The organism is Pseudarthrobacter cellobiosi (assembly GCF_023913815.1).
GTDB lineage: Bacteria > Actinomycetota > Actinomycetes > Actinomycetales > Micrococcaceae > Arthrobacter > Arthrobacter cellobiosi.
This window is the reverse complement of the sequence record NZ_JAMXBK010000025.1, coordinates 280838-335924: the sequence shown is the minus strand read 5'-3', so window position 1 is coordinate 335924 and position 55087 is coordinate 280838. Positions and strand designations below refer to the sequence as shown.

Sequence of the window (55087 nt, the reverse complement as noted above, 5' to 3'; positions counted from 1 at the left end):
TGAGATTGTTCTCCCGGGCGCCCTGCACACTGATCAGATCGTGGCTGTCGGCAACGTGGGTCGCGGGGAGCTGCCGGACTGTCGACGTGTCAGTAGTCATGGTGTCTCCAACATTGCTCGGCATTGTGAGGTTCCTGACAGACATTCTAGGCGCGCACACTAGGCGCGGTCCCCGCCCTCTAGGATCGAGTAACCCCAACAACACATCCCGGAGGACTAATGCTTAAGCAGGGCTCTGCCTTTGACCGGTACTTCAAGATATCCGAGCGGGGGTCCAACCTCTCCCGCGAGATCCGCGGCGGCTTTGCCACGTTCTTCGCCATGAGCTACATCGTGGTGCTTAACCCCCTGATCCTCTCCGGCCCGGATTCCAGCGGCAACACACTTGGTTTTGCCGCAGTGGCCGCTGTGACGGCTTTTGTGGCAGGCATCCTCACTATCCTGATGGGCGCCTGGGGCAGGCACCCCTTCGCGCTGGCCGCGGGGCTGGGCGTGAACGCGTTTGTGGCCGTCACGGTCGCCACGAACCCGGGCCTGACGTGGCCGGACATGATGGGACTGGTGGTCCTGTCCGGCGTGACCATGATGATCCTGGTCCTCACCGGCTTCCGGACCGCCGTCTTCAAGGCCGTCCCGGACGGGCTCAAGACCGCCATCGTGGTGGGAATCGGCCTGTTCATCGCCCTGATCGGGCTGGTGAATGCCGGCTTTGTGCGCCGGATCCCGGACGCTGCCGGCACCACCGTTCCCGTGGGCCTGGGCTTCGACGGCAAACTGCTGGGCTGGCCCACGGCCGTCTTTGTGTTCGGCCTGATCCTCACCATCGCCCTGGTGGTCCGCAAGGTCAAGGGCGCCATCCTGATCGGCATCATCGCCTCCACCATCATTTCCGTGATCCTTGAAATGACCCTCCACATCGGCCCCAGCTTTGACGGCACTACGGCCAACCCGCAGGGCTGGTCCCTCGTGGCGCCGTCCTTTACGGGGTGGAGCGCCCCGGACCTGTCGCTGATCGGCAAGGCCAACCCATTCGGCGCTTTTGAACACCTGGGCTTCGTGGCCGCCACACTGCTGGCATTCGTGATCCTGCTCAGCATCTTCTTCGACGCCATGGGCACCATGGTGGGCCTGGCCAACGAGGCCGGCACGGTGGACAAGGACGGCAACATCCCGGACGTGGACCGCGTGCTCCAGGTGGACGCGCTCGGCGCGATCGTGGGTGGCGGCGCCTCCGTCTCCTCGAACCAGATCTACGTTGAGGCCGGCGCCGGGATCGGCGAGGGTGCGCGGACCGGCGTGGCGTCCATCGTCACCGGCCTGCTGTTCCTGGTGGCCATGTTCTTCACCCCGCTGATCAACCTCGTTCCGTTCGAGGCGGTGGCCCCTGCCCTGGTGGTGGTGGGCTTCATGATGGTCTCCCAAGTGGGCAAGATCGACTGGCAGGACTGGGGAATCGCCATCCCGGCGTTCCTGACCTTGACCCTGATGCCGTTCACGTACTCCATCGCCAACGGTCTCGGCGCAGGCTTCATCGCCTATGTCCTGATCCGGACGTTCCAGGGCCGCATCAAGGACGTCCACCCGCTGATGTGGGCGGTGGCCGGCGCGTTCCTGCTGTTCTTCGCCGTCGGTCCGATCGAGGCTGCGCTGGGCATGCCCTAGCCCTTCAGCACATACCGCCGCTCGGGCCTGCCCACGCCGTACTTGAGCCGGACCTCCAGCACACCTTCGTCGTGGAGGTACTCCAGGTACCGGCGCGCACTGACCCGGGACGTGCCCAACTGGACGGCCACTTCGTTGGCGGACAGGTCGCCGTCGGCCTCCTTCAGGGCGGCTTCCACCAGCTTCAGCGTTTCGATGCTGCAGCCCTTAGGCAGCGGCCGATCGGTCCGGTCCAGCCCGAACACCCGGTTCACGTCCGACTGCTCCGCCACATCCTTGGCCGAGTCGAGGCCCTGGTAGGCGCTGCGGTAGTGCTCCAGCCGTTCCTGCAGGTCAGTCTGCGAGAAGGGCTTGATGAGGTAGTGCACAATCCCGCCGCGGAGGGCCTTGCGCACCGTGTCCACCTCACGGGCCGCGCTGATCACCAGGACATCCAGCTCCGGCGCCACCTCGCGCAGTTTGTGCATAAGGTCCAGTCCGTTGATGTCCGGCAGGTGGATATCGAGCAGCACCAGGTCCGGTTGCAGCCGCCCCGTTTCGATGACCGCCTGGGCGCCGGTATGGGCCACCCCGACGACGGCGAACCCGGGGGTGCGCTGAATGAACCCTGCGTGGACCTTGGCCACCATAAAGTCGTCATCGACGATCAGGACTTTGATCATTGCTGCAGTCTCCGTGTTCGTTCCGGCGTAGTTGGTTCCGGCCGTGTTGGTTCCGACCGGGTTCGTTCCAGCCGGGCGGTAAAGACCGCCCCGTTGTTGTTGGTTACCGTGAGGTCGCCGCCGCTGCGCCGGCAGACCACCCGGGAGAGCGCCAGGCCGAAGCCCCTGCTGCCGCCGGGGCCGGGGTCCTTGGTGGTGAAACCCTGCTGGAAGATTTCCCCCGGATCCCCGGTGACGCCGGGGCCGGAATCGCTCACGGTGACCGTCACGCCGTCGGCTGTGTCTTCCACGAGCACCCTGACCACTGCCTCCGGAAGCCCGGTGACGGCGTCGAACGCGTTGTCCACGAGGTTCCCTACGACGGTGGTCAGGTCGCGGGACAGCTCATCATCAACGCGCTTCAGCCCGGATTCCGGGTCTAGCTGCAAGGTGACCCCGCGTTCGGTGGCGAGGCTCGACTTGGCGATCAGTAGTGCGGCGAGCGCCGGGTCCTCGATGCGGCTGGTGACCTCGTCGTTGAGCCGGGTCCGGTCCAGCGTGGCACCGTTGACGAACTGGACCACGGAATCGTATTCCCCGATCTGGATGAGGCCGGATATCACGTGCAACTGGTTGGCGAATTCGTGGGCCTGGGCGCGGAGGGTGTCGGTGGCGGTCCGGGTGGCTCCGAGTTCCCGCTCAAGGGCGGACAGCTCCGTGCGGTCACGCAGCGTGGTGACGGAGCCGATGTCGCGGCCGCGCGAACGGATGAGAACCCGGTTCAGCACCACCAGCCGGTCGCCAACGAGCACCAGCTGGTCCGGCTCCGGCTGCTCGCGGGTGAGGACTTCCTTGAGCGCGGGCTCCACGGACAGGCTGGCGAGCCGCTTGCCCACGCATTCGGCGGGGAGGCCCAGCAGCGCGCGGGCGCTGTCGTTGGCCACGGTGATCCGCTCGTGCGGGTCCAGCGCCACGACGCCTTCCTTCAGGCCATGCAGCATGGCCTCGCGGTTTTCCACCAGGCCGGTGATTTCGCTCGGTTCCATGCCCAGGGTCTGCCGCTTCACCCGGCGGGAGAGCAGCAACGAGCCGGCAACACCCAGCACACTGGCCACGCCTAGATAGGTGAGAAGGTTGGGCACGGCATCCCCCAGCCGCTCCAAAGTGGAGGGGTAGTTCCGGCTGATGGACGCAATGCCGATTATTTTTCCGCCGTCGTCCAGGACCGGCACGTGCGCGGACAGTTCCTCCGTGCCGGATCCGTCCACCACGCCGGTCCACGCGCGGCCTTCCAGCACGCGGCTGGCGCCAAGTTCCAGCGGCTGGCCCAACAGGCTGGGATTGGAGGAGGCAACCACTGTGCGGTCGAGCTTCGCCAGCGCGACGTGTGAGGATCCGGAGACCGTCCGCACCGATTCGGCCACGGTGGGAAGGGCTGAGCCACCGCGGGGCTCGGCCGCCGGTAGAAGGGCCCGGACGGTTGGATTGGCACCCAGTGCTTCGGCCGCGGAGAGCGCCCGGCGGCCCTCAACGCGCTCGAACGCCGCCGCGGACTGGGCCAGGGAGATGGCCACCACGGCCACCAGGACGGCGAAAACGATAAGCAACTGCAGGACCAGGTACTGCCCCGCAAGGGACATGCCTCTTCGTCGAGTCACTGTGGTTCTTTCCTCTTGTTGCGTGGTCTTTGATTGTCGGGTCTCTGCTGGTCAGGCTACCTGAACTATGCCTGCTGCAGGGCCATGGTGTACCGCCGGAAACGTGAACGCAATGAACTTAACTTTCTCTGCGTACACAAGAGTGATGCCGATCACTTGCGGGCCTAGCATCGGATCACCAGTCAGTTTCTTGCTGATCCGATTTAGAGAAGAGGAACACCATGCGCCAGATCCGCGCATTGCGAATTGCCGCCGTCGCCGCCGGCATCGCCCTGATGGCCACCGGCTGCGGTGCCACCGGGAAAAGCTCCACCGACGGAGCCAGCTCCGGCGCCCCCGCCGGCCCGCTGACCGGGCTCCAGATCATGGTCCCCAACACTCCGGGCGGCGGCTACGACACCACCGCCCGTGTGGCGGCGAAGGTTCTCGATGACGAGAAGGTCGCCACCAACACCGAAGTCTTCAACCTCGCCGGCGCCGGCGGAACCGTGGGCCTGGCCCGCATCGTCAACGAAAAGGGCAACGGTGACCTCACCATGCTCATGGGCTTGGGGGTGGTGGGCGCGAGCTACACCAACAAGTCCGAGTCCAAGCTGACGGCCACCACTCCCCTGGCCCGGCTCATCGAAGAGCCCGGTGCCATCATGGTCAACAAGGATTCGCCCTACAAAACCATCGATGACCTGGTCACCGCCTGGAAGGCTGACCCCGGCTCCATCAGCGTCGGCGGCGGTTCCTCCCCCGGCGGCCCGGACCACCTGCTGCCGATGCAGCTCGCCGGAGCCCTGGGCATCGACGCCACCAAGGTGAACTTTGTATCCTACGACGGCGGCGGGGACCTCCTCCCGGCCATCCTGGGCAACAAGGTGGGCTTCGCGGCCTCCGGTGCAGGTGAATACCTCAAGCAGATTGAATCCGGCGAGGTCCGCGTCCTGGCCACGAGCGGCGAGAAGCGGCTCGACGGCGTGGACGCGCCCACCCTGAAGGAATCGAACATCGACCTGGTCTTTACCAACTGGCGCGGCATTGTGGCCCCTCCGGGCATCACCGACGCTGACAAGGCCAAGCTGATCGCGGCACTCGAAAAGATGCACGGAACGGCCGCCTGGAAGGAAGCCCTGAAGACCAACAGCTGGAGCGACGCCTTCATCACCGGCGCCGCGTTCGAAACCTTCCTGACCGAGCAGGACAAGCGGGTGGCGGACGTCCTCACGAAGCTTGGCCTGGCGTGAGCTCCTCACCAACTTTGGCCTCACGGCTCAAAGGCCGCTCCGAGCTGGGGGTAGCCCTCTTGCTCGGGGCGGCCGGGGCCCTGGTCATCTGGGATGCCACCCGCATCGGCACCACCTATTCCCGTGCTGATCCCGTAGGACCGAAGACCTTGCCCTTCATCGTGGGCGGCCTGCTGCTGGTCTGCGCCGTGATGCTGGCCATCAACGTCCTCCGCGGCGGCAAGGGTGAAGCGGAAGGCGGCGAGGACGTGGACCTCTCCCACCCCGCCGACTGGAAGACGGTCCTGCCGCTGGCTGGCGCCTTCATCGCGAATATCCTGCTGATCGACTGGGCAGGGTGGGTCATCTCCGGCACCATCCTGTTCTGGGGCAGCGTCTGGGCACTGGGCGGGCGGAACTACATCCGTGACGGCCTCATTTCTGTGGCTATGTCCCTCCTGACGTTTTACGGTTTCTACCTTGGCCTTGGCATCGCACTGCCCGCCGGCCTCCTGGAAGGGATTCTCTGATGGATGTCTTTGCCTCCCTGATGGACGGCTTTGCCACCGCCCTCACTCCCATGAATTTCCTCTACGCCGTGATCGGCGTCGTCCTGGGTACCGCCGTCGGCGTCCTCCCGGGCCTCGGCCCGGCCATGACCGTGGCGCTCCTGCTTCCGGTCACGTACGCCCTGGAACCCACCAGCGCCTTCATCATGTTCGCCGGCATCTACTACGGCGGCATGTACGGCGGCTCCACCACCTCCATCCTGCTGAATACGCCGGGTGAATCGTCGTCGGTGGTCACGGCCATCGAAGGCAACAAGATGGCGAAAGCCGGCAGGGCCGCGCAGGCACTGGCGACGGCGGCCATCGGCTCGTTCGTAGCCGGCACCATCGGCACCACCCTCCTCGCCGTCTGCGCGCCGATCGTGGTGAAGTTCGCCATCAGCCTGGGTGCCCCCAGTTACTTCGCCATCATGGTTCTCGCCCTGCTGGCGGTCACCGCGGTCCTCGGTTCCTCACGGCTCCGGGGCTTCGCGTCGCTTGGCCTGGGCCTCGCCATCGGCCTGGTGGGCCTGGACGTGGTCACGGGCCAGGCCCGGCTCACGTTCGGTGTGCCGCTCCTGGCTGACGGCCTGGACATCGTGGTGGTTGCAGTGGCTATCTTCGCCGTGGGCGAGGCGCTGTGGGTTGCCGCGCACCTGCGCCGCACACCCCTGCAGGTCATCCCCGTGGGACGTCCGTGGATGGGCAAACAGGACTGGAAACGGTCCTGGAAACCCTGGCTCCGCGGCACCGCGTTCGGCTTCCCGTTCGGCGCACTTCCTGCCGGCGGAGCCGAGATCCCCACCTTCCTCTCCTACGTCACCGAAAAGAAGCTCAGCAAGCACCCCGAGGAGTTCGGCAAGGGCGCCATCGAGGGCGTGGCCGGTCCGGAAGCAGCCAACAACGCTGCCGCTGCCGGCACACTGACCCCCATGCTGGCCCTGGGCCTGCCCACCAACGCCACGGCTGCGGTAATGCTGGCAGCCTTCACGCAGTACGGCATCCAGCCGGGACCGCAGCTGTTCGAAAGCCAGGGACCGCTGGTGTGGGCGCTTATCGCGAGCCTCTTCATTGGCAACTTCCTGCTCCTGATCATCAACCTGCCCCTGGCACCGTTGTGGGCCAAGCTCCTGCAGATCCCGCGGCCCTACCTATATGCCGGCATCCTGTTCTTCGCCACGCTGGGCGCCTACTCGGTGAACCTGCAGGCGTTCGACCTGGTGCTCCTGCTGGCGCTCGGCGCGCTGGGCTTCATGATGCGGCGGTTCGGACTTCCCGTCCTGCCGCTCATCCTCGGAGTCATCCTCGGACCGCGCATCGAAAAGCAGCTCCGCCAGACGCTGCAGCTCAGCGCCGGCGACCCCGCCGGCCTTTGGAGTGAGCCGATTGCCGTCGGCATCTACATCATCATCACCCTCATCCTCCTGTGGCCGCTGCTGTTCAAGCTGTTCAAGCTGATCCGCAGGAACCGGCCGGCAGCAGTGCCGGCAGGGGTGCCCGCCACCCGCTCCGGCGCATCCGAACCGACGGATGCCAGTGGCAGCGCCAGCCATGGCAGCCACCGCGCCACCACTGGCGGCGACGGGGACGGCGACGGCTAACCGGACGGCTACCCAGTCCTGGGCATCAGCCCCGCATCCGCCCAGCAGCAGCATCCGCCCCGCAGCAGAAGATCAACTGACAGAAAAAGAGGTACAGCCATGACGATTGTGGTGGGATACGTCCCTACCCCGGAGGGCGAAGCGGCCCTGACCCAGGCCATCGCCGAGGCCAGGAAGAGCAACACCACCCTGCTGGTCATCAACTCCTCCAAGGGTGATGCACTGGTGGACAACAGGTACGCCCAGGAACCTGAGATCCAGAGCATCGAGGACCGCCTGGCCACCCAGGGCATTGACCACGTGATCAAGCAGCCGGTCCGTGGGCATGACGCGGCAGCGGAAGTACTCGATGCCGCGGAGGAGCACAACGCCGAGCTCATCGTGATCGGGCTGCGCCGCCGCACCCCGGTGGGCAAACTGATTATGGGCAGCACATCGCAGCGGATCCTGCTCGAGGCTGATTGTCCAGTACTGGCCGTCAAAGCGGGCATGGCGGGCTGATCCGGGCACCACCTTCTATCCGAAGTTTGTTCGCCGGACCCCGCCTTGACGGCGTGGTCCCGCGAACAAGCTTCGGATTTTTGGCGTCTGGGCGCACGAGACAGCAGTCATCTGACATCCTAGGTCCTGTATCCGGTACAGTGGATCGAGCCCTTTGGCACGAGACACAGAAAGTTCGGCATATGACTACAGCTATTTTGGAACGCCCCCTGACCGCCGTGGCGGCCGTCGAAGCCGCGGCTTCCCTGTCCATCGACCTGCAGTTTTCCACAGCGCACGAGATGCACGAAGGACTGGAAAACGCAGTTGCCACGCTGATCGAGCCGGCAAAAGACGCCGCCTGCGGCATCCTTGTTACGCGCCTGCGCCCGGGACGCTTCACCGTGGCCCTGGACGAGTCAGTCCCCTTTGGTGAAACGTACGAAAGCATTGCGGCCTGAGCTGATTCGGCCCTAGATCCGGGCTTCAATCCAGCCCGCGATCCACGCAAGAGTCCCTGCCCTCCGGTAACGGAGGGCAGGGACTCTTTTTGCGTTTTGGTCTTGCGTTCCTAGCTCCTGCGGACTTCTACACCGTCGGATTTAAGGAAAAGTTCCCTTTCTGACGGAGTGGCCGGCACGAGCCACAGCACGTTCCCGCTCTGCGATACTTCTTCCACTTCGCCCGCCGCAATGACGTGCGCGTGTTTGATAATTTCCACCTGGTCCCCAGCTTTGAGCGTTCCCCACTCCGAGATGGTGGCCGAATGGACATTGCGCCTCGACAGGACAGCCCCACGTGCTTTCATTTGAACTACTACCCCTTTGTATACGTCCTGCGCCACAGCCTCTTTGATGTGACTTTTACTACACCTTCAGTTCTACTACACTTCCCGCCGTCGAATTGTTCGTGTTGCACCATATTTCGACATTGGACGAATATGGCGGAAGCGCCGAAGAATATTCCCGCTCAGGCAAGAATTCCGACGGCGGATTCGGCGGCCTCTCGGACCTTGCCGGAGGAAACCAAACGGTCAGCCGCCTCCAGTTCAGGTGACAGGAACCGGTCGGTTCCGGGGCCTTCGACGACGGACCGCAGCACCCCGATCACGGCCGCGCCTGCCGGGCCGGGGATGAGCTCGCCGTCGGACAGCTGCGTCCGCATGTCGATGGCGCGGGCGCTCGTCACGAGTTCGATGGCCAGGACGCGGCGAAGGTTCTCCACGGCCTTGCGCAGCTTCCGGGCCGCGTGCCAGCCCATGGACACGTGGTCCTCCTGCATGGCGGAGCTGGGAATGGAATCCACCGACGCCGGGACGGCCAGTCGCTTGTTCTCCGAGACCAGCCCGGCCTGCGTGTATTGCGCGATCATCAGGCCCGAGTCGACACCCGGATCCGCGGCCAGGAACGCCGGCAGCCCGTGCGAACGCGCCGGATCCAGCATCCGGTCCGTCCGGCGCTCGGCGATGGAGCTGAGGTCCGCAACGGCAATGGCCAGGAAGTCCAGGACGTAGGCCACGGGTGCGCCGTGGAAGTTGCCGTTGGAGCTGACGCGCCCGTCCGGCAGGACCACCGGGTTGTCGATGGCCGCGGCGAGCTCGCGGGATGCCACGAGGGCGGCGTAGTCCACTGTGTCCCGCGTGGCCCCGGCCACCTGGGGTGCGCAGCGCAGCGAGTAGGCGTCCTGGACTTTGGAGTCCCCCACCCGGTGCGAGGCCACGATCGGGGAGTTGGAAAGCACACGCAGCATGTTGTCCGCGCTGGCGGCCTGGCCGGGGTGCGGACGCAGCGCCGCATGCAGCTCCGGCACAAAGACCTGGTCCGTACCCAGCAGCGCCTCGACACTGAGCGCGGCGGTGATGTCCGCCGTCGTCAGCAGTTGGCGAAGGTCCGCGATGGCCATCAGGAGCATGCCCAGCATCCCCTCGGTGCCGTTTACCAGCGCCAGGCCTTCCTTCTCGGCGAGGGTGACCGGTTCGATACCGTGCCCGGCGAGCAGCTCGGCGACAGGCGCCTCACCCCGCCCGCCGTACGTCACGCCGTCGGGCCCTTCCGCTTCACCCTCTCCCATCAGCACCAGGGCGCAGTGGGACAGCGGGGCGAGGTCGCCGGAGCAGCCGAGCGAGCCGAATTCGCGGACCACGGGCGTGATGCCGGCGTTGAGCACGTCCACCATAGTCTGAAGGACGACGGGCCGGACGCCGGTGCGGCCGGATGCCAGTGTCTTGGCCCGCAGGAACATGATGCCGCGGACCACCTCGCGTTCCACGGCCGGGCCCATGCCGGCGGCGTGGCTGCGGATCAGCGATTTCTGCAGCTGGGTGCGCAGCTCGCTGGGAATATGTCGGTTGGCCAGCGCGCCGAAGCCGGTGGAAATGCCGTAGGCGGGGGTCTCGCTGTGCGCGAGTTCGTCGATGTGCGCGCGGACCTTCGCCACCGTGTCCAGCGCTTCCTGGGCGATGGTCACCTGGGCGTTGTGACGGGCGACGGCGACAACGTCCTCGGGCGTGACGCCGGTGGAGCCGAGGGTGACGGTGAGCGGTGAGTGGGTTGGGGCCACGCGGACAGGGTTCCCTGGCCGAGCCTGCGAGGTTAGGGAGTTCGTGGGGATGGTCACTTTGTGATTCCTTCTTGCATCGGGATGCGGACGCCGCGTTCTTTGGCTACTTCGGTGGCGCGGTCGTAGCCGGCGTCGGCGTGGCGGATGACGCCCATGCCGGGGTCGTTGGTGAGGAGGCGTTCGAGCTTCTGCGCGGCGAGGTCGGTGCCGTCGGCGACGGAGACCTGGCCGGCGTGGATGGAGCGGCCGATGCCGACGCCGCCGCCGTGGTGGATGGAGACCCAGGTGGCGCCGGAGGCGGTGTTGAGCAGGGCGTTGAGCAGCGGCCAGTCCGCGATCGCATCGGAGCCGTCGGCCATGGCTTCGGTCTCGCGGTAGGGGGAGGCGACGGAGCCGGAGTCGAGGTGGTCGCGGCCGATCACGATGGGCGCTGTGACCTTGCCTTCCTTGACGAGTTGGTTGAACAGCAGGCCGGCCTTGGCGCGGTCGCCGTAGCCGAGCCAGCAGATCCGGGCCGGCAGGCCTTCGAACTCCACGCGTTCCTGGGCGGCGTCGATCCAGCGGTGCAGGTGCTTGTTCTCCGGGAAGAGGTTTTTAATGGCGGCGTCGGTGACCGCGATGTCCTCCGGGTCACCGGAGAGAGCCACCCAGCGGAACGGGCCGAGACCCTCACAGAACAGCGGGCGGATGTAGGCCGGGACGAAGCCGGGGAACTCGAAAGCGCGGGCGTAGCCGCCCGTGCGGGCCTCGTCGCGGATGGAGTTGCCGTAGTCGAAGACCTCGGCGCCGGCGTCCTGGAACTCGACCATGGCCTGGACGTGCTTCGCCATGGAGGCCTGGGCTTTTTTGGTGAACCCTTCCGGGTCGGCGGCGGCCTCTGTATGCCATTCCTCGACCGTGATGCCTTCGGGCAGGTAGGACAGCGGGTCGTGGGCGGAGGTCTGGTCCGTGACGATATCGACCGTGAGCTCGCCGGCGTTGTGGCGGCGCAGGATCTCGGGGAACACCTCCGCGGCGTTGCCCACGTAGCCCACGGACCAGCCGCGGCGCTCTTCCTTGGCCGCCAGGACCTTGGCGATCGCGGTGTCGAGGTCGGTTTCGACCTCGTCGAGGTAGCGTTTGCCGGCGCGGCGGCGCAGGTGACTTTCGTCGACGTCGACGATCAGGCAGGCGCCCTCGTTCAGGGTGACGGCGAGCGGCTGGGCGCCGCCCATGCCGCCGCAGCCGCCGGTGAGAGTCAGGGTCCCGGCGAGGGTGCCGTCCTCGTCGCCGGTGAGTTTGCGGGCGATCGCGGCGAAGGTCTCGAAGGTGCCCTGCAGGATGCCCTGGGTGCCGATGTAGATCCAGGACCCGGCGGTCATCTGGCCGTACATCATCAGGCCCTCGGCCTCGAGCCGGCGGAACTCGGGCCAGTTGGCCCAGTCGCCCACGAGGTTGGAGTTGGCCAGCAGCACCCGCGGCGCCCATTCGTTGGTGCGGAAGACGCCGACCGGTTTGCCGGACTGGACCAGTAGGGTCTCGTCGCTTTCCATCGTTTCCAGGGTGCGGGTGATCGCGTCGAACGCGGCCCAACTGCGGACGGCACGGCCGGTGCCGCCGTAGACCACCAGGTCATCGGGGCGCTCGGCGACCTCGGGGTCCAGGTTGTTCATCAGCATCCGCAGCGGGGCTTCGGTCTGCCAGCTCTTGGCGGTGAGCTCGGTGCCGCGGGCAGCTTTGACCGGGCGGGCACCGGTAGTGAAATCGGCGGGTGCCATGAGGGGCTCCTTCTCGTGTTGGTGCTTGGGGAAGAGGTTCTGTATCAACTAAAGCCGTTCTAAACCGGGCGGTACAGGGCTTTCGGAGGGGTGGTGTCCGGGATTCCAGACCGCTGCAGTTCCTGTCGGGCCGTCGGCGGGCAGCGCCAGCCGACGGCGGGCAGGCCTACTTGGCAGGGCGGCCGTGGATGCGCACCGACAGCTCGTCCGCCACCTTCTGGACCCGGGCGGCGAGCGCCGGCCATTGGTCCGCCGGCAATTTGTCCTCGAGGAACGTAACGGCGACTGCCGCCGTCGGCCATCCCACGTGGTCCGTGACAGCGGCGGCGATCGAGCCGAAGCCGGGCGTCACCTCGCCGTGTTCGGTGGCGTAGCCGCGCTGCCTCACCTGGTCCAGGTGCGAGGACAGCGCGGAGTACTTCATGATGGCGCCCTCCACCTCATGCCGGGCGGTAAACGCCTCGGCATTCGGGTAAAGCGCACGGACCTGCGACTTCGGCAATGCCGCGAGAATGGCGCGTCCGCTGGCGGTGAGGTGGCTGGGGAGCCGGACCCCGACGTCGGTCACCAGGGACGGGCGGTTCTTGGCCCGTTCCTCCACGATGTACAGCACGTCGCGGCCATGAAGCACGGCCAGGTGCGCGCTCTCACCGATGACGTCCACCAGCGACGCCAGCAGCGGCCGGCCCAGGCGGGACAGCGGTTCCTGCCGCGAATACGCCGAGCTCAACTCGAAGGCACTGATCCCCAGCCCGTAGCGCTGCTCCTCGTGCAGGTGGAGGACAAAACCGTTCGCCTCCATCACCCCGAGCAGGTGGTAAACGCTGGAGCGCGGCAATCCCAAGGAGGTGGCAATGCTCGACGCCGCCATGGGCCCCCGCTTCGAGGCCAGCAGTTTGAGGATACGGAGGGTGTTCTCGGCAGCGGGGACTTTGGACGTCGCCCTTGGTTCATTGCCGGCCTCAGGCCTGGCTTCCGTGCTCGACACCACTGCACTCGACTCCACTGTGCCCTCCGTCATTTCTCGCGGGGCTTCCAGCCATGTCTGGGATCCCGTACTTAACCTTGCGCCCACGACTGGTCCCCTCATGGCCATCAAAACACGGCCGGTGTCCGGGATGCCAGACATAGCCAGGCGTGCGCCCCCTTCCCGCCTACTGGGCCTGGCCGCCCGCCGGGCCCGCCCGGGTCCGGCGGCGCTGGTCGTAGGCTGAAGCGTATGGCCTCAACCACCGATATTCTTGCCGCGTACGATTCCCAGCTCCGCCGGCTGGTTCCCCCAGCCGTTCCGGCAGGCCACGAGTATCAGCTGCTGGGCCCCCTGCTACGCGTGACCGGACAGCGGCGGGGCTTCATCGAATCGGCTCGTGACCTCGGTGCGGAGGGCGGGATGCTCGACCTGCTGATCGCCGAGCAGCGTGACTACTTTGCCGGCCGCGGGGAGGCCGTCGAGTGGAAGACAAGGGCGCATGACCTCCCGGATGATCTTGAGGCCCGCCTCCGCGCAGCAGGCTTCGTACCGGAAGACCGCGAGACCGTCTTGGCGGGTGAGACGGCCGCGATGGCCGGTGACCCGGCGGTCCCGGAAGGTATTCGGGTGAGGCTGGCCAGCGAACGCCCGGACCTGGAGCGCATTGCGGCGATGAAGTCTGAGGTGTGGGCGGCCGACTACAGCTGGGTGGCCGCTGATCTGCAGCACCGGCTGGCCTCGGACCCAGAAAACCTGGTGGTCTTCCTGGCCGAGGCCTCGGGGGAAGTGGTTTCGGCGGCCTGGCTCGAGATCAATCCCGGCACGGACTTCGCCGGTTTGTGGGGCGGGTCAACTTTGCCTGCATGGCGCGGGCGCGGGATCTATAAGGCTCTGGTTTCCGCACGCGCCCAGGTGGCGGCCGCCCGGGGAGTGAAGTACCTGCAGGTGGACGCGTCCGTTGACAGTGAGCCGATCCTGCGAAGGTTGGGATTCAGGGCAATCACCACCACCACCCCGTTTGTGTGGACACCTCCTGCGACGGGACGCTGAACCGCAGAGCGACTCACCGTCCTAGATGTTCCAAGACGCTGACGTTCGATGTGGTCGGAGACGGCCGCTCATCCGGGGACGCGTCTTCTGTCCGGGGTTGGTCGGGCTGGTGGTCCTCGGGCAGGGACAGGTCGCCGGGCGGGTTTTGAGGATCCGGGCCAAAATCTTGACGTCTTAGCCATTCGCCAATTTCTTGATGCCCCAGCTGTTCTTCGATCTGGTGTGGCCAGGTTGGTGGTTCCCAGTCGGGGTATTCGCTGGCGCAGTGCCGTCCGGTGGGAGATATCCAGCCCGGTGGTTCGTTCTTGGTGGCGGTGGTGGGTTTCCAACTGGTGGTGTGGCGGAGTCTGTGATGTTTGGGGCAGGGCTGGCCGAGATTTGAGATGCCGGTGCTGCCGCCATGGGCCCAGGCGAGGAGGTGGTCGGCTTCGTTGTCCAAGGACTGGTTGCTGCAGCCGGGGAACGGGCATTTCCCGTCGCGCAGCCGTAGCCATTGGCGTTGGGCTTTCGTCACCCGGTAGCTGGTCCGCCCGATCTCCAGCGGTGCACCGTCGCGGGGATCTGTCAGGACCCGGTGGAAGGACTCGGCGCCGTCGGCGGCGAGCGCGCTGGCCATGGACGGCGGTATGGGCCCGTACCCGTCCAGCATGGCGGGTTCATCGGTCAGGCCCATCAGCGCGAACACCGGCACGGTCACGAGGACCTGGGCCTTCGGTGACGGGATCAGATCGGCTTCGCCGCCCAGAAGCCAGGCCGCGGCCACGTCCGCCCGCAGCTGGGTGAGGGTCCGGGATTCGTCGGGGCCCTGCAGGGCCCGGGCTGCGGTGGTGGTCCGGTTCCAGATCCCGGCTGCTTGGTCGGCGGGGAGGTAGGCGGAGAGCCAGGCCATGCCGTCCCGGTCCGGGGAATACTCCACCCGCCGGTCAGCGGCGCTGCGGGTGTGGCGTTTTTCGATGCTGTCCGTGTGGTGGCGTTCGCGCCAGGCCCGTGCCTTATGCCGGAACCGGCCTGGGACCATTTCCCCGGCCGGGCAGCCCCGCGCCGGGTTCACCGCGTCAGGATCCAAGAAATGCTGCTCCAACGCGTGCTTGCCGGCAGGGTCCAGGTTCACGGTTTCATCGACCATAATCCTCGCGTGCTGCCACGAGATCGTGCCGGCCTGCAACGCCGAGAACGTCAACGGCAAGGCCATGGTTAGCGCGTGCGATTCGCCGAGCAGCGCGCTGGCCGTGCGTTCACTGACCGTCATGGCGCAGGCGACCTCGGCCTGGATGCCCATGTCCTGGGCGGTCTGGTCTGCCGGGGATGTGATAGGTGCGGCGATGGCCTGGGCCGCCTCATCGAAACCGTTCACTGCATGGACCTTCACGGCAGCCATCATGGCTTCCATCCCGGCAGTTCCGGACAGAACGGTCAGGCACGCCTCAGCCTGCCAACGCAGCAGGTCCGAGCCCGTAGCGGGGCCGGTTGTGGAAGGGGCATCAGCCGGGCAAGCGGCCGACGGTCCAGCCGCCAATGAGCCTGTTGCCAGGCCCTCAGCCGGATTTACGGCTGCCCCACGGAGCACACCGGCCATCTGCAAAGCAGAAGCCGCGATGGCCTCCAAAACCCCTGCAGCTGCCGTGTTATCCATACTCACGTCATCCTGCGAGGCACTGACAATAACCGGGCAGAAGATGGCTCATGTGGATATCCCGCGGCCACCCTGGCCTTCAAAGCAGCGAGCTCAGCTTTCACCCGAGCGATGTCGGCGAGAATGGCCAAGAACACGCCCTGACGGGCCACTGAATCAATGTATGGCCCATAGCGCGACGGCTGGTCAGGCGCGGCCGCGACTATTCTCCTCGCGAGAGCGTAGGCCGTCGAGCGGATTGCCTCCACGGCTTTTCGCTTTTCGGCTTCCCAGGCTTCTCGTCTTTCCATACCTCCAGCTTTCCGCGGGAGTCCGGCAAAAGCATCGTGCCCTCTTGCCTATGTGGATAACGTGACCCATTCAGACTCTGACAATCGCTCAGATGCTGACAACTACTTTGCCGCGGGCCCGGCCCTCGTGCATGTATTCAACGGCGGCTGGCGCCTCAGCGAGCGCGTAGACCTTGTCCACGGCAGGCTTCACACTGCCGGCTTCAATAAGCGTGGTCAGCGCCTCGAGATCGCGATAGTTCTCCGTCGAAACAAGCCCTTTGAATTTCTGGCCGGAGAACAGCGACACCAGCGGCGCACCCATCGAACGCTCAAACCCGCCGGTCAGCTTCCCACCGCCCTCGCCGCCGACGATCACCAGCGTCCCCCGCGGGCTCAGCACGCGCCTCAGGACTGAGAGCGGCCGGTTGCCGGCGGTATCCAGGATGACATCGTAATGCTGGCCGGCGCGGGAAAAATCATCTCGGGTGTAGTCGATGACGTGATCAGCGCCGAGCGACCTGACCAGCTCCACTTTTCCCGTGCTGCAGACGCCTGTGACCTCCGCCGCCCCGAATGCCTTTGCCACCTGCACCGCAAAGGACCCTACTCCCCCGCCAGCACCGATGATCAGCACTTTCTGGCCAGTAGTTACCTGTCCGGCATCGCGGACAGCCTGCAACGCGGTAACAGCCGAAATGGGGGCCACAGCGGCCTCCTCAAACGTGAGGTTCGCGGGCTTTGTGGCCACCCTGCCCTCCCTGGCGCAGACAAATTCCGCGAAGGACCCCTCACACGTGCCGAACACTTCGTCGCCCAGCTGGAAGCGCGTGACGCCAGCCCCCACAGCCTCCACGACGCCAGCAACCTCACGGCCGCGGACCGGAAACTTGGGCTTCTTCAGCCCGAAGCCGAAGAGGCGGAGAAGGTACGGCCGCCCGGTCATGAGGTGCCACACACCCTGGTCGACGCCGGCCGCGCGGACCCTGATCAGCACTTCCCCATCGCCGGGCACCGGCTGCGGAGTATCCCGTAGCTGAAGCACATCGGAATTCCCGTAAACGTCCTGCACGATAGCTTTCATGATGCGTCTCCTTGGTGATTCGGGTACTGGAACACGTCCTCAAGCGGCACGCTGAGCACATGGGCGATCTGGAACGCCATCTCCAGGGACGGTGAGTACCGGCCCTGCTCTATGGCGATGACGGTCTGGCGGGTGACACCCACACGTTCGGCGAGTGCGGCCTGCGTCATCTCGCCCCGTTCGAACCGCAGGCGGCGGATGGAATTGGTCACCCGCGTTGGCTTCACCACGGCTGGAACCCCCGGCGGTAGGCAACGATTTTGGCCACGGAGCCCAGGATCGCGGACAGCACAAACGTCAGGTAGATGACGTTTGCGATCCAGAAGTGGTCCACCTCGGCCATCGCCAGGAGCAGCGCCGCGACTCCCCCGATGACCACAAACGACTGCCCGATGTACTCGCCGAAACGGTAGATCTCCCTGTCGCGCTGGTCCTTCTTCCCGGCTTCCTTGGGCGAAATAATGCCCAGGAGTATGTTCAGTGCGATGGACGCAGCAATGGATGCCCCGATGGTCCACAGCAGCGGAGCCACGTACGGAACCTCGGCAACGGGCATTGTGCCGGCCATGCCCAGGACGATGGCCAGATACACGCCATAAGAGCCCGTGGCCACCACCCCCATGATCCAGGCGCTCTTCTCTTCGAAGGACATTTCCGCTCCCGCCATTCCCAAAAAGATGTAAAACAAAGCTGACATCTCAAAAGTAAAGAAAACCAGACATGATGTCAATAGTTTTGGACTACGTGCCACGCGAAGTTCAAATGCCAGCCCCAAGTCTGAGATGGAAGACACGAACCTCCAGTGAGTCTCATCACGTAAGGCGCCAAAGTGATCTGCTGGTTGGCGATCCCCCTCCCAATGACGAGAAGGTATTCGTATGCAGCAAGCACCAAGCGCCGCCCAAGACGCAAGCCCGGCCGAAAAGCTCAGGCCGGGATCCGCAGTCGCGCACGTCCTGAACCGAGGATTGAACGTCCGCCATATCCGCTTTATGGCCCTGGGATCGGCGATCGGCACCGGCCTGTTCTACGGCTCAGCCTCCGCCATCCAAAAGGCGGGCCCGGCGGTACTGCTCGCCTACATCATCGGCGGCGCGGCGGTGTTTATGGTCATGCGGGCCCTCGGCGAGATGGCCGTCCGCCACCCCGTGTCAGGCTCGTTCGGCCAGTACGCCAGCCGCTACCTCGGGCCCCTGGCAGGGTTTGTAACCGGCTGGACCTATGTCTTTGAGATGGCGATTGTGGCCATCGCCGATGTCACGGCCTTCAGCATTTACATGGGCTTCTGGTTTCCGCAGGTGGACCGCTGGATCTGGATCCTGGCCATCATCTGCTTCCTCGCCGCCTTGAACCTGCTCAGCGTGAAGGTCTTCGGCGAGCTCGAGTTCTGGTTCTCGCTGATCAAGGTGGTGGCCATCATCGCCATGATCGTCGGCGGCGCCGCCATCATCGCGTTCGGTTTCCAGGCCGGCGGGTCCACGGTAGCTCCGGGACTCGGCAACCTCGTGGAGCACGGCGGGCTGTTCCCCAACGGCTTCGAAGGGCTACTGGCGTCGTTCGCCGTCGTGATGTTCGCGTTCGGCGGGATCGAGACGCTCGGCATCACCGCCGGCGAGGCCGCGGACCCCAAGAAGGTCATCCCCAAGGCGGTGAACACGGTGCCGGTCCGCGTCCTGCTGTTCTACGTCCTGACCCTCGGCGTGCTGATGAGCCTCTTCCCGTGGAACGAAATCGGCAGCAACGGCAGCCCGTTCGTCCAGATCTTCAGCGGCCTGGGCATCCCGGCCGCACCGCACATCCTCAACGCCGTGGTGATCACAGCCGCGCTCTCTGCCATCAACAGCGACATCTTCGGTGCCGGCCGCATCCTGTTCGGGCTGTCCGGCCAAGGCCACGCGCCGGCAGTTTTCGGTAAGGTCTCGCGCCATGGCGTGCCGTGGATGACGGTGGTGATGATGGCCGGCATCCTCCTGGTGGGGGTGGTTCTGAATGCGGTCATTCCCGAGGACGTCTTTATCCTGATCGCATCGATTGCCACGTTCGCCACCGTCTGGGTGTGGGTCATGATCCTGGCTTCCCATGTCGCTATGAAGCGGGAGATCGCGCGGAAGGACCTGCTGGCGTCGGAATTCCCCTCCCCGTGGTGGCCCGCGGCCTCCATCCTGACCATCGCGTTTATGGCGCTGGTCATCGCCGTCCTGGGCGCCTTCGAGGACACTCGCGTGGCGCTGTTCGTGGGAGCGGTGTGGCTGGGGCTGCTGGTCCTCGCCTATCGGTTCTGGGTCAGAGGAGACGGACGACGCCGGGCCGAACTTGTGGACGAAACCTCACCGCTCCCGGTGGTCGCCTCAGCCCGCCGGAGCTAAGATCAGGCATGGTTCAGCTCTCAAACCTGCTGGCGTTTGCGCTGGCATCCGTGGTGCTGATCGCTGTCCCCGGACCCAGCGTGCTGTTCGTAATAGGCCGTTCCCTGGCCCTTGGCTGGAAGGGCGGCGTCCTGACGGTGCTGGGCAACGCGACCAGGCAACTGGTGCAGGTGGCTGCAGTCGCGCTCGGCGTGGGCATCATCGTGGCGCAGTCCGTGGTCCTCTTCAGCGTGGTGAACCTGGCCGGTGCTGCCTACCTGGTCTATCTGGGCATCAAGGCCATCCGGAACCGTCGGCACAACTCCTTCACCGATCGTCAGCCAGTGGCCTCCTCGCCACGACGGCTGGTGGCGGAAGGCCTGGTGGTGGTATCACCAACCCCAAGTCAGTGGTGTTCTTCGTAGCGGTGCTGCCGCAGTTTGTTGACTACCCTTCCGGGGCCATTCCGTTCCAGCTGGCGCTGCTGGGGGCGGTGTTCCTGCTGATCGCCATAGTCTCAGATAGCCTCTGGGCCGTCGCCGCAGGTTCAGCCCGCCAATGGTTTGCCCGTTCGCCCAGCCGGGTTTCAACGGTGGAGGCAACAGGGGGGCCTTGATGATCGGCCTCGGCGGGACGTTGGCCCTGACCGGCAGCAAGTCCTAGGGACCACCCCCCAACGCTCTCTCGCTTTTGGGGCGATTTGCCGCACCGCTCTCTCATATGAGGTGAGAGAGCGTTGGCGCAAACAGTGCAGGATGTGAGAGAGCGTTGGGACGTCCGCCAGGCCGCGTGCTGCTTAGGCCGAAGCGAGCGCCGAGCGGACCGCAGCCGACATCGGCGTGGTGGGCCGGCCGATCAGGGTGCGGAGGTCCGAGCCGCTGACCAGGAGGTCGCCACGGGCAATGCCAAGGTCCGAGTCCGCCAGGATGTCAGCGAAGAGCTCCGGCACGCCGAATCCGGCAAGAAGTCCGGCGTAGTCGCTGGCCGGAAGGTCTTGGTAAACCACGGGCTTGTTGGCCGCAGTGCTGATTTCCTGGGCCAGTTCGGTGAGCGTGAAGGCGTGGTCCCCGCCGAGCTCGTAGACCTTGCCGGCCTGGTTTTCGGCAACAAGCACGGCGGCGGCGGCTTCGGCGTAGTCCGCCCGGGACGCGGCACTGATCTTGCCTTCCCCGGCGCTGCCGGCAAGCGCGCCCTGGGCCAAGGTGCCCTGCAGCTGGTCGGTGTAGTTTTCGAGGTACCAGCCATTGCGGAGGATGGCGAACGGCACGCCTGCATCCTTGAGGATGGCCTCCGTTGCCTGGTGCTCGGCGGCCAGCTTCATGCCGGTGGTGTCTGCGTTGGCGATGCTGGTGTATGCGATCAGCTCGACGCCCGCCGCTGCAGCTGCCTCAATCACCGTGCGGTGCTGGTCAACGCGCTGGCCAACCTCGCTGCCGGAAATCAGGAGAACCTTGCTGGCGCCGTCCAGCGCCTGTGCCACGGACGCGGCGTCCGTGTAGTCCATTGCCCTGACCTGAACGCCGCGCGCTGCGAAGTCGGCAAGCTTTTCAATGGACCGGCCGGCGGCCACGATCTCTGCTGCCGGAACGTTGCGCTCCAGGAGGGCCTCGACGACGTGGCGGCCAAGCTGTCCGGTTGCTCCGGTGATGACGATGCTCATGGTTGGTTCCTTTCACTATTTCTTAGGGGGTCACCCTCCACAACCAGCCGCCGTGCCGATTACTTCCTGGAAGACAGTACGCACTTAGAGGTAAGGTACTCACCTTTTGGTAAGTTATGGGTATGGAAGCAACTGTATGGCCCGCCAGCCTGCCGGCAGATCTCCGGGCACACCTGCCGGAAGGATTGGCCGACGGCGTGTTCCCGGCCGGGTGCCCCAGCCGCACTGTCCTGGACCACATCACCAGCAAGTGGGGCGTGCTGATCCTGCTGGCGCTCTCGGAAGGTGAGCAGCGCTGGAGCGAACTCCGGCGCCGCGCCGAGGGAATCAGCGAGAAAATGCTGGCGCAGACCCTCAAGACCCTGGAGCGCGACGGCTTGGTGCTGCGGAAGGCCCAGCCGGTCATCCCGCCCCGCGTGGACTACAGCCTGACCGAACGCGGCTATGAACTGTCCGGCCTGCTGGTTCCCCTGGTCACCTGGGCCTACAACAACGCTGATGACATCCTCAACGGCGAGGGCTGATTTCCGGCCGCCCCGATTCATTGCCAACGCTGATTTCGGCCCACACCGACCCCAAAATCCCCTAAGTAGTACTCGTCCGCAAAGACGAGTACATGTTACTGGTGTGACTGGTGTGAATAGCGTCTAGCGTAAATGTGAGGTGCCAGCCAGGAATAGGAGGACCATCCTCTGCTGGGAGCTTTCCGGCTACCGCACCAAAGTGGGCGGCTCCACGCCGCTTCAAGGAGTGGTTCGCATGGTGAAAGCACATGTCCAGGACCTGGCCAGCATGGGGCGGCCCGTCAAACTTTCTACCCTCGTCCACCGCGCCTGCGGCCGGGTCTTCGCGGCGTTCCGCCCGCGGTGCCCCTATCGCGTGGGCGATGCCGTGGTGGGCGACGATCCGTTCAACGGCCGGCACGAGGGGATCATCATGTCCCACCGCGGTCCATCCGTAGAACTCGGCGCCGCGGCTGGGGTCTTCTTCTACGACCACCGCCACCTGAGGCCGCAGGATTAGCTGCCTCAGGTGGCGGGTTTGCAACGGGCCGAAGTCGGCAGGCCGGACTGCGCGTGCGGACTGCGGAGGCGCCGGATGTCAGCGCGCCGACCAGCCGCCATCCATCGCGTAACTGGCTCCGGTGACCATGCCGGCGTGATCGGACGCCAGCCAGGCCACCAGGGAGGCCACTTCCTCCGGTTCCACCAGGCGTTTCACGGCGGACTCGGTGAGCATCACCCTGGCCAGGACCTCGGACTCGGGGATGCCGTGCACCTTCGCCTGGTCCGCGATCTGCTTCTCGACGAGCGGGGTCCGGACGTAGCCAGGGTTGATGCAGTTGGACGTGACTCCGTGCCCCCCGCCCTCAAGCGCCGTCACCTTGCTTAGCCCTTCCAGTCCGTGCTTGGCGGAAACGTACGCGCTTTTGAAAGGAGAGGCCCGGATTCCGTGCACGGATGACACGTTGATGATGCGGCCAAAGCCGTTGGCGTACATGTGCGGCAGCGCGGCCCGGATCAGCAGGAACGGGGCCTCGAGCATCAGCGCGATGATCCGGCGGAAGTCCGCCGGATCGAACGCTTCGATGGGGCTGATGCTCTGGATCCCGGCGTTGTTCACCAGAATGTCGCAGTCCAGGCTCAGGGTGGCGAGCACGTCAACGTCCAGCAGGTCAACGGCCCAGGCGGTGCCGCCCACTTCATCGGCGAGGGCGGCAGCGCCGGTGGAGTCGACGTCGGCCACCACCACTTTCGCCCCGCGGGCGGCGAGTTCCCGGACACAGGCAGCGCCGATTCCGCTGGCGCCGCCGGTCACCACGGCCTTGCGGCCGTTCAGTGTGTTTTCCATTGCAGATCTGTTTCCCATCGTGTGCGCGCTCAATTTCCCTGCGGTGAACTGCTCAAGCAGTTCAGCGTGAGCCGGCCGGGAGCAGTCCCTCGCGGGCGGCGTCGGCCTTGTCCACGTCTTCCAGGGCAATGCCCTTGGTTTCCTTCAGGCTCAGCACCGCTACCGTAGTGATCGCGCAGGCAACCACCAGGTAGATCGCCGTAGGCAGCCAGGAACCGGTGTCCTTGAGCCACTGGGTAGCCAGCAGCGGGGCGAGCGAACCGGCGAAGATCGAGGTGACCTGCGAGCCCAGCGAAACGCCCGAGTAGCGCATCCGGGTGGGGAAGAGCTCGGCCATGATGGCGGGCTGGCCGGCATACATAAACGCGTGCAGGCACAGGCCGATGGTCACGGCCAGGACAATCACCACGGCGTTGCGGGTATCGAACATGGGGAAGGCGAAGAACGGCCAGGCCGCACCGGAGATGGCGCCGATGAGGTAGACGGGCTTGCGCCCCAGCTTGTCCACGAGCCGGCCCACCTGCGGGATGACCAGGAAATGGATGACGTGGGCGATCAGGAGTGCCAGCAGGAGCGAGGACGTATCGTACTTGTGCACGCTCTTGAGGTAGACGATCGCGAAGCTGACCACCAGGTAGTACATGATGTTCTCCGCGAAGCGCAGCCCCATGGCCTGCAGGATGCCCTTGGGGTACTTGCGCACCACCTCGAAGACGCCGTAGCTGACAGCCTGCTCCTTCTCCACGAGGGCTTTGGCCTCCAGGAAGATGGGCGCCTCGGTGACGTGGGTGCGGATGTAGTAGCCAACGAAGACGATCACGGCGGAGAGCCAGAAGGCCACACGCCAGCCCCAGCCGAGGAATGCCTCGGGGCTCAGGGCGGTGGACATAATGAACAGCACCAGCGTTGCCAGCAGGTTGCCCACCGGCACTGCGGCCTGCGGCCAGCTGGACCAGAATCCGCGGGACTTGTTGGGGCTGTGTTCGGCAACCAACAGCACCGCGCCGCCCCATTCACCGCCGAGCGCGAAGCCCTGGATGAAGCGGAGGGCCACCAGCAGAGCCGGAGCGAGGTAGCCGATGTCGGCAAAGCCCGGGAGGCAGCCCATCAGGAAGGTGGCCACGCCGACGATCACGATGGTCAGCTGCAGCGTGGGCTTGCGTCCCAGTTTGTCGCCGATCTGGCCGAAGACGATGCCGCCGAGGGGGCGTGCCACGAAGCCCACCGCGTAAGTGAGGAACGCCTGGATGATGCCGTCCAGCTCGTTGCCGGTGGCGGGGAAGAAGTACTTCCCGAAGACCAGGGTGGCGGCGGTGGCGTAGAGGAAGAATTCGTACCATTCCACCACCGTGCCCACCATCGAGGCGGCCACAATCTTCTTAAGTCCGGATCCCTTGGGTGCGGATCCGGCGGCGTTGTCCGCCGAGCGTTGCTCTACGCTCATGAGTTTCTCCTTAGTGTCCACTTTGACACGCGCTGTGATCCACAGCACTAATGGCTCCACTGAGTATTACTGCACAAACATGCGCCTTCAATACCCAATCCAGCACCTGCTGTGTGCACAATTGCAGACATGAAGGCGAATCCCGATGACCTCCTGGTCCTGCTGGCGGTATCCCGCTCCGCAAAATTTACGACGGCGGCGCAAGTGTTGGGGCTGAACCACACCACCGTTTCGCGTCGGATAGCCGCCCTGGAGAAAGCGCTCGGCGGCCGCGTCCTGGCAAGGGCGGCCGGCGGCTGGGAACTGACGGAGCTGGGCACGGAGGCTGTCCTGGTCGCCGAACAGGTGGAGGCTGCGGTGAGTGCGCTGGGACCGGCAGGCCAGGCACCGGACCCGATTACCGGCGTCGTGCGCATGACGGCGACCGACGGCTTCAGCGCCTACATCGCCGCGCCCGCCGTGGCACGGCTGCGCCGGAAACACCCGGGACTGAGCGTGGAAGTGGTGACCATGACCCGCCGTGCGCTACAGCAGCGCTCCGGGCTGGACATCGAAGTAGTGGTGGGCGAACCGCAGGTCCACCGGGCCGAAGCCGTCCAACTGGGCGAGTACATGCTGGGGATGTACGCCTCGCGCGCCTACCTTGCCGAGAACGGGACGCCGGCGAGCGTTGCCGAACTGACGGAGCACCCGCTGGTGTACTTTGTGGATTCGATGCTGCAGGTGGACGACCTGGACGCACCCCGGCGCCTGGTGCCGGCCATGCGCGAAGGACTTACGTCCACGAACGTGTTTGTCCATGTGGAGGCCACTCGTGCCGGCGCGGGCATCGGATTCCTGCCGTGCTTTATGGGCAATCTGCACAACGACCTGGTCCGGCTGCTCCCCGACGACTTTGCCGAACTGCTCCCTTATTGGATGGTGCTGCGGCCGGATTCGATGCGCCGCCCCGCTGTGGCCGCCGTTGTGCAGGCATTGCGCGACCAGACCGCGGCGCACCGGGACGCCCTGCTGGGTCGCACTCGGACCCCATCGATTGCTCCGTAGTGGCCGTTTTCGGCACTGAAAAGGGCCACTACGGAGCAATCGATGGCACTGTCGGGTCGTGACGCACCGGGGAGTTCGCGGCGAAGGCGCGGACCTGGGCGTCGTTCCAGATGTGGGCCGGGACGGCACCGCCGAGGAGCCGGCGTGCCAGCTGCGGGTCTCCGTCCAGCGGGGTGTCGCTGCCGGCCATCACCATGTTGCCGTAGCGGCGGCCCTTCAGCATGGAGGGGTCGGCGATGATGACGGTGTGTGCGAACGCGGCCGCGATGGTGGCGGCGTCTTCCCGCGCATTCAACAGGCTCGGGGCGTCGCCTGAGTTCACCACATAGATGCCGCCCGGCGACAGGACCCGCTTGATGTGGTCATTGAACTCGGCGGTGGTGAGCGGCCGCGGTGTGAGCGAACCGGCAAACACGTCACGGATGATGAAGTCGCGGCTGTCCGGCGTGAGCGTCTCGGTGACCTGGCGGGCCTCCCCCACGCGCAGTCGCAGAAGCGGTGCCTTGGGCAGGTCGAACCAGCCGCGGACGTACTCGGCCAGCTTGCCATCGAGCTCCACCACCACCTGCCGGGCGTCCGGATAGGCGGTGTGGAAGTACCGGGCCAGCGAACAGGCCCCGCCACCCAGATGCAGCCCGCGCAGCCGCACGGCCTCGCCCGCGGCGGGTGCGGCCGCCTTGGTCCCGCCCCTTCCGGACTTCGGCGGCCACCGTGACTCAATCAGCGCCGCCATCCAGCGCATGTACTCAAAATCGAGGAACAACGGATCGGCGAGGTCAATGTGGGAGCTCATGACACCGTTGATCTTCAGGAGCCACCCGTTGGAGTTGTCCTGGTCCGCAATGAGCTCGCAGTCGCCCGTATCAATGTAGTAGACGCCCTCAACAGGGCCATCGGGACGGCTTCCCTTGGGCACCTCGATGACACCCGCCGTCGAATGCTGGCCGTTCCGGCCGCCTGACTTGCCGCGCTTTGCCATTACCCGTGTGCCGCTTCAGTCATAGATCAACCCTAATTGACTACCCTGCGTCGGCGGTCCAGCGGGGTCGCGGGTCCCAGAGGTGGTCCCGGCCTCGGGACCACGTCCAGGTGGCGGGAAGAAAGTCAGGTTGAAAGCGGCCCGTCCCGGTCTGTCCGGTCACGCCGAAGTTCCTCCGTCCGGGAGGCCTCGGCATGAGCCTCGCGGTCCGGATGCGCCTCTTCGTCCGGATGCGTGGTGGCGTCGGCGCGGGAGTGGTCCGTGCGGGCGGCGTCCCTGCGCGCGTCCCCGTCCTGATTTATGTCGGGGTCCAGGGCATCTGCTTTCTGGGTGCGCTCGGCCACGTCTTCCCGGAGCGACCTGGCGTTGTCGGTCTTCTGCTCAGCCTCCTGCTTCAGCCTCGCAGCGTCCACCTGCGCCTTCTCTGCGTCGGCACGGGCGCGGGTGGCCCGGGCCTCGTTCTCACGCGCATCGAGCTCGATGTCCTCGGCTTTCCGGCGCATTTCGGCGGCCTTTTCGCGGTGCGATTCGTCCCGCTTCAGCTGCATGGCCTGACGGCGACGCCCGGTCACCAGCCACAGCACAATCAGGACCACCACCACGGTGCCAACAATCACCCAAACCCACGATGTTGTATCCACGACTACCCATCCTTTCCACTCTGTTGTGACAGGTCCCTGCGATGCCGGGCGGCAGGCGATTCGGACCCCTTTGAAATTCAGGTAGGAAGGGTACTTACCTTCCGGTAGTAATCATGCTTACTATTTTACGGCCAGTATCGCTGGTTCTTAATCAACAACCGGCCTTCTTTGGAAAGAGAGAGCGAAGATGACAGAGAACCAATGGTCCGAGGATCCGGCTTACGCGGCTCCACCGGCCACCCGCGCAACCACAGGAGAACGTGAGCCCACTACGTTCCCCAGCACGCTACCCACAGCAGCGACTCAGTCGCGTGATCCGTACGGGACCTCCCGCACGGATGCAGCCAAAGAAGAAGCCGGAGATGTGGCGCGGACCGCGGCGGATTCCGCCCAGAGCGTGGCGGAAACCACCAGGTCGGAAGCGGCCAACGTCGCATCAGAGGCCAAGGCGAACGCCAAGGACCTCCTACAGCAGGCCCGCCACGACCTCACCCAACAGGCCAGCACGCAGCAGCAGAAGGTAGCCAGCGGCCTCCGGTCAGTGTCGGACGAACTGCACGCCATGGCGCGGGCGTCCGACCAGCCCGGAGTGGCCACTGACCTGGTCCGCCAGGCTGCGGAACGTTCCTCGTCCGTCGCCACCTGGCTGGACGGAAGGGACCCGGGATCGCTCCTGAACGAGGTCAAGGGCTTCGCCCGGCAGCGCCCGGGCACATTCCTTCTTCTGGCCGCCGGGGCTGGCATCCTTGCCGGCCGGCTCAGCCGCAGCCTGAGCGCCGGCGCACCAGAGTCCGCGTCGAATTACCCTGGCACTGGCGGCCAGCATGGCGCGGGTCCTGGCGGCTACACGCCGTCGGGCGGTGGCACTGTCCCGCCCCCGCCGGTGCAGATGCCCGGCCCGGCCACCACCACGGCAGGGTTCGACGGCGGTGCGCCAGGGAGCAGCTACGGGGACCCTTCGCGTCCCGCCAGCCCACTGGACAGTCCACAGCTCGCCGAGGAGTGGTCTGATGAGCGCCGCAGCGACGATCCCTTGCGGGATGGCGCTTTCGCTGACGATCCAATGGCCAACGACCCGCTAACCCGGGACCGCTCCGCAAACGGCCAGGCTGGCAGGCTCCGATGAGCAGCCAGATACCTGCGCCTCCCCCGTCGGCGGCGCACGCTAAGGCGGACAACACGTCGTTGGGTGACCTGCTCGGCGAGGTGACGCGCGACCTGTCCACGCTGATGCGTCAGGAGGTGGAGCTTGCCAAGGCCGAACTCAAGGAATCCGCCAGCAAGGCAGGCAGGGGAGGTGGCATGCTGGCCGGCGCCGGCGTAGCCGGCCACTTCGTGCTCCTGTTCCTGTCGATCGCCCTCTGGATCGCGTTAGGCGGGCTGATGGGACTCGGCTGGTCCGCCGTCGTCGTCGCTGTCATCTGGGGCGTCATCGCCGCAGGGCTGGCGTCCGTGGGCCGCAGGGAGCTCAAAACTGTAAAGGGCATGCCCCAAACCGCTGAAACACTCCAAAAAATTCCCCCAACCCTAAAACCCGGTGAGGTAAAACCATGAGCGACAATCCGGACGTTATCCGTTCAGATATTGAGGCAACCCGTGCCCGCCTGGGCACGAACGTGGATGCGGTGGCAGACAAGGTGACGCCGTCGAACATCGTCCATCGTCAGACAGACAAGGTCAAGGACGCCGTGTTCGGAGTGAAGGAGAAAGTCATGGGAACAGCCGACGACGTCACCAGCCGCGTACACGGTGGCGCCCGCGCCCGCACCGACAGTGCAGGCAACGCCCTCAGTGAAGCCGGTGTTGCCATTGGTGACGCTCCGCACCAGGTGAAGGCCAAGACGCAGGGCAACCCGCTAGCTGCTGGACTCATCGCGTTCGGCGCCGGCCTGCTTTTGTCATCGCTGATCCCGGCGAGCGAGAAGGAACGCGAAGCAGCGGATGCCCTCAAGTCCGCCGCCGAGCCGTTGACCACCGAGCTGACCGAGGCCGCTAAGGAGATCGCTGAGGGCTTGAAGGAACCGGCGCGGGAAGCCATGGAGAACGTCAAGGCCACAGCAGCCGACGCCGCCGAACACGTCAAGACAGAAAGCCAGGTTGCGGCAGCGGACGTCAAAGACCGTGCCGCGGACGCGAGGGAGAATGTGCAGAACACGTAACGGCGACAGCCCCTGAGGGCGCCAAAACCTTACGAGTACAGCGCACAGACAGGCCGGTTCCGCCTCCACCGGCGGAACCGGCCTGCTCGTTTTCCAACCCCGGGAGGACACCCCATGGCCGCTCATGACTCACCCGAAACCAGCACCGCCAAGGCGGGCAGTGCTCCGGCACCCGACGACTCCCGGAAACCGGACAGCCCCACCGACGTCACCAAACCGTCGTGGCAGTACATCGCCAAAAAGACGTTCAGGGAATTCAATAAGGACCAATGCCCCGACTTGGCGGCAGCCCTGACCTACTACGCCGTGCTTTCACTTTTCCCGGCGTTGCTGGCGCTGGTTTCGCTGGTCGGTCTTTTCGGCGATGCGGAAAAGACCACCTCGGCCCTGCTCGAAATCGTCCGGGGCATCGTGCCTGCGGACACGGTGAACACCGTCAGCGGGCCCGTGCAGGAGCTGGCCACCGCGCCTGCCGCCGGGCTGACACTGTTCATCGGCCTCGCAACCGCGCTGTGGTCAGCGTCCGGTTACGTCGGAGCGTTCGGCCGGGCCATGAACCGCATCTACGAAGTGGATGAGGGCCGCCCGTTCCTGAAGCTGCGCGGGACCATGCTGACCGTGACGTTGCTGGCAGTGGTCACCGTGGCCGCCCTTGCCGGCATGCTGGTGCTGAGCGGACCGGTCTCGGAGGCAGTCGGCGGGGCCATCGGACTCAGCGACCCGTTCCTCACTGTCTGGAACATCGCAAAATGGCCCGTGATCGTGGCCCTGGTCATGGCTATCATCGCCATGCTCTACTACGCCACGCCGAACGTGAGGCAGCCCAGGTTCCGGTGGATGAGCATCGGCTCGTTTATCGCCCTGGTGGTGTTCCTGCTGGCCTCGCTCGGCTTCGCCTTCTATGTGGCCAACTTCGGCAATTACAACAAAACGTACGGTGCGCTCGGCGGTGTGATCGTTATGCTGCTCTGGCTGTGGATCCTGAACATGTCGCTGCTGTTCGGGGCAGAGTTCGACGCCGAGATGGAGCGGGGACGGCAGCTCCAGGCCGGAATCGAGGCCGAGGAGACCATCCAACTGCCGCCGCGGGGCACCAAGAGGAGCGAGAAGATGCAAGAGCAGGAAGAGGACGACATCCGGCGCGGCCGCGAGCTGCGTGAGCGCCCCCGGAACGGCGCGGAACAGTCGGAACGGAACACCGCCACGCGGGACTAGGCAGGGCATCCCACTTGGAGGAAAATCAATACCAGCAGATTCCTACCGGTTTCCCGGGGCCGTGACGTCCCGGGTGTCAGGCGGGGTCGGCGGCGAGGTGGCCTCTTCTGAGACCGAGGCCAGTCCCCCCAGTCGTCGTCGGCCCCCTCATTGTGTCTGCTGCGCAGCGTCCACGTGGTTCCACCGGCCATGCTTCCTCAGCGTTCGAACGCCACGGCGGATTCCATGCCAAGGGACAGCAGATATGCGCCGAATCCCTGCGGCGCCCGGGCCTCGGTCCGCCCGGAGGTCACAACCCGGACCGCGTCCGTGGAAGTAATGCGGTAACCGTGGCGGCGTAACTGGGCTGCCAGTGCCCGGTCCTCATGCGAGCGCTGGCGGGGAAAGCCACCAGCACGAATGTAGGCCGAGGCCCGTACCCCAAAATTCGCACCGTACACATGGGGATGGTCCTCCCCCAGCGGATGCCGGACGTGCCAGCGCCGCAGGAGTTCGCCGTCCATCCCCGCCGGATCCGGTTCCACCGTTCCCAAGACCGCATCGGCGCCGCGGCCAGCCAGTTCCACCTGACGGAGGAGCCAGTTTTCCGGTACCCAGGAATCGGCGTCCGTATTGGCCAGCCACACCCGTTCGGTGGCCAGCACGCGGCCCGCCCGCGCACGGTCCGGCCAGCGTCCTGCGAGGAGCAGGTTGATCCCTGCCCGCCGGCTCCTCCCCACGCTGCGGAACGCGACCGGCAGCAGGGTGATGCGGCGATCCGCCGCCGCAAACCGCGCCGCCACGGAGCCCGAGCCGTCCGTGCAGGCGTCCAAAACCACCACGACGGTGACCTCCGTGTCCGGCTGGCTGTGCTGCAGGGCATCCGCTGCGGCACAGACCGCTGCCAGGGCACGTGCCAAGTGGTGTTCCTCGTTATGGACCGGAATAACCACGGCAACCTGCGCGATTCTGTCCACGTCAGGACACCGGAGGTCCTGGATCGCCGGCATCGGCGGGGGCTACGAGCGTTTCCAGCACAAAATCGCGTTCCTGGTACAGACCGGCGGTGGGCCACCGCAGCCGGTTCCGGGCCAGCGCGTGGACCGAGTCGCCGTCGAGCTCCCATCCGGAAACCGGGTGCCGCCAGTGGCACAGCAGCAGCGTTCCTCCCGGCGCCATCGATTCCTGGATCCGCTGCAGCAGCAGATCGAACTCTGCAGCGGACAGGTAGTAGCCCACCTCGGAGACCACCACGAGGTCGAAGCGGCCCCCGGGCCAGTCGGCAGGAAGCGTCAACTGCCGCGTGGAGACCCCAGCGAACGGCGCGAGCCGCCGGGCCGCAAGCTCGAGCGCGGTGCTGCTGGCATCCACGGCAAGCAGCCTGGTGCATCTGGTGGCCAAATCGGCGGTCAATGTTCCGATGGAGCATCCGATTTCCAGGCCCGACTGGTACTTCTCCCGGGGTAGTGCGGCGAGCGTCAGGGCGCGCTTGCGCCGCTCGTACCAGCTGGTGGTGTACTCCCAGGGGTCTTCGGACTTCGAGTGCACGGCGTCGAAGATCCGCTGCGCGTCGGCGCTGGTATGGGGCAGGGATTGAACCGAGTTGGCCCAGGGCGGCGTCCAGGCGAATGTCTCAAAGGCGCGCCTGAAATGTTGCAGCAGGCTCTCGCCGAGGAGCACTTCGTCCCCGGGCAGTCCAGACAGCGGACGTATCTGGCTCGTGTGTGAGCCCATGGCCGATCTCTTCGCCGCCTGCTGTTCAGTACTCAGCGAAACTCGCGACCAGGACCGCCAGGCGGGGTCCTCCGGGGAGGCCCACAGCCAGTACCAGATGGGATACTCCAGCAGGGCGTGCCCACCTTCGCCGGCGACGTCGGCGGCCACCGCACCAAGGGCGTTGTGGTCCGCATGGCCGTCGTCTCGGTACGGGGCCACAATTGCCAGCTGCTGCGGTGGACCGGGGAGCCGGCCGATGGCCTCCCGCAGCCAGGCGGCGATTTCCGGCGTCAGTTCTTGCAGGCCCCGGTCCGGCAGCCCGAGGAAACGCCAGCGTCCGGCCAACCCCAGGACTCCCATCGCTGCCGCAAACTCCTCAAGCCGGACGGCGGCGAGCTGTTCAGGCGTGGTTGTCGCCGAGTCGGGGTGCGAACCCTCCCCCGCCGTGCACAGCAGCACCTCGACGTCGGCGCCCAGCGAGTGCAGCAGCGCCAGCAGGCCCCCGGCGCCCAGGGTCTCGTCGTCGGGGTGTGCCGCCAGCACCACGAACCTCATGGCAGCCAAATCGTGCTGGCCCAACGGCAACTCAGCCATAGCTGCGAGCCCGCTCGCCGCCCAATGGGCCTCGTCAGTCCCCTGGTCCGTGTGCGAGAAGGTCACCACAGGTGTTCCCCCTTCAGCGTCAGTTTTCCCAGCTGCGCATCGTCCCGCATGGCATGGTGCTGGCGCACGTACAGCGCCAGGTCCGCCATGCGCTTGGCATACGGTTCGTCGAACGCCAGCGGCGCCGGTCCCCGGTTCTGGCTAACCAGGGAGAGGACGCGTTCGACGGCGGCCGCCACGGTTCCGCGTACGCGTAACGCTTCGCCCCATACGCTCCGGTCCGTCCCCTTGTGTGCCCCGGACTCCCGTCTGTCTTCCCCGGCGGACAGCTGGCCGTCCTCGGCCTCCCGCGTGTCTTCCTCGGCGGACAGACTGCCGTGGTTGGACAGCTGGCCGTCGTCAATGAGAGCTGCCGTTCGCGCCAGGTACTGGAGCGCGGCAGTGAGGATCCTGTCTGTCTCGCCCAGGGCGGCCAGCGCGATCTGGTCAGGTTCGCGGCCGGACTGAGCGGCGGCGGCCAGGGAGTCCTTGTAGTCCCGCGCCACGCCCACGGCGCCCCCGAGCCAGCAGGCAGCTACCCCCATGCCTCCCCAAGCAAAACCGGGCCGCCTGAAATACCAGCCGTCGCTGCCAAGCTGCTGTGCTGGCACCTGGCTGAAATGGACCGTTCCGCTGGGAATCTCGCGCAACCCGCGGGCCACCCATGCCGGCTCCTCACACGTCACTCCCGGATGCCGAAGGCTCACCGCAAAGGCAGCTCTTCCCCCGGCTGCGGTGTGGGCAGTGATGACGGCCCGGTCCAGGAGTGGCGCCAGTGAACACCACGGCTTGGACCCGCTGAGCAGGATTCCACTGTCGCCGGTCTTGGCATCGAGACGGAGCCCCGGCCCCTCGGCGGCAAACACTCCCCACGCACCCGCCCGGTCGGCGGGAACAAGGCCCGCCGGATCAAGCGGCTGATAGTTCCCTGTCTGGTCCTTTCCCGCCTGGGCAAGGATCGCTTGGGCATCCATGTGTGGTTCAAAAACGCGGCCCGCGGCAACGTCAACGGCGGAGACGGAAGCGAGTAGCTCCCAGAGACGGGCAGTATGCCCGCCCCCTGGCTGCGGCCAGTTGCCTCCCGAGTCTCGAGCCAACAACAGCAGCGCGGGAACATCGCCTGCCGCGGAGGCCACGGAGTCGAGCAGGGGCACTGCCCCAGCCAGTTCCGCTTGTGTTGAGATCAGCCGGACGGGCCCGTGGGATGATGCAGGCATGTTGGCGTTTCTCCCGCCCGGCCTACTTTGCCGCCGGTTCGGTGACGGCCGCGGACGGAGTCATAGTTTCGGCGTTAACCATCCACGCGAGCTGTTCCAGGCGTTCGATGGCTGCATGCAGCAGGTCGGCGCTGGTGGGATCCTCTTCATCCACCTCATCGTGGACATCCCGCATGGTCTTCACCGTTCGCTCCAGCCTGGCTGTGACGAGTTTGACGGCATCCTTCGTGGAAATCAGCCCGCCGGTCAGCTCATCCAGCCGGGTGTCCGTGGACACGGTGTTGCTCCGTCCGTCCGGCAGGGCATGCAGTGCCCGCATCCGTTCCGCCGTGTCGTCGGCAAACTGCCTGACGCTGGCGATGATTTCGTCCAGCTGCAGGTGAAGGTCACGGAAGTTGGTGCCCACGATGTTCCAGTGGGCCTGCTTGGCCTGGAGATGCAGCTCAATCAGGTCCGCGAGGACCATCTGAAGGTTGCTGGCAAGGGTGGGTGACGCTTTCATCGTGTTCCTCCACTGCAGGCGGTTCCGGACGGGACATCGGCCGGACAGTCATTCTAAGCATACTTAGCAATATTCGGGGAAGGATCCGGTCCGCGCCCAAGACTCAGCTGCCGGGTCACGGGCTCGCGGTTAGGTGCCTGCCCTTAGATGCCTGCGGTCAGCACTCAGCGAATGCGTGCCAGCGCGAACCCGTCCCAGCCTTTGGACCCGACAGTCTGGATCACGGTGGCATCGAGCTGCGGATGCTGGCCCAGCAGTTCCAGGGCGCTGATGATCCCGGGCGCGTTGACCTGGTCGATGGAAGGATCCAGCACCGCGCCCTCCCAGACGGCGTTATCCAGGACCACCACAGTTCCCGGCCTGCCCAGGCGCACGGCCCACTCGACGTACGCGGCGTCGCTTTCCTTGTCCGCATCGATGAACACAAAATCGAACGGCTCCTGGCCCTCCGACTGCAGCGCGGCCAGGGTGTCCAGGGCAGCGCCCACCCGGACTTCCACTTTGTCCGCCAGTCCCGCCGCCTCCACATTGGCCTTGGCGATGTCCGCATGTTTAGCGAGGTATTCGCACGTCACCAGCCGGCCGCCGTCAGGCAGTCCCTGCGCCATCCAGATGGTGCTGAACCCTGCGAGCGTGCCGATCTCCAGCACCCGGCGGGCGCCGGACAGCTGGACCAGGAGCTTGAGCAGTTTTCCGGCGTTGGGCGTCACTTCGATGGGCGGCATCCCGGCGTCGACGGCGGAGCGCACCGCCTGCGTCAGCGCAGTGTCTGGGTGCACCACGGTAGTTGTGAGGAAGTCTTCCACTGCCACCCACCCCGGCTGGGTCTTGTGCTCAAACATGGCCACAGTCTGGCACGCAGGCACACGACGGTCTAGGACTCGGCGCAGGAAACCTGCTTAGGAACCGTCCGAGAGTGCCCCTTCGAGGCGGTCGACCTTGGCGCTGAGCTCGCCCTCATAACCGGGCCGGATGTCCGCCTTGATGACCAGCGAGACACGGCTGCCAAACTTGCCCACAGCTTCGGTGGCGCGCTTTACGACGTCGAACACCTCGTCCCATTCGCCCTCGATGGTGGTGAACATTGAGTCCGTCTGGTTGGGCAGGCCCGACTCCCGGACGATCCGCACAGCGGCCGCAACGGCGTCGTGCACTGATGCGTCGGTGGGACGCGATCCCCCTGCGGGCGTACCGGACGGGGCGACTGAAAATGCAAGCAACATAGGGCAAGTCTGTCATGCGACCCAACCCGAAACGGGTTTGGCGAGGCCGGCGAAGCGTCACATAGGTTGCTACCCTCCGGTAACCATGAAGGCTGCCTGCGGCATTGCTAACCTGAACGAATGAGCATTGCTGTCGTCCGCAAGCCACTACGCGCAGACGCTGCCCGGAACGTGGACAAGATCATACTGGCCGCGCGCCAGTGCTTCCGCGAGCATGGGCCGGAGGTTCCCCTTCAGACCATCGCACTGACGGCAGGCGTAGGCCCGGCCACCCTGTTCCGGAACTTCGCCGACAAGGAGGAGCTGGTCCTGGCCGCCCTCAACCGGCAGCTCCGGGAGTCGGTGGACCCTGTCATGGCGGACGCGTTGGCGGACATCGACGCAACAGCGGGACTGCTGCGCGTCCTCGAAGCCATCATGGCCGCGGCCAGCGCTGATGCCAACCTGTTGGGCGCCGTTGCGGGCCGCCGCGAACTCCTCACCGGCATCGCCGGCTCGCTGATGGATTCCATGAGCGTCCTGCTGGGCCGCGGCCAAGGTCAAGGCACCCTGCGTTCCGATATTTCAATGACTGACATGTTCCGCCTGCTCGCCATGCTGATCGGCGTCGTGGACACCATGGAGCCGGGTTCGGATGCCTGGCGCCGCCCCCTGGCACTGATCGAGGACGCCATACGCACCGAACGGCCCCACCGCCCGTTGCCCGCGCATGTGCCGCTGCCCGCCCCGCAGCTGCAAGGCCCGCAGTTCACCTGACACCCGCGCCCTCCCGCAGGACCACCACTACGGGCGCCCCATTGTTGGTGTCCAATCGTTGGATTAGACTCAAGTAGGGTTACGCAGTCAGCCTCTGAATCTTCTGAGGGAGTATGAGTGAAACACCTCCAGCGCAGCCAATCCGACGCCATCGTCCGCCGATGAACCAGACGCACTTGTCCCGGGTTATCCACGACCCCCGCGGCCCCGAGGAGATCCTGCCGTCGCTGGCGGCGGAGGACCTGGCCAATTTGCTGGACGCCCTCTACCAAAACCTCGACACTCCCACCCCGGTATTCGGTGCGCAGGCGTGGTACGAGCTGGCTGTCGAGGAAAGCGCCCGCCGGACCGGGTCGCCAGAGGATGAGCAAACCGCCTGACCGGCCTACGGCCCGGACCAAGAGGGTGGCGGTGCCGCACTGACGATGAACCCAATCAGCTGGCGTCGCCCCCGGGGTTCTTTTGTTGAGGTTTGGTTTCTTCGGGCGTGTTCTCCTGCGGCCCGGCACTGTCTTTCCCCTCCGCCGTGGGAGGCGTTTGGCCGTGCTTGTGAGGCTCATGATCGTAGTGATGGGGCACGTGCTCCTTGGCCTCCAACAGGTGCTGCTGCAGCTTCTCCTCCGCGTCGCGGCGGCGACGGGAAGTATCCCGCAGTTCCCGCGTCGACTCGGAGACACTGGTGTCATAGACCGGCCGCGGCTTCGGGTCCGAAGCCTGGGGGTTGTCGGTTCCGCTATCGGGATCCGGGGTGTTGGGCTCTGGCTGTTCGTTCATCTAAGTGACTCCTTTAGGCCATGGCGACCGCCTCACGACCGGCCGGCCATCAATCGTCCGGTTCCGGTTCCGTTTCCCGGTTTCGGAGTTCGGCCCGTACCGCCGCGTGCAGGGCGGTGATGTTTGCTTCCTGGATGACGTCCAGAGCCAGTCTTATCCGCTCGGAGAGTACGTCCAGGTCCTCTGGCGGCAGGTCTGCCAGGGACCCGAACCGGGTAAAGAAGCGCTTGACCGGCAGCCCGGCGCGCCAACCATCAGGTGCTGGACGGCGGGTTTTGCCGGGTCTCGCACCGGCTGGGTGCAGTCTTATTTCCATGGTCAGCGCTCTCACGAGAGTCCACGGCCAACTGCATAGCCAGGCCAATGCTATAACGCATCTGAGCCGCACCACCAGTGCTTCGGAGTCGGTTTCACCAGATCGGCGGTCAGTTCCATCCCATGAGCCGCAGCAGGGCTGCGGCACCGGCTCCCACCACCACTACCAGCAGGAAGGGCGCCCGGAAAGCCAACGCGACGGCGGCGGCGGCGAGGGCTCCCAGCCGCGCGTCGGCGGCCAGCGTCTGGCCGGACGCCACAGTGTTGACAATGGTCAGGGATGCCAGAAGTCCGATGGTCAAGGTGCCGGCAATACGCGACATCCGGGGGTCCTTCAGCAGCTTTGCCGGGACGAAATAGCCCACCAGCTTCCACGCGTAGGCAAGGAAGCACGCCAGCAACAACCAGATCCAGAGATTCATGCGCCCGCCTGCCCCGCCTGCCCGTGCTTGTCCAGGTGCGCGTCCCGGTTTTTGTCCCGGCGTCCATGGTGCTCGTCGTAGGGATCCACGTCCGGCTCCAGGCCTTCGTCACTGCGTCCGTGGCTGAACCAGCCGATCAGCGCAGCCACCACGGCGGCAATCAGGATGGGCACGCCCGCGGGAACGAACGGCACGGCTACAACCGTGGCGAGTGCGCAGACCACGGCAATCGCCGCCGGTTCCCGCCCCTTGAGCCGCGGCCACAGCAGGGCCAGGAATGCGGCCACTGCCGCACCGTCCAGGCCCCACTGTTTGGGATCACCCAATCCGCTTCCTGCAAGGGCCCCCACGGCGGTGAAAAGGTTCCAGAGTACGTAGATGCCAATGCCGGCCGTCCAGAAACCGCGGCGTTGCTCGTCGGGGTCAGCCTGTCCGCTGCTGGTGGCGGTCGACTCGTCAATGGTGACTTGCGCGGCAACATACTTCCGCCAGCCCGTCGGGTGCAGGAGGGCGTTGAGCTGCATGCCGTAGATGCCGTTCCGCATGCCCAGCAACGTGGCTGCGCTCATGGCGGCAATACCGGAGCCTCCGCCCGCCACCACACCGATGAACGCGAACTGGGAACCGCCGCTGAAGAGCAGCAAGCTGAGCGCCATGGTCTGCCAGAAATCAAGTCCTGAGGTGACGGACAGCGCGCCGAAAGACACTCCGTAGAGGCCGGTGGCGATGCTGATCGAGATTCCCACCCGCACAGCGGGCGAGGCGAGCAGCTTCACCGCCGTCGTCCCGGGTTCCCCAGGCTCCAAGCCCACAGGATGAGCGGCAGCTGAAGCGGAAACCGGACGGTATGTACCTTACGCTGCGCCGGGGAACCGGCGGGGCCATAGGCGCGGCGAAGTGCGTCCACGTGGCCGGCCAGGAAGACCGTGAACATTGCCGTCACGGCGGTGGCGGTTGCCCGCCGTGTCACCGGGATCAGGAGGCCGACGGCGGCACCCGCCTCCAGCAGTCCGCTCACCGCAATCCATTCCTCCCGTGACATCACCGCCAGGGGCCGCCTACCGCCGTCGGTCGCTGGTATTTCGCGCCCCTCCGGCGACTGGCCGCCGGCGATTGGCGCCTCGCGGCACAGATAGTCGGGGACCACCTGTTCGAAGAACCGTGGCTCGCGGAAGTGCTTCATGGCGCTGGCCATCAGCAGCGCGCTCATGGCCGCCGCGGAGACTGTTTGGGTGGCCCGGGCGGACCAGCGAAAGGGCATGGGTCCACTCAATCACAGCGCCGCCCCGGGGGCTAAACAGCAGCGGCTAAACAGCAGCGGCTCAGGACGGCAGCTGGACCTGTTGCCCGCTCGATTGCAGCTGCGCCAATACCCTGGCCGGTTTATTCGTGGTGATCTCGTGGATTCCCAGCCCTTGGCAGAGCGCCACATCCCGCTCTGAATCAACGGTCCACACGCGGAAGCGGCGGCCGGACTCCAGCCAGCGCTGTACGGTCCGGGCGTGCTCGCGGACGTACATGATTCCCGGCCCCGCGAGTCCCACGTCGCACTCGTCGAGGATGCGTTCGCCTTCCAGCTGCGCCGCCTTCATCAAGTTGGCGATGGCGCCGCCAGCCAGGGGGCCGAGGCTCAGTTCGTCGCGGAGTTCGTCGACGTCGATGTCGTCCACCAGTTGGCAGATGAATTCGGCCGGCACACTCCGGAGCAGGTGCTTTACGGAATCCGGGCTGAAGCTCATGAACGTCACCTGGATGTTGTCCACCGAGGAAGTTCCGGCGTCCCAGCCTTCGCCCCGGAGCACGGCCAGCACACGGTCTTCCAGTTTCAGCTGGTAAGGACTGGGGTGCTTGAGCTCGATTGCCAGGCCGATCGGCCGGCCAGCGCCGCGCAGGATGTCCAGGAGTTGAGGGAGCGTGAGGAGCTGCTCTGACTTTGCGCCGTATTCCTCCGGGATCCGGGCGCCTTTCCAGGACGAGAAGTCCAGCAGCCGCAACTCCGCCAGTGTTCGGTCAGCGACAGGTCCGGTTCCGTCCGAGGTCCGGTCCAGGTTGGCGTCATGGAGCAGCACGGCGTGCTGGTCCCGCGTCAAGTGGACGTCGCACTCCACCCCGTCCGCGCCGTCGGCAATGGCCTGGAGGTAAGCGGCGCGCGTGTGTTCGGCAAATGCCGCACTGGCGCCCCGGTGGGCAAACACCAGCGGCCGTTCCGGCTCATGCTCCTCGAATGTCATGAGGACACGCTAGCGGACGCGGCCCGGCGGCGCGGGGCTAGGCTGGGCACATGCAGGTGAACTCTGAGCCAACTACCCGCCAGTCCGCGCCCGGGCCCGCAGGTCCCGCGCCGCTGTCCCCCCAGGCGAGGGCCGCCGTCGTCGGTCATCAACTCAGCGCCGGGGACGCCGAAAAGGCGGCAGCGCTGCGGAAAATGAAGCTTGTGGCACTGGGACTCCTCATTGCCATGGCCATCATTTTTGTGTTCGCGTTCGCGCTGCAGAAGGAGCATCCGTGGCTGCAGTACGTCCGCGCCGCGGCCGAAGGCGGCATGGTGGGCGCACTGGCCGACTGGTTCGCCGTGACCGCGCTGTTCAAGTACCCCATGGGCATCAAGATCCCGCACACCGCCATTATCCCGCGCCGCAAGGACCAGATCGGGGCGTCGCTGGGTGAGTTTGTGGAGACCAACTTCCTGTCCGAGCAGGTGGTTCAGGACAAGCTGGCCAGCGTGAACGTCGCCCGGAAGGCCGGCCAGTGGCTCGCCGGGCCGGGCGGCGCCGAGCGCGTGGCGAAGGAGGGTGCCGCCGTCATCCGCGGTGCGTTCAAGGTGTTGAACGACGACGACGTCCAGGCTGTCATCGAGGGAATGGTGCGTAAGCACCTGCTGGCTCCGCCGTGGGGACCGCCGGTGGGCAGGATGGCGGAACGGATTTTTGCCGACGGGCACCACCACAAGCTGGTGGACCTGCTGGTGGACCGCGCCGCGGACTGGGTGGACGACAACCACGAAACCGTCAGCCGGCTGGTCTCGGACCGCTCCCCCACCTGGGTTCCGCAGTTTGTGGACGGGCTCGTGGGCGACAAGGTGTACGTGGAGATCCTCAAGTTCACGCGCGCCGTCCAGTCCGATCCGAACCACCAGGTCCGGCAGCAGATCGACAAATACCTGAACGACCTCGCGCAGGACCTTCAGCACGATCCCGCGATGATCGCCCGGGCCGAGGACATCAAGGCACAGGTTCTGGGAGATCCAGAGGTCCGCGAATTAGCCTCCCGCACTTGGGGAACCGTGAAGGGCGCCCTGTTGTCTGCGGTGGACGATCCGGAGAGTGAACTGACGGTTCGGTTCAAGGCGGCCGTGCGCGATTTCGGCTCACGCCTGGTGAACGACGCCGAGCTGGCCGGCAAGGTCAACGCCTGGATCGGCGACGCCGCCGGTTACCTGGTGCGGACCTACCGCTCCGACATCGCCGCAGTGATCACCGATACTGTGGCCCGCTGGGATGCCGAGGAAACGTCGCAGAAGATCGAACTCCAGGTGGGCAAGGACCTGCAGTTCATCCGGATCAACGGCACCGTGGTGGGCTCCCTGGCCGGGCTGGTCATCTTCAGCGCGGCGCACCTGGTCTTCGGTTAGCCGCGCCTTCCCGTCTCGCCCTTCCCGTCTCGCGCCGTTAGGTGCTGGCGGCTACGCGAATGACTCGAGCTGCACGCCGGCCGCTTCGAGCCCGGCACGAACACCGGCGGCCATCTCCACAGCCCCGGGGGTGTCGCCATGGATGCACAGGGAGTCTGGCCTGACCTGAACCACCGTTCCGTCCACGGCCACAACTTCGCCCTTCGTCGCGAGGCGCACGGCGCGCTGAACGATCGAGCCGACGTCGTGCAGGACAGCACCCGGCTGGGAACGCGGCACCAAGGTCCCGTCCGCCTGGTAGGCGCGGTCCACAAAGGCCTCCACAAAGACGGGGTGGCCGGCTTCTTTGGCCTGGATCAGCAGCTGCGAGCCCGGCAGTCCAAGGATCGGCAGGCCGGGGTCGTAGGCCTGGATGGCGGCAACCACGGCGGACGCCTGCTCGGCGTCGTGGACGAGGCGGTTGTAGAGGGCGCCGTGGGGTTTGACGTAGTCAACGGAGGCACCGACAGCGTGCGCCACGCCGTCGAGCGCGCCCAGCTGGTAGAGGACGTCGCCGAAGAGCTCGTCGAAGGACATGTCCAGCGACCGGCGGCCGAAGCCGGCCAGGTCCCGGTACCCCACGTGCGCACCAACGGTCACGTCAAGTTCGAAGGCGGCGCGGCAGCTGTCCAGCATGGTGACGGGATCCCCAGCGTGGAAGCCGCATGCCACGTTCGCGCTGGTCACCAGCCGGAACATGGCGGCGTCGTCCCCCATGTTCCACGAGCCGAACGATTCGCCGAGGTCAGCGTTAAGATCCAAGGTTGTTGCCTTCCAGAGTAAGTTTTTCCGGTTCCGCCGCCACGGCCTTGAGCTCCCCCGGGATGGTGTCCGGCATGGGGCCAAAGGCTTCCTTGGCGTTCGCCACCACGGCGCGGCCCATTATGAGGTTACCGGCACCGCCCACCACCGCGCCGATGCCGAACGGAAGCGCCCGGCCAAGCAGCGCAGTGCCCTGGCGTTTGAGCAGGTTCTTGAGGAAGGCCTTCTGGATCTTGTTCCGGATGGCACCGAAGCCCGACGGCATGGACTTGGTCAGCACGTTGCCCCATGCCTGGGTGGCGCTGGCTCCCTTGCCCATGGCCTGGCCGCTCAGCGTTCCCAGCAGTGAAGTCCCCTCCTCGCCCAGCATGATGGCCATGACCATGGTGCTGGCCTTCTCCGGGTTGGTCAGCCGGATGCCATGAAGTTCCGCCAGCGAGGTGGCATAAAGTGCCGTGGCTTCGAGGAAACCAACGGTCGCCGCAGCGGAGAGGCCCAGGGAGGCCACGGTTCCGACGCCGGGTACGACGGCAGTTGCCCCGACGATCGCACCGCCGCCGGTCACCGCCCGAAGGTAGTCGCGTTCGAGGATCTCCGCGAGCCTGGCGGCGCTGGCGTGCGGGTGTTTGCGTTGCAGCCGCCGGACGTAGGCGAGCACCAGCGGCCGCTGGATTTCGACTGCCCTGAGGAGCATGTTGTGGACTCCGGGTTTCGGCCTGCCGTCGGCGTCGAATACCGCGTTGTGGGCGGTCTCCTGTGCGATACGTACTGCGGGATTGCTGCGCTTGGCCATGGTCACCTCTGCTTCGGTACTGCTTCTGTCCGCCGGCAGTTTTTGGCTGCGGCCCTGCCTTAACACTAAGGGTGCTTAAGAATAAGCGGTCCCGGCCCCAACCGACCCACGCCGTGGAGTTCCGCCAAAAACCAGCCGAGCCTAGACTTGCCCTATGCCCACGCTCCAAGCCCTGCGGCCCTTTGCGCACCGCGAGTACCGGGTCCTCATAGCGGCGCTGGCCATCTCCATTTTCGGATCGGGAATGTGGGCTGTCGCCATGGTCTACCAGGTGATCCACCTCGGCGGCGGCCCGCTGGAACTGTCCCTGGTGGCCACTGCCGGCAGCATCGGCCTGGTGGCGTTTGTCCTCGCGGGCGGTATCGCCGCGGACCGCGTGCCGCAGCGGCTCCTCATCATTGCCGTTGAAGGTGCCAACCTCGCCGTTATCGCGGCGATCAGCGGGCTCGCCATGGCCGGCTGGCTGCAGCTGTGGCATCTCGCCGTGGGCAGCTTCGTCCTGGGCGTAGGCGCCGCGTTCTTCTTCCCCGCCTACTCCGCGATCCTGCCGCGCATCCTGCCGCCCGAAGACCTGCTGGCCGCGAACGGCATGGAGGGGACCATGCGGCCCATCCTCCAGCAGGCGGCCGGACCCGCCGTCGCGGGCGTGGTGGTGGCGGCGCTCTCGCCGTCGCACGCCGTGACCGGAGTGGCCACCTGCCACCTCCTGGCGTTCATCGTCCTGAATTTCCTGGGGCGCCATGCCCTGGAGGCGCCAGCGAACGGGGCCGACGGCGGGGCTCACGGCCGGGCTGACCGCGGAGGCGCCGAGACAACGGGCGCCGCGAAAACGTCCTTCTTCCACGACCTCCGCGAGGGCATCAGCTACACCATCCTCACGCCGTGGCTGCTGTGGACCTTGCTGTGGGCCTGCGTCTCGGTGCTCTTCCTGATCGGCCCCATCGAAGTGCTGATGCCGTTTGTGGTCCGCGACCAACTCGGCGGCGATTCGAGCATGTTCGGCTTCCTGCTGGCCGTGATGGGCGTGGGCGGGGCCGTCGGCTCGCTGATCACCGCGTCCCTGAAACTGCCGCGCCGCTACCTCACGGTGATGATGGTGTCCTGGGGTGCGGGCAGCCTGCCACTGGCCGCCGTCGGCATTCTGGACAGCTTCTGGACCGTGGCCGCCGCAATGTTCGTCTGGGGCGCCACCGGCAGCGTGGGCATGGTCATCTGGGGCACGCTGCTGCAACGACGCGTGCCCAGCCACCTGCTGGGACGCGTCTCCAGCCTCGACTTCTTTGTGTCCCTCGCGCTGATGCCCATCTCCATGGCACTTGCCGGACCGGCATCCGAGGTCTTCCCCATCTGGGCAATTTTCCTTGCCGCCGGCGTCGTCTGCCCGGTCCTGGCGGTGATCGCCATGATCGCCGCCCGGATGCCCGCCGACGAACTGGCCCACCCTCTGGACAGGCAAGTTGAAGTGGAACGCACGACGGCGGCAGGAAACTGACGCACCCCGTCACCAGAGACGGCGCAGTCACGTCAGGCGCGTCACCCCAGGCGGGAGCCTCACCTCACAGGCGCCTCACCTCACAATGGGGAGGCTCGCCGTCGGGGGCCCGCTGGGGAAGACAGTACGTTCCGGAATTTCAAAGGGATCCAGGGCAACCCGGACCGCTTCTTCACCAATGCTGTGAACCTCGCCGCGGACATCCACGTCGAGCGGTCCGCCGCTGCGGACGCTGAGCGTGAGTGCCCGGGCGTCAAGCTCCACCAGCAGGAGCCGGCCCTGGATCTTCAGGTGGAAGGACAGCGCCTCCCACTCGGACGGAAGCCGCGGATCGAAGAACGGCAGCTGGCCCTGGTCCCGAAGCCCGGCAAAACCGGAGACCAGCGAGCTCCATACTCCCCCGGCGGAGGCGATGTGCACGCCGTCGATCGTGTTGCCATGGGTGTCGTCCAGGTCGATGAAAACGGCGTTCGTGAAGTGCTCCAGGGCGGCCTCAGGGTGCCCCACCTCGGCAGCCATGATCCCCTGCACGCAGGCGGACAGGGTGGAATCGCCGGTGGTGATGGGGTCGTAAAAATCGAACGCGCGGCGCTTCTCCTCGGCGGAGAAATCCTGCCACTGCAGGAACATGGCCAGCACTGTGTCTGCCTGCTTCAGCACCTGGTGCCGGTAGATCACCAGCGGGTGGAAGTTCAGGAGCAGCGGGTACTTCGACCTGGGAGTGGTCCAGTCCCACGATTCCAGGGTCATGAAGTCGTTGTCCTGCGAGTAGACCTGCAGGTCGTCGTCGAAGGGCAGTTGCATGCGCGTTGCGGCCTGCTCCCACAGCTCGCGTTCCGCGTCGTCGATCTCCGGATGGTCCAGCGCTGCGGCGGCGCGCAGGTTAAACCGGGCCATCACGTTGGTGTAGAGGTTGTCGTTGACAACCGCCGTGTACTCGTCCGGTCCGGTGACGCCGTGGATGTGGAAGAGGCCGTCCTTGCCGAAGAAGCCCAGGGAGCTCCACATGCGGGCGGTTTCGATCAGGAGTTCAGCGCCCATGCCCTCGCGGAAGGTTGCGTCGCCGCTGGCCCACAGGTAGCGGTTGGTGGCAAAGGCGATGGCGGCTGCGATATGGAACTGCGCCGTGCCGGCAGCGTAATAGGCGCTGGCTTCCAACCCATTGATGGTGCGCCACGGGAACAGTGCCCCGTCCACGCTGAGCTCCTTGGCCCGGATCTTGGCGGCCGGCAGCATGTCGTGCCGGAACTCCAGGACCTGGCGGGCACCGTCGGGGTTCGTGTAGGTGAGGTAGGGCAGGAGGTAGACCTCCTGGTCCCAGAAGTAGTGCCCCTCGTAACCCGATCCGGTGACCCCCTTTGCGGGGATGCCGGCGATGTCCGCCCGCGCGGTGGCCTGGGCCAGCTGGAACAGGTTCCACCGGATGGCCTGCTGGAGCTCGGGCTGGCCACCCACCACGATGTCCGAGGTATCCCAGTACGCGCGGTAATGCTCGCGGCTCTCGGTGAAGATGTCCTCCACAGACCGGAGCCCGGCTTCGGCGGCCTCCGCCGCGTCCCGGTCCGAGTCCTGGACGCCGCGGCCGGCGGCATAGCTGACGCTCTTTTCGAGCCGGAACGGCTCGTCGGCGCGGACGGCAAGGACGTACCGGACGCTGCTGTCGTCTTCGCCTGCAACGGTCTCAAAGGGCTGGTGGCCGGCGGAAGTCCAGTGGTCCACGGCGATTCCCACGCGCTGCCCGGATTCCGCCGCTTCCCAGGAGAGACGGAGCGAGCCGTCGCCGCCGTCGGTCCTTACCGGCAGGAGAACCCGGCCTGCGTGCCGGCCTGCCCGGCGCGGGTCGTGCGCCGAGTGGTCCTCCACAGGCTGGTCCTGGCGGTTGATAACGGAGGACGTCACGTCGGCGGAAACCTCGCGGTCCGCGGCGACTTCGAGCGAGATGCCCAGGCTGCCGCGTGAGGCGAAGCCCACGGCGCGGCGTTCTGTGGTGGTCACCGTGGCGCCGGACCGGCACAGCCACGTGATCCGGCATTCGTAGATGCCGGTGGCGAAGTCGACGGAGCGGCGGAAGTCCAGCACGGCTGATTCGGCGAGGGTCAGGCTCTCGCCGTCGATGATCACCGTGAAGTTGTTCGCATCCGGGATGTAGATGATCCGCTGTCCGGTCCGGGCGAAGCCGAACGCGTTCTCCGCATGCTTGATGTCCCAGATCTCATGGAGGCCGTTGATGAAGCTGCCCGGAAGGTCTGCGTCCGAGGCCGCCCAGTGCGCACCGCGGATACCCAGATGGCCGTTGCCCAGGGCAAAGAGCGTCTCAAGGGTGCCCGCGCTGCCCGGCTGGTGCTGTGTTTCCACAAGCTGCCAGGGGGTGTTGGGGAACCGTTCACGGTCCGCGGTGATAAGAGCCATGGTGTTGGGGTCCTTTGGCGTTGTGCGTTGCGGGGAAGTGCTTCGTGCCTGAGGCCGGGGGAGCGTCAGGCGGCGATGGCTGTTAGAGCAGTTCGTCGAGGTCGTTGACCACGCTTGTGGCTCCGGCGTCGATCAGGGTCTGCCGGCCGGCGCCGCGGTCCACGCCGATCACCGAGTGGAACTGCCCCGCGTGTCCGGCCTGGACACCCGAGACGGCGTCCTCAACCACCACGCATTCTTCGCTGGGCAGCCCCAGCAGTTCCGCGGCGTACTGGTACGTGGCGGGGCTCGGTTTGCCGGGCAGGCCTTCGGCCGCGGCAACCACACCGTCAACCACTATTTCGAAGTACCCGTTCAGGCCGGCGGCCTTCAGGACAGCCGGTGCGTTCCGGGATGAGGATACGACGGCGACCTTGAGTCCGCGGTCCACGGCGGCTTCCAGGAAGCGCACCGAGCCCTCAAACGGCTGGACGCCAGCGCTGACGATTTCGTTGAAAACCTTGTTCTTCCGGTTGCCCAGTCCCTGGACGGTGGCGTTGGCGGGGTCCTGCTGCGTGCCGTCCTGCTGGGTGGCGTCCTGCCCGGCGTCCTCGGTGGAATCTTGACCGGCATTGCCGTCACTTGGCGCGCCTTCTGGCAGCACGATGCCGCGGGACGCCAGGAAGTCCCGGACGCCGTCGAACCTGGGCTTGCCGTCGATGTGATCGAAGTAGTCGTCCTCGCGGTAGCCGGGAACATCCGGACGGGACTTCAGGAAGCCCTCAAAGAGTTCCTTCCACGCCTGTTCGTGAACAGTGGCCGTGGGGGTCAGCACGCCGTCGAGGTCGAACAGGATGGCGGAGGCAGTGGTCCAGCTGGTGCTTTGGGTTTTCAGAACGTCAGTCATGCGCGGTGTCCTTTCAGACGGCGGGCAACAGGCGGGATGTCACGGGCGGGTTGTCACAGGGAGGTAAGTAATGGGGCTATGTAAGTGGGGCTGTGCAAGCAGGCGGAACGTGGAAGAGCTGGCAGAAAAGCGGCGGGCAGCAAGTAGGGGTCCAAGCAGGAGCGGAGAGGGCGGCCACGATGCCGCCGGGTCAACAGGGGCGGCTAGGGCCACGGTAAAACCACGGCGGGCCGATGGGCTGCTGTTAACGTCTTCTTCCATCATGAGCGCCTTGGCACGGCCTGACAACTTGGCGGAGCAGGCACCGCGGCGCAGAGCGGGCAGGAGGCCTGGATGGAGGCCTGGCACATGGCATCTGTCCGGCTGCCCTTTCCGATGGTTTCAACGGCCCGCAAAGAGTGGGCCACCGACGAGTGTAAGCGCTTACAAATTTCGCGCGCAACTGTTTTTTCTCATATTGCGATGCGGGGCACACGCCCGGCCGGGCACAGGGTTCAACCGACGCGCTTGAACCGATTACGCAGTTCAGCCGAGCACGTAGTGGCGTAGGAAGGCGCTGACGTCCACCATCTCCGTCTTGCTCATGGCGTGGCCCATGCCCGGATACGTCCTGGCGGTCAGCCGGGTGTTTTCGTTCAGCCATTGTCCGGTGTAGGCCGTGGCGTCCTCATTGATCACCAGGTCCGCCTTGTCCCGCCCCCAGAAGAAGGGCGGCGGGGCTGTGAAGGATTCGGTCAGGGACAGCAGCTCGTTCTCCAGCACAAAACCGGAAAGCCCAACCGTGGCCTTGTAATCCGAGGGATGGAGCCGGAGCAGCGTGCTGGCCATGGCCATTCCCTGCGAGTAACCCAACAGACTCACGCTGACGTGCTGGCCCCTGACAGAGTTAATCCACGCCTGGACGGTATTGGTGGCAGCGATGACATCCGCGAAATCGTTGGCCAGGAAGTAGTCCAGCAGGAACCAGCCGTAGTGGTCGCCGATAACCACGGGGGCCCGCAGCGCAACACAAGTGAACTCGGCCGGCAGGTATTCGAACAGCCGCACCATCCGCGACTCATCGGTGCCATAGCCATGCATCAGGACAAGCAGCGGCGTGCCGTCCCGTTCAGCCTCCGGCTTGGACCAAACAACTGTCTCCATTAGATCAGCCTAGCCAGTGGCGCCACTGAGCAGGCACGACGCCCACCCGAGGCCCGCCCAGTGATTGAATCGCGCCCCGCCGGGCTGTAGCGTGAGCGTACTACAGCATGCTTATCAAGTTCGGCACCACTTGTACTCGAACAACAAGGAGCAAGTCATGAGAATCGGTTCCTCCATCTTCCTTATTGCACTCGGCGCCATCCTGGCCTGGGCCGTCGCCCCGGGACTGATCCCCTTCATAGACCAGGTCATGGTGGGCTACATCCTGATGGCCGTTGGTGTGATCGGGCTGATCGCCTCCCTCATCCTGGCCTCACCGGGCCGCAGCCGCCGCGTCAGCGAAACCCGTTCGGTGGTTGATCCCAACACCGGCGAGCGCATCACCCGCAACGAAAGCCGCGACGGCGGCATCTAGGCCCCAAGACCACCCGGACGCCGGGCCGGACCACACAGGCCCGGCCCGGCTTTTCCGTTTCCGAGCGAAGGCCCGGTCCGGCTTTCTGTGCTTTTGTGGCTTTCGTTGACAAACCAACATGGACACAGATAAAGTCAAGTAATTCAACATCATGTGATGCCAGTCACTGGACTTCACAGCCGCTGGGATTCAGCACTTTACGCAATGGAGGGTACGTGTTCGCCGAGGAGCGCCAGCAGAAGATTGCCGAGCTAGTCGCCGGCACGGGCCGGGTCAGCGTGACCATGCTGGCGGAGCGCTTCCGCATCACCACCGAAACCGTCCGGCGCGACCTCGCCACCCTCGAAACCACCGGCACCCTGCGGCGGGTCCACGGCGGAGCAGTTGCGGCCGACCGCTTCAGCACCACCGAGGAAAGCATCAACGAACGGACCATCCAGCGCCCGGACCAGAAGATGCGCATCGCGCAGGCTGCCCTGGCCCTCATCCCCCAAGCCGCGTCCGGCAGCATCCTGCTCGACGCCGGTTCCACCACCGAAGCGTTGGCCGACCTCCTTTCCCGCCGCGCCGCCGTCGAGCCTTCCGCCGGCGGAACTGGAGCCGAACTGGTGGTCATCACCCACGCCGTTCCCATCGCAGCCAAACTGTCCAGCGCTCCCGGAATCGCCCTCCAGATCCTGGGCGGCCGGGTGCGCGGCCTCACGCAGGCCGCCGTGGGGCAGTCAACCGTGGAGGCCGCGCAGCGGATGCGCCCGGACATCGCCTTCATCGGCACCAATGGCATCCACCCCACCTTTGGCCTCAGCACGCCCGATCCTGAAGAAGCCGCCGTCAAGGCAGCCTTCGTCCATTCGGCACGCCGCATCGTGGTGCTGGCCGATTCCTCCAAGCTGGACGCAGAAACCCTGGTCCAGTTCGCCTCCCTGAAAGATCTGGACACCTTGATTACAGACAGCGAGCCCAGCCCCGAACTGGCGGCAGCCCTGACCGAGGCCGGCGTCGACGTGGTGGTCGCGTGATCGTCACCTTCACGGCGAACCCCAGCCTGGACCGCACGGTGGCCCTGCCCGGACCCCTGGAACGCGGCGAAGTCCAGCGCGCCGTCTCGGTCAGCCAGGAGTCCGGCGGCAAGGGCGTCAACGTCTCCCGCGCCCTGGTTGCCTCCGGCCTGGAAACCATCGCGGTACTCCCGGGCGCCGGGAGTGATCCCGTCCTCGCCGGGCTGCTCCACGATGGCGTGCCGTTCGCGGCCCTTCCCATCGACGAACCGCTGCGCACCAACGTGGCACTCACCGAGCCGGGCGGCGTGACCACCAAGATCAACGAGCCCGGTCCCCTGCTGAGCGAGGACCAGCAGGAAGCCCTCATCAAGCTGCTCCTGGAATGCGCCCGCGGCGCCAGCTGGGTGGTCCTGGCCGGTTCCCTGCCTCCCGGCTTCCCGGCCGACTTCTACGCCACCGTCACCCGGCGGTTGCGGGCGGCAGCCGACGGCGGCGGCCCGCTGATCGCCGTCGACTCCTCCGGCGGCCCGCTCGTCGCTGCCGTCTCCGGCCCCTCGCCGGACGGCACGGTACAGCATGGCACTTCACCGGACGGTGTGTCCGGGAAACCGGACCTCCTCAAACCCAACGCCGAGGAACTGGCGGAACTGGCTGCAGCAGCCGGCTTCGCCACGGCGTCCACCGCAGACGAACTTGAAGCGGATCCGGAGGCTGCCGCAGCAGCCGCCGCCGCCGTCGTGCGTTCAGGTGTGGGTGCTGTGCTGGCAACTCTCGGATCCAAGGGAGCTGTCCTGGTAACGGCCGACGGCGCGTGGCTGGCCACGCATCCGCCGGTCGCCGCGGTCAGTACTGTCGGCGCGGGCGATTCATCGCTGGCCGGCTATCTGCTCGCCCACGGCCGGGGCGCCGCCCCGGCCGATTGCCTCCGTCAGGCGGTGGCACACGGTGCCGCCGCCGCCTCCCTGCCGGGTTCCACTGTCCCGGCAGTCCACCAAACCACCCCGGACGCCGTAACCATCACGGCCCTTCGAAAGGATTGACAGTGACTCAGCTCATTACCACCGAACTGGTCGAGCTCGACCAGAACCTGGGCACCTCGCCCGAGGACGTGATCCGGCACCTGGCCAGCAAAGTAGCTGCCACCGGCCGCGCGTCAGAAGTTGAAGGCCTCTTCGCCGATGCCTTCGCCCGCGAGCAGAAGACCGCCACCGGCATCCCCGGCGGCATTGCCATCCCGCACTGCCGCTCTGCTGCGGTCGTCGAACCCACGCTGGCCATGGCCCGACTCAACCCCAAGGTGGACTTCGGCGCCAAGGACGGCCCGGCGGATCTGGTCTTCTTCATCGCCGCCCCCGAGGGCGCGGACCAGGAGCACCTGAAGCTGCTGTCCAAGCTGGCCCGGTCCCTGATCAAAAAGGACTTCACGGCAGCGTTGCGTAATGCATCCTCCCGCGAGGAAATCGTGGAACTGGTGGACGGTGCTCTGGCGGACAAGCCGGCATCCCACGCGGCGGCTGTGCCTGCCGAGGCGGCGCCCGCTGCTGCGGTTTCGACTGGCTCAACCACCGCCGCCGGAGGAGCCCGGCCCAAGCGCCTCGTGGCCGTGACCGCATGCCCCACCGGCATCGCCCACACCTACATGGCCGCCGACTCGCTGGTTGCCGCCGCCCAGGAAATGGGCGTGGACCTGCAGGTGGAGACCCAGGGCTCCTCGGGCGCCAAGCCGCTTGACCCCGCCGTCATTGCCGCTGCCGACGCCGTGATTTTCGCGGTGGACGTGGATGTCCGCGGTAAGGAGCGCTTCGCCGGCAAGCCCGTTATCAACGCACCCGTCAAGCGCGGCATCGACGAGCCCGCCAAGATGGTCCAGGAAGCTCTCGCCGCAGCTGACAATCCGAATGCGCGCCGCGTCCCCCACTTCGGGGCGGAGGAACAGGCTGAGAACGAGGCCACCGAAAAGGGTGAGCACATCGGCCAGAAGCTGAAGAAGGCACTGCTCACCGGTGTCAGCTACATGATTCCGTTTGTGGCCGGCGGCGGTCTGCTGATTGCCCTGGGCTTCCTGCTCGGCGGCTACGACATCACGGCCGTCGCTGACAAGGTGGTGGTGGAGAACAACTTCGGCAACCTACCTGAGGGCGGCCTGGCCATCTACCTCGGTGCGGTCATGTTCAAGATCGGCGCCCTGTCCATGGGCTTCCTGGTTCCCGCACTGGCCGGTTATATCGCGTACGCGATCGCTGATCGGCCCGGCATTGCACCGGGTTTTGTTGCCGGCGCCGTCGCAGGCTTTATGGGTGCGGGCTTCCTCGGCGGCATCGTCGGCGGCCTGCTGGCGGGCTACATGGCCCACCTGATCGGGACCTGGCAGGTACCGCGCTGGCTGCGTGGCCTGATGCCCGTGGTGATCATTCCGCTGCTGGCTTCAATCTTTGCCTCCGGCCTGATGTTCCTGGTCCTCGGCGGCCCCATCGCCGGCCTCACCACCGCACTGAACTCCTGGCTGTCGGGCATGACCGGCGCGTCCGCCGTCGTCCTCGGAATCATCCTTGGCCTCATGATGTGCTTTGACCTCGGCGGCCCGGTCAACAAGGTTGCGTACGCGTTCGCTGTTGCCGGCCTGAGCGCCGGCAGCGCCACCAACCAGGCACCGTGGCAGATCATGGCGACGGTTATGGCTGCGGGAATGGTTCCGCCGCTGGCGATGGCCCTGGCCACCGTCCTGGACAAGAAGCTCTTCAGCCTGGCTGAGCGCGAAAACGGCAAGGCAGCCTGGCTGCTGGGCGCATCCTTCATCTCTGAAGGCGCCATCCCGTTCGCCGCTGCCGATCCGCTGCGCGTCATCCCCGCCAGCATGGTGGGTGGCGCCCTCACCGGCGCACTCTGCATGGCCACCGGCGTCACCTCGCAGGCACCCCACGGCGGTATCTTCGTATTCTTCGCCATCGGCAACCTGGTGATGTTCGTCGTCGCCATCCTCGCCGGAACCGTGGTCAGCGCGCTGGCTGTCATTGCCCTCAAGCGCTGGGCGGCCGCCAGGCCCGCTGCTACCGTGGAGTCCGTTCCCGTAACGGTCTGACCCCGGCCTTACCCACTACCGATCCACGGCGCTGAACCAACAGGCAGCCGAGAGACAAAAGGAGCAACAATGTCAGAACGCACCGCAACCGTCGCCAGCCGCGTGGGCCTGCACGCCCGCCCCGCCGCCATCTTTGCCGAGGCCGCCGGCGAGTTCGACCTGGACATCACCATCGCCCGCCAAGGCGAGCCGGCCGATGAGGCAATGGACGCCGCGAGCATCCTGTCCCTCATGAGCCTGGGTGCCTCCCACGGCGACGTTGTGGTGCTCCGCGCCGAAGGTACCGGCTCGGATGACGCCCTGGCGCGTCTGGTCCAGATCCTGGAAACGGATCACGACGCCGAGTAAACAGCTTGACGCCAGCGGCCGCCGTCGCGCCTGTCCCCTCTCTTGGGGAAGGTACGACGGCGGCCGCCGGTTCTTAAGCGTCTGCCCTACTCAAGTAAGTAGCGCTAACTGTCGTTTTGAAGGCTCATAACGACAGTTAGCGCTACTTACTTGGACTGCTTAGGTGATGACCTCCCAGACGCGCTCCGCCGCAGCATCAATGGTGATGATGGATGTGGCCACGAGGTTCCCGGGCACTACCGGGCCTCCTTGGCGGTCAACAGCAGATATTCCCATTCCATTTGCCATACGGCATCACCGTGGGCCTCGCCAAAGGAATCGGCCAGTTCGGTGAGCGCTTTGTCCAGGGCTTGGGCCTTGTCCTGGTCATCGCCGATGAACTTGTAGACCGAGATGGTAGGACCGTAGTGGGATTTGAAGTACCGCAGGAAGTCCTCCGGCTGGTGGAAACTGCGGATCGCCAGCGAACGTTTCTTCGCCTGGACATCGGTGATCCTGTCGCCGAAGAGTTCCCGCACGTGGTCCTCGCTCCCCCACAGCGGCGGCGGCTGGGCTCCGGGCGGAGGCGGCGGCGCGAACGGCTTCATGGTGGCAAACATCCTTCCGATGAAGCCTTCGGGCGTCCAGCTGAGCAGGCCGATGGTGCCGCCGGGTTTGCACACCCGCACAATTTCGTCCGCTCCCGCCTGATGGTGCGGAGCGAACATCACGCCCAGGCAGGACGTGACCACGTCAAATGAACCGTCCTCGAACGGCAGCGACTCGGCGTCTGCTTCCACCCATTCAAGCCCGACGCCGCGATCGGCAGCCTGCCGGCGGCCGGCGTCGAACAACTCCGGGGTGAGGTCGCTGGCCACCACATGGGCACCCATCATGGCCGCAGGGATGGCCGCGTTGCCGGCACCGGCAGCCACGTCCAAAACGTGCTGCTTCGGCTTGATTCCGCAGGCATCAACCAGAATGGCCCCGAGATCCTGCACCAGCTCACTGGCCAGTGCCGGGTAGTCCCCCGAGGCCCACATGGCCCGGTGCTTTTGCTTCAGTGCCCGGTCTGCCTCGTCTACGTCCGCTTTGTCATT

At 66.0% G+C, this 55087-nt stretch carries 58 protein-coding genes and 1 pseudogene (2 of these 59 cut by a window edge); 25 read left to right on the top strand and 34 right to left on the bottom strand.

All coding sequences use genetic code 11. The annotated features are described in order from the left end of the window. Positions 1-100, bottom strand: partial view of an ATP-binding cassette domain-containing protein gene (locus NG701_RS13570; protein ID WP_252568291.1) — the start only. The gene continues 2294 nt to the left of window position 1, outside the view; the window shows 100 of its 2394 coding nt (coding positions 1-100); the start codon lies at positions 98-100; its stop codon lies off the left edge, out of view. A 119-nt stretch (positions 101-219) separates the two neighbouring features. Here NG701_RS13570 and NG701_RS13565 point away from each other — a divergent pair, with 119 nt between their 5' ends. Then, a complete protein-coding gene (locus NG701_RS13565) occupies positions 220-1662 on the top strand; it encodes an NCS2 family permease (RefSeq protein WP_252568288.1) in 1443 nt (480 codons plus the stop codon). Here the strand turns inward: NG701_RS13565 and NG701_RS13560 are convergent. Both NG701_RS13560 and NG701_RS13555 read right to left on the bottom strand, forming a co-directional pair. After that, a complete protein-coding gene (locus NG701_RS13560) occupies positions 1659-2324 on the bottom strand; it encodes a response regulator (RefSeq protein WP_252568287.1) in 666 nt (221 codons plus the stop codon). The two genes, NG701_RS13565 and NG701_RS13560, sit on opposite strands and share 4 nt — an antisense overlap. Next, positions 2321-3943 carry a sensor histidine kinase gene (locus NG701_RS13555; RefSeq protein WP_252568286.1) on the bottom strand — a complete coding sequence of 541 codons (1623 nt, stop codon included), beginning with the start codon at positions 3941-3943 and terminating at the stop codon, positions 2321-2323. Before NG701_RS13555 ends, NG701_RS13560 begins: the two co-directional genes overlap by 4 nt. 239 nt (positions 3944-4182) lie before the next feature. Between NG701_RS13555 and NG701_RS13550 the strand changes: the two genes are divergently transcribed. The 5 genes from NG701_RS13550 to NG701_RS13530 all read left to right on the top strand — a co-directional run bounded on the left by NG701_RS13550 (position 4183) and on the right by NG701_RS13530 (position 8262). Beyond that, entirely contained in the window at positions 4183-5193 is a 1011-nt protein-coding gene (locus NG701_RS13550) for a Bug family tripartite tricarboxylate transporter substrate binding protein (RefSeq protein ID WP_252568282.1), read from the top strand. Next, positions 5190-5702 (top strand): tripartite tricarboxylate transporter TctB family protein, encoded by a 513-nt coding sequence (locus NG701_RS13545; RefSeq protein ID WP_252568280.1) that lies wholly within the window; start codon positions 5190-5192, stop codon positions 5700-5702. Before NG701_RS13550 ends, NG701_RS13545 begins: the two co-directional genes overlap by 4 nt. Then, entirely contained in the window at positions 5702-7321 is a 1620-nt protein-coding gene (locus NG701_RS13540; protein WP_252568277.1) for a tripartite tricarboxylate transporter permease, read from the top strand. Before NG701_RS13545 ends, NG701_RS13540 begins: the two co-directional genes overlap by 1 nt. A 99-nt stretch (positions 7322-7420) precedes the next feature. Then, entirely contained in the window at positions 7421-7822 is a 402-nt protein-coding gene (locus NG701_RS13535; RefSeq protein WP_252568275.1) for a universal stress protein, read from the top strand. Positions 7823-8004: 182 nt separating this feature from the next. After that, complete coding sequence (locus tag NG701_RS13530) at positions 8005-8262, top strand: hypothetical protein (protein WP_252568273.1); 258 nt, start codon at positions 8005-8007, stop codon at positions 8260-8262. A gap of 110 nt (positions 8263-8372) precedes the next feature. Here NG701_RS13530 and NG701_RS13525 read toward each other — a convergent pair whose 3' ends face one another. From NG701_RS13525 to NG701_RS13510, 4 genes are all read right to left on the bottom strand, one after another. Continuing rightward, on the bottom strand, positions 8373-8609 hold the full coding sequence (locus NG701_RS13525; RefSeq protein ID WP_252568270.1) for a hypothetical protein: 237 nt from the start codon (positions 8607-8609) through the stop codon (positions 8373-8375). Between the two features lie 161 nt (positions 8610-8770). After that, positions 8771-10360, bottom strand: a complete 1590-nt coding sequence (hutH, locus tag NG701_RS13520) for a histidine ammonia-lyase (protein WP_252568267.1) — start codon at positions 10358-10360, stop codon at positions 8771-8773. 53 nt (positions 10361-10413) lie between these two features. Further along, complete coding sequence (hutU, locus tag NG701_RS13515; RefSeq protein ID WP_252568265.1) at positions 10414-12117, bottom strand: urocanate hydratase; 1704 nt, start codon at positions 12115-12117, stop codon at positions 10414-10416. Between the two features lie 166 nt (positions 12118-12283). Next, positions 12284-13138, bottom strand: coding sequence for an IclR family transcriptional regulator (locus tag NG701_RS13510; RefSeq protein WP_252568262.1), 855 nt, complete (start codon positions 13136-13138; stop codon positions 12284-12286). A 198-nt stretch (positions 13139-13336) separates the two neighbouring features. Here NG701_RS13510 and NG701_RS13505 point away from each other — a divergent pair, with 198 nt between their 5' ends. After that, positions 13337-14137: a GNAT family N-acetyltransferase gene (locus NG701_RS13505; protein WP_252568260.1), complete on the top strand. Its 801-nt coding sequence runs from the start codon at positions 13337-13339 to the stop codon at positions 14135-14137. Between the two features lie 13 nt (positions 14138-14150). On the opposite strand, the gene NG701_RS13500 is transcribed toward NG701_RS13505, so the two are convergent. The 4 genes from NG701_RS13500 to NG701_RS13485 form a co-directional block, all read right to left on the bottom strand. Beyond that, positions 14151-15770: an HNH endonuclease signature motif containing protein gene (locus NG701_RS13500; RefSeq protein ID WP_252568257.1), complete on the bottom strand. Its 1620-nt coding sequence runs from the start codon at positions 15768-15770 to the stop codon at positions 14151-14153. Between the two features lie 378 nt (positions 15771-16148). After that, positions 16149-17123: an NAD(P)-dependent alcohol dehydrogenase gene (locus tag NG701_RS13495; protein ID WP_252568254.1), complete on the bottom strand. Its 975-nt coding sequence runs from the start codon at positions 17121-17123 to the stop codon at positions 16149-16151. After that, positions 17120-17353, bottom strand: coding sequence for a helix-turn-helix transcriptional regulator (locus tag NG701_RS13490; protein ID WP_252568251.1), 234 nt, complete (start codon positions 17351-17353; stop codon positions 17120-17122). The genes NG701_RS13495 and NG701_RS13490 overlap by 4 nt, the downstream gene beginning before the upstream one ends. After that, positions 17347-17820, bottom strand: coding sequence for a hypothetical protein (locus NG701_RS13485; RefSeq protein ID WP_252568249.1), 474 nt, complete (start codon positions 17818-17820; stop codon positions 17347-17349). Before NG701_RS13485 ends, NG701_RS13490 begins: the two co-directional genes overlap by 7 nt. A gap of 181 nt (positions 17821-18001) precedes the next feature. On the opposite strand from NG701_RS13485, the gene NG701_RS13480 reads away from it, so the two are divergent. Beyond that, complete coding sequence (locus tag NG701_RS13480; RefSeq protein WP_252568246.1) at positions 18002-19489, top strand: amino acid permease; 1488 nt, start codon at positions 18002-18004, stop codon at positions 19487-19489. An 8-nt stretch (positions 19490-19497) separates the two neighbouring features. After that, a pseudogene (locus NG701_RS13475) lies at positions 19498-20131 on the top strand (LysE family translocator). A 133-nt stretch (positions 20132-20264) separates the two neighbouring features. On the opposite strand, the gene NG701_RS13470 reads toward NG701_RS13475, so the two are convergent. Beyond that, positions 20265-21128: an SDR family oxidoreductase gene (locus NG701_RS13470; RefSeq protein ID WP_252568243.1), complete on the bottom strand. Its 864-nt coding sequence runs from the start codon at positions 21126-21128 to the stop codon at positions 20265-20267. 122 nt (positions 21129-21250) lie between these two features. Between NG701_RS13470 and NG701_RS13465 the strand changes: the two genes are divergently transcribed. Beyond that, complete coding sequence (locus NG701_RS13465) at positions 21251-21652, top strand: winged helix-turn-helix transcriptional regulator (RefSeq protein WP_252568240.1); 402 nt, start codon at positions 21251-21253, stop codon at positions 21650-21652. Positions 21653-21887: 235 nt separating this feature from the next. Next, the gene (locus NG701_RS13460) at positions 21888-22151 is read left to right on the top strand and encodes a hypothetical protein (protein WP_252568238.1); all 264 of its coding nucleotides are present in this window, start codon (positions 21888-21890) and stop codon (positions 22149-22151) included. Positions 22152-22229: 78 nt separating this feature from the next. Here NG701_RS13460 and NG701_RS13455 read toward each other — a convergent pair whose 3' ends face one another. Together NG701_RS13455 and NG701_RS13450 are read right to left on the bottom strand one after the other, a co-directional pair. Next, positions 22230-22979 (bottom strand): 3-hydroxybutyrate dehydrogenase, encoded by a 750-nt coding sequence (locus NG701_RS13455; protein ID WP_252568235.1) that lies wholly within the window; start codon positions 22977-22979, stop codon positions 22230-22232. Between the two features lie 61 nt (positions 22980-23040). Beyond that, a complete protein-coding gene (locus tag NG701_RS13450) occupies positions 23041-24423 on the bottom strand; it encodes an MFS transporter (RefSeq protein ID WP_252568232.1) in 1383 nt (460 codons plus the stop codon). Between the two features lie 129 nt (positions 24424-24552). Between NG701_RS13450 and NG701_RS13445 the strand changes: the two genes are divergently transcribed. Beyond that, positions 24553-25470, top strand: coding sequence for a LysR family transcriptional regulator (locus NG701_RS13445; protein ID WP_252568230.1), 918 nt, complete (start codon positions 24553-24555; stop codon positions 25468-25470). Positions 25471-25498: 28 nt separating this feature from the next. Here NG701_RS13445 and NG701_RS13440 read toward each other — a convergent pair whose 3' ends face one another. Further along, complete coding sequence (locus tag NG701_RS13440; RefSeq protein WP_252568228.1) at positions 25499-26449, bottom strand: spermidine synthase; 951 nt, start codon at positions 26447-26449, stop codon at positions 25499-25501. Positions 26450-26574: 125 nt separating this feature from the next. Next, positions 26575-27090: a hypothetical protein gene (locus tag NG701_RS13435; protein ID WP_252568225.1), complete on the bottom strand. Its 516-nt coding sequence runs from the start codon at positions 27088-27090 to the stop codon at positions 26575-26577. Between the two features lie 187 nt (positions 27091-27277). On the opposite strand from NG701_RS13435, the gene NG701_RS13430 reads away from it, so the two are divergent. The 4 genes from NG701_RS13430 (at position 27278) to NG701_RS13415 (ending at position 30464) form a co-directional block, all read left to right on the top strand. Then, positions 27278-28216 (top strand): hypothetical protein, encoded by a 939-nt coding sequence (locus NG701_RS13430; protein WP_252568223.1) that lies wholly within the window; start codon positions 27278-27280, stop codon positions 28214-28216. Then, positions 28213-28644 carry a phage holin family protein gene (locus NG701_RS13425; RefSeq protein ID WP_252568220.1) on the top strand — a complete coding sequence of 144 codons (432 nt, stop codon included), beginning with the start codon at positions 28213-28215 and terminating at the stop codon, positions 28642-28644. Before NG701_RS13430 ends, NG701_RS13425 begins: the two co-directional genes overlap by 4 nt. Beyond that, positions 28641-29249, top strand: coding sequence for a DUF3618 domain-containing protein (locus NG701_RS13420; protein ID WP_252568217.1), 609 nt, complete (start codon positions 28641-28643; stop codon positions 29247-29249). The genes NG701_RS13425 and NG701_RS13420 overlap by 4 nt, the downstream gene beginning before the upstream one ends. A 114-nt stretch (positions 29250-29363) precedes the next feature. Beyond that, complete coding sequence (locus tag NG701_RS13415) at positions 29364-30464, top strand: YihY/virulence factor BrkB family protein (protein ID WP_252568214.1); 1101 nt, start codon at positions 29364-29366, stop codon at positions 30462-30464. A gap of 197 nt (positions 30465-30661) precedes the next feature. Here NG701_RS13415 and NG701_RS13410 read toward each other — a convergent pair whose 3' ends face one another. From NG701_RS13410 to NG701_RS13385, 6 genes are all read right to left on the bottom strand, one after another. Beyond that, on the bottom strand, positions 30662-31420 hold the full coding sequence (locus NG701_RS13410; RefSeq protein ID WP_252568212.1) for a glycosyltransferase family 2 protein: 759 nt from the start codon (positions 31418-31420) through the stop codon (positions 30662-30664). A 1-nt stretch (position 31421) separates the two neighbouring features. Beyond that, positions 31422-32822, bottom strand: a complete 1401-nt coding sequence (locus NG701_RS13405; protein ID WP_252568209.1) for a bifunctional PIG-L family deacetylase/class I SAM-dependent methyltransferase — start codon at positions 32820-32822, stop codon at positions 31422-31424. Then, positions 32816-34018, bottom strand: a complete 1203-nt coding sequence (locus tag NG701_RS13400) for an acyl-CoA dehydrogenase family protein (protein WP_252568207.1) — start codon at positions 34016-34018, stop codon at positions 32816-32818. Before NG701_RS13400 ends, NG701_RS13405 begins: the two co-directional genes overlap by 7 nt. A gap of 22 nt (positions 34019-34040) precedes the next feature. After that, complete coding sequence (locus tag NG701_RS13395) at positions 34041-34520, bottom strand: Dps family protein (RefSeq protein ID WP_252568204.1); 480 nt, start codon at positions 34518-34520, stop codon at positions 34041-34043. Between the two features lie 164 nt (positions 34521-34684). After that, on the bottom strand, positions 34685-35362 hold the full coding sequence (locus tag NG701_RS13390) for an O-methyltransferase (RefSeq protein WP_252568201.1): 678 nt from the start codon (positions 35360-35362) through the stop codon (positions 34685-34687). Positions 35363-35419: 57 nt separating this feature from the next. Further along, entirely contained in the window at positions 35420-35743 is a 324-nt protein-coding gene (locus NG701_RS13385; protein WP_252568199.1) for a thiamine-binding protein, read from the bottom strand. A gap of 120 nt (positions 35744-35863) precedes the next feature. Here NG701_RS13385 and NG701_RS13380 point away from each other — a divergent pair, with 120 nt between their 5' ends. Both NG701_RS13380 and NG701_RS13375 read left to right on the top strand, forming a co-directional pair. Further along, complete coding sequence (locus NG701_RS13380) at positions 35864-36499, top strand: TetR/AcrR family transcriptional regulator (protein ID WP_252568196.1); 636 nt, start codon at positions 35864-35866, stop codon at positions 36497-36499. A gap of 161 nt (positions 36500-36660) precedes the next feature. Then, entirely contained in the window at positions 36661-36879 is a 219-nt protein-coding gene (locus NG701_RS13375; protein WP_252568194.1) for a hypothetical protein, read from the top strand. Positions 36880-36934: 55 nt separating this feature from the next. On the opposite strand, the gene NG701_RS13370 is transcribed toward NG701_RS13375, so the two are convergent. The 6 genes from NG701_RS13370 to NG701_RS13345 form a co-directional block, all read right to left on the bottom strand. Continuing rightward, the gene (locus NG701_RS13370; RefSeq protein WP_252568192.1) at positions 36935-37273 is read right to left on the bottom strand and encodes a hypothetical protein; all 339 of its coding nucleotides are present in this window, start codon (positions 37271-37273) and stop codon (positions 36935-36937) included. A 49-nt stretch (positions 37274-37322) separates the two neighbouring features. Next, a complete protein-coding gene (locus NG701_RS13365) occupies positions 37323-37604 on the bottom strand; it encodes a hypothetical protein (RefSeq protein WP_252568190.1) in 282 nt (93 codons plus the stop codon). 94 nt (positions 37605-37698) lie between these two features. Beyond that, a complete protein-coding gene (locus NG701_RS13360; RefSeq protein ID WP_252568187.1) occupies positions 37699-38010 on the bottom strand; it encodes an AzlD domain-containing protein in 312 nt (103 codons plus the stop codon). Next, the gene (locus tag NG701_RS13355; RefSeq protein ID WP_252568367.1) at positions 38007-38786 is read right to left on the bottom strand and encodes an AzlC family ABC transporter permease; all 780 of its coding nucleotides are present in this window, start codon (positions 38784-38786) and stop codon (positions 38007-38009) included. The genes NG701_RS13360 and NG701_RS13355 overlap by 4 nt, the downstream gene beginning before the upstream one ends. Beyond that, positions 38783-39271, bottom strand: coding sequence for a DoxX family protein (locus NG701_RS13350; protein ID WP_252568185.1), 489 nt, complete (start codon positions 39269-39271; stop codon positions 38783-38785). The genes NG701_RS13355 and NG701_RS13350 overlap by 4 nt, the downstream gene beginning before the upstream one ends. A gap of 61 nt (positions 39272-39332) precedes the next feature. Further along, positions 39333-40241: a glycerophosphodiester phosphodiesterase gene (locus NG701_RS13345; RefSeq protein WP_252568182.1), complete on the bottom strand. Its 909-nt coding sequence runs from the start codon at positions 40239-40241 to the stop codon at positions 39333-39335. A gap of 50 nt (positions 40242-40291) precedes the next feature. On the opposite strand from NG701_RS13345, the gene NG701_RS13340 reads away from it, so the two are divergent. Further along, positions 40292-41641: a DUF445 domain-containing protein gene (locus NG701_RS13340; RefSeq protein ID WP_252568179.1), complete on the top strand. Its 1350-nt coding sequence runs from the start codon at positions 40292-40294 to the stop codon at positions 41639-41641. Between the two features lie 51 nt (positions 41642-41692). Here NG701_RS13340 and NG701_RS13335 read toward each other — a convergent pair whose 3' ends face one another. Both NG701_RS13335 and NG701_RS13330 read right to left on the bottom strand, forming a co-directional pair. Then, a complete protein-coding gene (locus NG701_RS13335) occupies positions 41693-42442 on the bottom strand; it encodes a LamB/YcsF family protein (protein WP_252568176.1) in 750 nt (249 codons plus the stop codon). Further along, on the bottom strand, positions 42432-43235 hold the full coding sequence (locus NG701_RS13330) for a hypothetical protein (protein WP_252568173.1): 804 nt from the start codon (positions 43233-43235) through the stop codon (positions 42432-42434). The genes NG701_RS13335 and NG701_RS13330 overlap by 11 nt, the downstream gene beginning before the upstream one ends. 154 nt (positions 43236-43389) lie before the next feature. Here NG701_RS13330 and NG701_RS13325 point away from each other — a divergent pair, with 154 nt between their 5' ends. Then, on the top strand, positions 43390-44727 hold the full coding sequence (locus NG701_RS13325; RefSeq protein ID WP_252568171.1) for an MFS transporter: 1338 nt from the start codon (positions 43390-43392) through the stop codon (positions 44725-44727). A 75-nt stretch (positions 44728-44802) separates the two neighbouring features. Here the strand turns inward: NG701_RS13325 and NG701_RS13320 are convergent, their stop codons facing one another. The 3 genes from NG701_RS13320 to NG701_RS13310 all read right to left on the bottom strand — a co-directional run bounded on the left by NG701_RS13320 (position 44803) and on the right by NG701_RS13310 (position 49165). Then, on the bottom strand, positions 44803-47136 hold the full coding sequence (locus NG701_RS13320) for a glycoside hydrolase family 65 protein (protein ID WP_252568169.1): 2334 nt from the start codon (positions 47134-47136) through the stop codon (positions 44803-44805). Between the two features lie 82 nt (positions 47137-47218). After that, positions 47219-48022: an HAD family hydrolase gene (locus NG701_RS13315; RefSeq protein ID WP_252568166.1), complete on the bottom strand. Its 804-nt coding sequence runs from the start codon at positions 48020-48022 to the stop codon at positions 47219-47221. A gap of 525 nt (positions 48023-48547) precedes the next feature. Then, entirely contained in the window at positions 48548-49165 is a 618-nt protein-coding gene (locus NG701_RS13310) for an alpha/beta hydrolase (RefSeq protein ID WP_252568163.1), read from the bottom strand. 157 nt (positions 49166-49322) lie between these two features. Between NG701_RS13310 and NG701_RS13305 the strand changes: the two genes are divergently transcribed. The 5 genes from NG701_RS13305 (at position 49323) to NG701_RS13285 (ending at position 54008) form a co-directional block, all read left to right on the top strand. Then, on the top strand, positions 49323-49580 hold the full coding sequence (locus NG701_RS13305; RefSeq protein ID WP_056348963.1) for a DUF6458 family protein: 258 nt from the start codon (positions 49323-49325) through the stop codon (positions 49578-49580). 215 nt (positions 49581-49795) lie between these two features. Continuing rightward, entirely contained in the window at positions 49796-50599 is an 804-nt protein-coding gene (locus NG701_RS13300; RefSeq protein ID WP_252568160.1) for a DeoR/GlpR family DNA-binding transcription regulator, read from the top strand. Continuing rightward, positions 50596-51621 carry a 1-phosphofructokinase family hexose kinase gene (locus NG701_RS13295; protein WP_252568158.1) on the top strand — a complete coding sequence of 342 codons (1026 nt, stop codon included), beginning with the start codon at positions 50596-50598 and terminating at the stop codon, positions 51619-51621. Before NG701_RS13300 ends, NG701_RS13295 begins: the two co-directional genes overlap by 4 nt. 2 nt (positions 51622-51623) lie before the next feature. After that, positions 51624-53660 (top strand): PTS fructose transporter subunit IIABC, encoded by a 2037-nt coding sequence (locus NG701_RS13290; RefSeq protein WP_252568156.1) that lies wholly within the window; start codon positions 51624-51626, stop codon positions 53658-53660. Between the two features lie 69 nt (positions 53661-53729). Then, positions 53730-54008 carry an HPr family phosphocarrier protein gene (locus tag NG701_RS13285; RefSeq protein WP_252568154.1) on the top strand — a complete coding sequence of 93 codons (279 nt, stop codon included), beginning with the start codon at positions 53730-53732 and terminating at the stop codon, positions 54006-54008. Positions 54009-54244: 236 nt separating this feature from the next. On the opposite strand, the gene NG701_RS13280 is transcribed toward NG701_RS13285, so the two are convergent. Next, positions 54245-55087 carry the 3' portion of a class I SAM-dependent methyltransferase gene (locus NG701_RS13280; RefSeq protein WP_252568152.1) on the bottom strand. 3 nt of this gene lie beyond the right edge of the window, so only the last 843 of its 846 coding nucleotides appear in the window; its start codon lies off the right edge, out of view; its stop codon occupies positions 54245-54247.

What these genes read in the sequence shown, in the direction of transcription:
- NG701_RS13565 (WP_252568288.1), top strand. Translation starts at nt 220, where the DNA reads ATGCTTAAGCAGGGCTCTGCCTTTGACCGGTACTTCAAGATATCCGAG.
- NG701_RS13560 (WP_252568287.1), bottom strand. Translation starts at nt 2,324, where the DNA reads ATGATCAAAGTCCTGATCGTCGATGACGACTTTATGGTGGCCAAGGTC.
- NG701_RS13555 (WP_252568286.1), bottom strand. Translation starts at nt 3,943, where the DNA reads ATGTCCCTTGCGGGGCAGTACCTGGTCCTGCAGTTGCTTATCGTTTTC.
- NG701_RS13550 (WP_252568282.1), top strand. Translation starts at nt 4,183, where the DNA reads ATGCGCCAGATCCGCGCATTGCGAATTGCCGCCGTCGCCGCCGGCATC.
- NG701_RS13540 (WP_252568277.1), top strand. Translation starts at nt 5,702, where the DNA reads ATGGATGTCTTTGCCTCCCTGATGGACGGCTTTGCCACCGCCCTCACT.
- NG701_RS13535 (WP_252568275.1), top strand. Translation starts at nt 7,421, where the DNA reads ATGACGATTGTGGTGGGATACGTCCCTACCCCGGAGGGCGAAGCGGCC.
- NG701_RS13530 (WP_252568273.1), top strand. Translation starts at nt 8,005, where the DNA reads ATGACTACAGCTATTTTGGAACGCCCCCTGACCGCCGTGGCGGCCGTC.
- NG701_RS13525 (WP_252568270.1), bottom strand. Translation starts at nt 8,609, where the DNA reads ATGAAAGCACGTGGGGCTGTCCTGTCGAGGCGCAATGTCCATTCGGCC.
- hutU (WP_252568265.1), bottom strand. Translation starts at nt 12,117, where the DNA reads ATGGCACCCGCCGATTTCACTACCGGTGCCCGCCCGGTCAAAGCTGCC.
- NG701_RS13510 (WP_252568262.1), bottom strand. Translation starts at nt 13,138, where the DNA reads ATGACGGAGGGCACAGTGGAGTCGAGTGCAGTGGTGTCGAGCACGGAA.
- NG701_RS13505 (WP_252568260.1), top strand. Translation starts at nt 13,337, where the DNA reads ATGGCCTCAACCACCGATATTCTTGCCGCGTACGATTCCCAGCTCCGC.
- NG701_RS13500 (WP_252568257.1), bottom strand. Translation starts at nt 15,770, where the DNA reads ATGGATAACACGGCAGCTGCAGGGGTTTTGGAGGCCATCGCGGCTTCT.
- NG701_RS13495 (WP_252568254.1), bottom strand. Translation starts at nt 17,123, where the DNA reads ATGAAAGCTATCGTGCAGGACGTTTACGGGAATTCCGATGTGCTTCAG.
- NG701_RS13485 (WP_252568249.1), bottom strand. Translation starts at nt 17,820, where the DNA reads ATGTCAGCTTTGTTTTACATCTTTTTGGGAATGGCGGGAGCGGAAATG.
- NG701_RS13480 (WP_252568246.1), top strand. Translation starts at nt 18,002, where the DNA reads ATGCAGCAAGCACCAAGCGCCGCCCAAGACGCAAGCCCGGCCGAAAAG.
- NG701_RS13470 (WP_252568243.1), bottom strand. Translation starts at nt 21,128, where the DNA reads ATGAGCATCGTCATCACCGGAGCAACCGGACAGCTTGGCCGCCACGTC.
- NG701_RS13465 (WP_252568240.1), top strand. Translation starts at nt 21,251, where the DNA reads ATGGAAGCAACTGTATGGCCCGCCAGCCTGCCGGCAGATCTCCGGGCA.
- NG701_RS13460 (WP_252568238.1), top strand. Translation starts at nt 21,888, where the DNA reads ATGGTGAAAGCACATGTCCAGGACCTGGCCAGCATGGGGCGGCCCGTC.
- NG701_RS13455 (WP_252568235.1), bottom strand. Translation starts at nt 22,979, where the DNA reads ATGGAAAACACACTGAACGGCCGCAAGGCCGTGGTGACCGGCGGCGCC.
- NG701_RS13450 (WP_252568232.1), bottom strand. Translation starts at nt 24,423, where the DNA reads ATGAGCGTAGAGCAACGCTCGGCGGACAACGCCGCCGGATCCGCACCC.
- NG701_RS13445 (WP_252568230.1), top strand. Translation starts at nt 24,553, where the DNA reads ATGAAGGCGAATCCCGATGACCTCCTGGTCCTGCTGGCGGTATCCCGC.
- NG701_RS13440 (WP_252568228.1), bottom strand. Translation starts at nt 26,449, where the DNA reads ATGGCAAAGCGCGGCAAGTCAGGCGGCCGGAACGGCCAGCATTCGACG.
- NG701_RS13430 (WP_252568223.1), top strand. Translation starts at nt 27,278, where the DNA reads ATGACAGAGAACCAATGGTCCGAGGATCCGGCTTACGCGGCTCCACCG.
- NG701_RS13425 (WP_252568220.1), top strand. Translation starts at nt 28,213, where the DNA reads ATGAGCAGCCAGATACCTGCGCCTCCCCCGTCGGCGGCGCACGCTAAG.
- NG701_RS13420 (WP_252568217.1), top strand. Translation starts at nt 28,641, where the DNA reads ATGAGCGACAATCCGGACGTTATCCGTTCAGATATTGAGGCAACCCGT.
- NG701_RS13415 (WP_252568214.1), top strand. Translation starts at nt 29,364, where the DNA reads ATGGCCGCTCATGACTCACCCGAAACCAGCACCGCCAAGGCGGGCAGT.
- NG701_RS13400 (WP_252568207.1), bottom strand. Translation starts at nt 34,018, where the DNA reads ATGCCTGCATCATCCCACGGGCCCGTCCGGCTGATCTCAACACAAGCG.
- NG701_RS13395 (WP_252568204.1), bottom strand. Translation starts at nt 34,520, where the DNA reads ATGAAAGCGTCACCCACCCTTGCCAGCAACCTTCAGATGGTCCTCGCG.
- NG701_RS13390 (WP_252568201.1), bottom strand. Translation starts at nt 35,362, where the DNA reads ATGTTTGAGCACAAGACCCAGCCGGGGTGGGTGGCAGTGGAAGACTTC.
- NG701_RS13385 (WP_252568199.1), bottom strand. Translation starts at nt 35,743, where the DNA reads ATGTTGCTTGCATTTTCAGTCGCCCCGTCCGGTACGCCCGCAGGGGGA.
- NG701_RS13380 (WP_252568196.1), top strand. Translation starts at nt 35,864, where the DNA reads ATGAGCATTGCTGTCGTCCGCAAGCCACTACGCGCAGACGCTGCCCGG.
- NG701_RS13375 (WP_252568194.1), top strand. Translation starts at nt 36,661, where the DNA reads ATGAACCAGACGCACTTGTCCCGGGTTATCCACGACCCCCGCGGCCCC.
- NG701_RS13370 (WP_252568192.1), bottom strand. Translation starts at nt 37,273, where the DNA reads ATGAACGAACAGCCAGAGCCCAACACCCCGGATCCCGATAGCGGAACC.
- NG701_RS13360 (WP_252568187.1), bottom strand. Translation starts at nt 38,010, where the DNA reads ATGAATCTCTGGATCTGGTTGTTGCTGGCGTGCTTCCTTGCCTACGCG.
- NG701_RS13350 (WP_252568185.1), bottom strand. Translation starts at nt 39,271, where the DNA reads ATGCCCTTTCGCTGGTCCGCCCGGGCCACCCAAACAGTCTCCGCGGCG.
- NG701_RS13345 (WP_252568182.1), bottom strand. Translation starts at nt 40,241, where the DNA reads ATGACATTCGAGGAGCATGAGCCGGAACGGCCGCTGGTGTTTGCCCAC.
- NG701_RS13340 (WP_252568179.1), top strand. Translation starts at nt 40,292, where the DNA reads ATGCAGGTGAACTCTGAGCCAACTACCCGCCAGTCCGCGCCCGGGCCC.
- NG701_RS13330 (WP_252568173.1), bottom strand. Translation starts at nt 43,235, where the DNA reads ATGGCCAAGCGCAGCAATCCCGCAGTACGTATCGCACAGGAGACCGCC.
- NG701_RS13325 (WP_252568171.1), top strand. Translation starts at nt 43,390, where the DNA reads ATGCCCACGCTCCAAGCCCTGCGGCCCTTTGCGCACCGCGAGTACCGG.
- NG701_RS13320 (WP_252568169.1), bottom strand. Translation starts at nt 47,136, where the DNA reads ATGGCTCTTATCACCGCGGACCGTGAACGGTTCCCCAACACCCCCTGG.
- NG701_RS13315 (WP_252568166.1), bottom strand. Translation starts at nt 48,022, where the DNA reads ATGACTGACGTTCTGAAAACCCAAAGCACCAGCTGGACCACTGCCTCC.
- NG701_RS13310 (WP_252568163.1), bottom strand. Translation starts at nt 49,165, where the DNA reads ATGGAGACAGTTGTTTGGTCCAAGCCGGAGGCTGAACGGGACGGCACG.
- NG701_RS13305 (WP_056348963.1), top strand. Translation starts at nt 49,323, where the DNA reads ATGAGAATCGGTTCCTCCATCTTCCTTATTGCACTCGGCGCCATCCTG.
- NG701_RS13285 (WP_252568154.1), top strand. Translation starts at nt 53,730, where the DNA reads ATGTCAGAACGCACCGCAACCGTCGCCAGCCGCGTGGGCCTGCACGCC.